The following is a 57,671-nucleotide window of genomic DNA, read 5'->3' as shown; positions in this document are numbered from 1 at the left end:
AGAGTCGACATCGGGTAACAGACTGTTCTATATCGATTTAAATTCACCAGAACAAAAGCTGAATACGTTGATTGATCATGTGGATAGCGACACTTATCTCATTGATAACCAAGATGAGACCTTCATTCTATACACAAATCTTGATGCGCCTAATGGCAAGGTGGTGAGCTTTGATACTCACGATGGGAAATGGCTCGAAATCATCCCTGAAAAGCCACAGCCATTGGATATCAGCACGGGTGGTGGCTACTTGTTTGCTCACTACATGGTGGATGTGGTGTCTAAGGTTGAGCAGTTGGATTACCAAGGTAACCTAGTTCGTGACATTCATTTGCCTGGGCTGGGAACGGCCAGTGGCTTAGGTGGAAAAAACGAGCAATCTCAGCTTTATTACACCTTTACCAACTACGTTACGCCGCCAACAATTTTCTCTTTTGATGTTGAATCTGGAAGCTCTAAAATCTACCAACGCTCTGAGTCTCCGTTTGAGTCGGATCAATTTGAGTCTAAACAAGTCTTCTATACCTCGAAGGATGGAACTCAGGTTCCGATGCTTATCTCTTATAAGAAGGGATTAGTGTTAGATGGCAATAACCCAACCATGTTGTACGCCTATGGTGGCTTTAACGTTAGCCTAACGCCTTCTTTCTCGGGTACTGTTGGCAGTTGGCTAGAACTGGGTGGCGTATATGCGGTGCCAAACCTGCGTGGCGGTGGCGAGTATGGTAAGGCGTGGCACAAAGCGGGTACACAACAACAGAAGCAAAACGTATTTGATGACTTCATTGCTGCTGCCGAGTTCTTAATTGAAGAAAACTATACCAGTAGCGATAAGTTGGCGATTCGCGGCGGTTCTAACGGAGGCTTGCTGGTAGGCGCTTGTATGACACAAAGGCCAGAGCTGTTCCAAGTGGCTCTGCCTGCGGTTGGGGTGTTGGACATGTTGCGTTACCACACATTCACGTCTGGCGAAGGTTGGGCGTACGACTATGGCACATCCGCGCAAAACAAAGAGATGTTCGAATATCTGCTTGGTTATTCTCCGGTTCATAATGTGGTGCGTGGCACGGATTATCCAGCAACTCTGGTGACGACTGCCGATCACGATGACCGCGTGGTACCTGCTCACTCTTATAAGTTCATCTCAGAGCTGCAAGATAAGCATGAAGGCGGTGCGCCCGTGATGATTCGTATCGATGTTAATGCGGGCCATGGTGCTGGAATGCCGTTGAGTAAAGCGATCGATCTCACTGCTGATATCTACGCATTTACCCTGTTCAATATGGGTGTTGAATTGTGATCTAAATTAGCTGTGAGATAATAAAAATGTCACATATTTCATGTGGCATTTTTTATTTGTGGGAAAAATAGACCTTGCACTGAATTTTGTAGTGCACCGATATTAAGGTGTTACGTATGCTTACGTTATTAAAGCGATAAATACTGTAATATCCAACCAAGTTTAACGTCACTACTTAGCCGTCATCCGAGACGGCTTTATTATAGGATTTCGAATGAAAAAATTAACTTTAGCTCTCATTCTTTCTTTTTTATCGTCAGTTAGTTACAGTCAGGATTCTGAGTTTTACCCTGAATACTATTCCCAAGAAATAATATCAAATGATCACTTAACTTTTGTCCTTAACTTTGATTTGGACTTTAAGTATGACAAACAACGTTACATTGAAGCCGCTAGCAAATGGCTAGGTATAATCAAAAAGGTTGATGGAAAAGATCAGCACACAATTAACATTGAAATCATTGTGTCAGATGATGTGGAAGAGTACGGCTTAGCGGCAGTCGAAAAGTATGAAGACAGTATCCCCTCATTAGGTATTATCTGGATTAGCTCAGATCTCCATGAACCTGATTTTGACCCAAGAAGCTATAAGCCAACTATTTTGCATGAATTTGCTCATATTCTCGGCGTTGGAACTTCAAGTGATGTGTTTATAGAAGATTCAAAAGAGATTGCCGGTAAAGGTTTTTGTATGGAAACCAGCAAAGCAGTTACTGCCTATAATGAAGCTTATAATAGAGATTATGAATGCTTGCCATTTTCCGACGGCGGTCATTTATACGATTACATCAATGGGACTGACGACAAACGCGGTAAGGATTCTAAAGGCCGAACTATTCCGCCAATGCCTAAAGAGTTAATGGCTAATGGTGATGACTTGGGACCGGTGACGTTGTCAATTATTGATGATCTAGGCTTTGAACTTTACGATTAATTTTACAACGCCTTTAACTGGGCGTTTTTAAAATCTTCAAAGCTAACTCAATCACTACTTATCGAAAAATTCGGATTTGTTCTCAGCCTTTATGTTCAGCTAGTTCTGATAATTTACAATAAGGATTGATTGATTTTTCACCATTTCAAGTAATGCGGGGCATGTAAGTTAAATCACCTTTGCCCCATTATCATTTTCGTTGACGAATAAATCGATAGAAAATTCAACCTCCAACCTTGAAATTTATTGCATTTTTATTCACTTTTTGAATGGGTAAATTTTCACTCTACAAATTAGGTTTCATGTGTTCACATGTGCCCAGCGATATAGAGTCTTTACTCATTCATATTATCGTACATTTAATTAACATTCCCACCTTGTTAACTTTAGAAGCCACGACTTTATTGAATTGATGAAATTACTAACCAGTTATCAATAAATTACTGATTAATCTGGGTGGCATGACAGTTATCCCAATTATATATTTTACTTAAATTATGCTTTATAAAATGCATTGTGAATATGTTACTAATTTCACTTATTGGTTTTGGTTATTATATTGGTTGAGTTGATTTATGTGGTGGTTAGGGATAATTGCTGGTGTTGTGAGTGCCGTATCTTATCGGGTCGATTCTTTCGGAGTTGGTGTCTCGGTGGTGGCCTTTGTGTTGGCATTTTTCGTTCATGTGAACTTAAAAACCGTTCGTTCTAAAAGTGCACTTTGGTTTTTGTTTGGTGTTGCTTATTACACGACTAGCTTATTTTGGATAAATGGTTATTTGGCTCAAGAGTATGGGGATGCGAGTTGGATTAGATGGGGACTTTGGCCTTTGTTGGTCGTACTTCTATCATCCAGTTTTCTCATTATTCCTTGGCTTTTAGCAACCCTGACAGCTTCTCGCACGCTTATAGCACTTCCTTTTGTTTTGGTGTCTCTTGATATATTAAGAGAACACATCGTCTTTTCTTTTGCTTGGTTACATCCAGGGCTCTTGTTACTAGATGTTGGCTTTTCCGGTTGGTTAAGTGTTATTGGTGCATTGGGTGGTAGCTTCCTTGTTTACCTACTGGCCAGTTCGTTTGCTTGGCTGATATGCAATAAATCAAGTCGTCTTAAGTCTTTGCCCCTATTAGTCATTATGTTGATGAGTTTTGGGGTGGTAAATCAGGCGCTCTTATTCCCCCAACTCCCTGAGCAAAGTCAATCGAACACTTCTGTTCGTATTTTACATGGCAACTTCACGGGTCCACATAAACTCTCTAAGAACGATGTTATTGAGCGTATTCAACGTTATGTCTCTCTGTCTCTAAAAGCCCCTAAGGCTGATATCGTTGTGTGGCCAGAATCCTCTATGTCCTTGCCTTATGAAGAGATACAGCCATTCGTGAAGGACAGTTTAGACAAGCTGAAACAGAAGGGTGTTGTGGTGGTTTGGGGCGGGCAAGCTAGAAACGGTCAATATTTACAGAATGTGATTTACCGAAGTGACCAACCCTCACCTATTTACTTTAAACAACGATTAGTTCCTTTTGGTGAATATCGACCCGCTTGGTTCATCGACTGGGTTGAGCAAGTGACACTTTCTCGAGGCGGCGATATTCAGGTGCTCTCTAACTCGATTCCGGAGCATGAGTTTGGCTCACTTCGAACGGTGTTGGCGGTGTGCTATGAAGCGCTCTATTCCGATGTTTTTACTTCCAAATTGCACGCTGGCAACGTCGCCCTTTTATTAAGTGATGTTGAATGGACTCATACCCCTTGGGTGAAACAATTCTTATTGAAACTTAGTCAGGTCAGGGCGGCCGAAGTCGGCAAGTCGGTCGTCTATGCAACCAATCAAGGAAAAACCAGTTTAATTGGTCCTGATGGGGCAGTTCTTCGCCAGGTGGAAAGCCAAGCAACGCAGGTTATGGATGTATTGGTGCCTTTGAATGATCGCCAAACGCTTTACACGCAGTACGGACACCTGTGGCTATTGTGGCTTTCTGGTGGCGTACTTCTACTCATTCACCTTGCCAATCGAAGGCATCCCATTAACACAAACTCTCTCACTCAGAAGCGCCTATTTAGAGCGCAATAATACGAATAATACAAGGATACGTCATGGTATATCGTTGGCTAACGATTGGGGTGCTTATTACCCTTACGCTCGGAGTAGGCGTCATTGCTCTCAATTACGATAATTCAATTCAAACTCAACGCATCGGTTATTCGACGCCCCCAGTAGACTCAGAGCAGAGCTCAAAATCTCACTCGGCTAGCGAGATGGGTGACCAAAAAGTGGCTTCACAGCAAACATTTGAATCTCAAAGTGAACGCATTGAAGCTGAAATGTTGTCAGAGCTAAAGACGCTCAATCAAGACATTGCGGATGAAAAAGTAAGATTAGACCAAGACACGGCCGAAGCGCAATCAATGGAGGAGTCTCCAGAGTTGGTTCTGGCAAGGGCCAGTGTCATTTTGTCTGAGCTAGAGAGTGAAGGGATTGTGTTGAATTATGACCCTACGCTTTTAACCCCAGACGCCGCCTCACCCAAGATACAAGCCATTAAACAACAAGTGGTCGACGTGGAAACTGACCTGATTGATATTGAAAAAAGATTCAATAACCTCGGCAACAATAAGGAATCGTTATGATGAATATCATGAAAACAGGCGCTTCATTACTTATGTTGGTTGGCGTCTCATTGCCGACGGTTGCCGCTTCGGTTGGTGAACTCAGTGGACGCGCGTTGGTTTCTCAAGGCAAGTCTGGGTATCAGGTTGATTTGCAACTGCCTAGTGGCGTCAACGACTTAGTTCCCGCGTTATCAGTTCAATATCAGCAAGGCTCCGCCAATGGTCCGTTAGGGCTTGGAATGACCTTAAACGGGTTGTCGAGCATTACTCGCTGTAGTCGTAACGAACAAGACGATGGCATCAATAGTGGGATGCGATTTGATGATACCGATGTGTATTGCTTAGACGGTCAACGTCTCTTTTTAGTGTCTGGTAGCGAAGGCCAAGGGGGGAGTGAATATCGAACGAAAGGGGGATGGCAGACCAAGATTGTCGCAAACGGTCAATTATCTTCTGGACCAGAAAGCTGGACGATTTATTCGTCTGATGGGTACGTGACACGTTATGGCTCAAGAGAGGATGCTCAATTAACCATTGATGGTCATGGCCTTGAGTGGTTCATCTCGAGACAATCCGACCGATTTGAAAATGGTATCGACTTTCGCTATCGCACTCACCAAGGTCAGCGCTACCTCGATAATATTCAATATGCCGACGTGAACCTTGCTTTTAACTATACGAACCGCCCTGACGTGCTTACTGCCTATCGTTTTGGCCACAAGCAGACACTGGGACAAAAGCTCGACCATATTCAAATTAACCGCGATGGCCATGGGCTTCGCCGCATTGAATTTGCATACGGTGAAGTCAATTCTCAAGGCATTGAATTCAGTCGAATGGAGAGTTTGCGAGTGTGCGGCTCTGGTGGCGATTGCATGCCTGCGCACACTTTTGAATGGGAAAGTAACCCATATGCAGAGGGAGAGCCTGAGCAAAAAACACTGTATTCTCTCGATGAATTTAAAGGGTTTGTTGCGGGTGATATCAACCGAGATGGTCTCAGTGACATGTGTTACCTTGACGATGGGCTTTATTGCGGAATTAACCAAGGGCAAGGGAACTACGCCTTCGCGACGAAGTGGAGTCACGACTTTCAAGGCAGCGCATGGGAGGGGGCTCAAAACTACGCGTCGTTGAGCTTACTTGATATTAATGAAGACAGCTTTCAAGACTTGTGTGCATTTAATGAAACCGGTTTTTTCTGCGCGTTAAATAACCAAGGACGCTCGTTTGATTCAGGGCGCTACTGGAGCCGAAACTACACCATTGATGATGCAGTAAGGCTGCTGGATGCGAATAACGATGGTTTGGCGGATGTTTGCCGAGTTGAATCCAACCGAGTGGTTTGCGCCAACAATACAGGGCGAGGACTTAGCGCTGATTATGTCTTAATGGACCAAGGTTACCCGTTAGAGAAAACGTATCAGTCAATATCCTTTGGTGCTGGAAGTGTTGATTTCGATCCTGTGAACCTACCACAAAGCCAATTTATTGATATTAACCAAGATGGTTTTGCTGATTTATGTGGCGTGAAGCTTGATGGCCATTTTTATTGCTCTTTGGGTCAAAAATCCGGCAGCAGTACACTCTCTTTTCAAGCAGCTCAACGATGGGCAAGTCAATTGCCGATTGGGTTAAAAAATACCGTCTCACAATCACCGAATAATAATACCCACGAGCAAGACGTCAAGGTGGTTGAGCAATTGCAACGTACCATGAACCTTGTTGATGTCACCGGTGATGGGTTGGCTGAGCTGTGTTACCGACAAGGAAACGATCTTGTTTGCCACCAGAATACAGGGCAAGGCTTTGATGCCGCTAAAACATGGTTAACGCTCGGACAAGACCATTTTAGAATCGATACCGGTAATGAGAATAACGTGTCACAGGTTGAAGCGTCCATCATGCTGTCTGACCGAAACAGCGATGGATTGTCTGACTTGTGTTACATCGCTGGGGAGCGCGTTTATTGTGCTTATGGCGACGGTAAACATTTTAATTCGCCGACCGTGTTAGCCACGTTAAACGCTGACCTGGATTTGCTTAAAGACAAGATGTCGTTTTCTGGGAATAAGATTCAAAAATTCTTTGGTATTAAAACCACGATTTACTCTATGGCTGTGAATAACGTTTACGGACCGTTTAAAAAAGGCGTCGACGCCAATGGCGATGGTTTAATCGGTGATTGTTATCGCTCTATCGATGGATTGACATGCCTCTCTTATGAGTTTGAACCGCTGGCTTTACTTAAATCGGTCACGTCAGGGTTAGGTGTGAAAAGTGAGTTTGAGTATGGATTAACAGGAAATGCCTCGGTGTTCCAAGGGGCGCAAGCGCCTTCAGGACTCATTGCGCTTGAGCCAAACTTTAAAGTGGTCAAGGCGCTTAAGCGCAGTAATGGTATTGGCGGCATTAACCGTACTGAGTACTTTTATAGAGGGTATCACGCTCACCCTGATAAGGGCCTGCTCGGGTTTGGGGAAATACAAAACAAAGATTTAGCGAGTCATACCCTTACATCGACCGTGACCGGGTACCGCAGTGATTGGACACCTTATGTTGAGCGCACGCAAACGCGAATCAATAACCAAAAGATTTCACAAAGCGAATTTGATTATAGAGAGGTGACGTCTCCTATTGCTGGGCAGTCTTGGCCACAAATGATTGAAAGCCGTCAATCGGCGTGGGATACATCAGGAAACCTTTTGACCCATACGGTTACGCAATATCAAGGTTACGATGCGCTTAATTTCCCCGATACCATCACACGAACGGTCGAGGATGGTAATGGTGAACGATTTGTTGAAAAAACGAGCACACGCTATCAGCATGATACGCAGCGTTGGTTAATCGGCAAACCTCGTGATGTATCTGTGACCAAATCCAATGGTCACGATTCTCAAACGAGAAATACGACCTTTTCTTATGATGCAAATACCGGGGCTTTGGTTAAGCAAACCGTCGAGCCTGGGCATGCACTCTCGTTAACGACGCAATTTGACTACAATGCCAGCGGATTTCGCACCTTAGAGCGTACGACAGGCAGTGGTGAAACACGTCAATCGACGACCCTGTACGATGCTTTAGGTCGAGTGACGAAGCATACCAACACCCTTGGTCACTTTGTCACGACCACTTATAACAACTCGTGTGGATTGCCCGACACCGTCACCGATGCTAATGGGTTGACGACCCGTTTTGCTTATGACGATTACTGTCGAGAAATTAAGAAAATCTTGCCCGATGGTAATTGGGTTGAACAAGTCTATGAATGGAGCGATGGCGCGGATGCCGGTTTAGACCAACACGGATTGACGTTGGGTGACCGCAGCATCTTCATGGTGACCACACAAACCTCTCAGGGCGGTTTATCGACCACGTATTTTGACAAGTTGGGGCGTGAAGTGCGCACCAAGCAATTGAACGGTGATGGCAAAACCGTGATGGTTGATAAGGCTTACGACGCAAAAGGCCTGCTCGTTGGGGAAACCGTGCCTTATTTTGAGGGGTACTTTGCAGGGGATGCGACGTACTGGTTACAAACCACTTATGACGCGCTAGGTCGACCTATAGCTCAAACTCAACCAACGGAAGATGTCGGTGACCTTGTTGCGACCACTCGCTATCAAGGTTTAACCGCAACAATAACGGGCCCCGGTACATTTGAGAAGGTTGAGCAAACCAATGGTTTGGGACAAACGGTCCAAATCGTAGAAAATGGTCAGTCAACCCTACGCTATACCTATGATGCAGTCGGTAACCTCACCCAAACCGATACCAATGGACTGATAACGGAGCTGAGTTATGACCAGCTCGGTTATAAAACTAAGATGATTGACCCTGCGATGGGCACTTGGACGTATGGTCACAACGCGTGGGGGGAGCTGGTTTGGCAACAGGATGCGAAAGGACAGCGCACCACATTCACTTATGATGCACTCGGTCGTAAAATTAATGAAACTCGCCCAGATGAAATCAATCAATGGCAATATGATCAATCGTTGAAAGGCGGACTGGATGCCTCCAGCAGTGACAGTAGCCAGCGTCGCTATACGTACGATGCGTTGGGGCGCACTCAATCGATGACCCTATCCATTGATGGCTCAGAGTACACGACCTACTACGAGTACAATGAAGAAGGTCGTCTCAGTAGGGTTACCTTCCCGTCGGGGATGAATTTAGATAAAGATTACGATGTGAATGGTCTGCTTAAGCGAATGAGTATCCCTTATTCTGATATTTGGGATAGCCAATACCTGCAAATTGAGGAAGCGTTAAAAGCCACCTCAGAGCGCATTGTTGAACTCGAGATGCAGGCTTATGAGCTTGAGAAAAGTGCGCAATTTTATATCGAAGAGTCTGAGCGTTTACGTCAAGCGGCAGCGCAGTTGTTTGCCAAAAGTAATAGTTACCAACATACCGCCAACAAACTCAGTGCCAGCGCGAGTTCGATATTTAGAAGTGCCAATATTAATGCTAACCGCGCCGCGAGTTATCGTCGTAGCGCACAATATTACTGGCGAGCTTTTGGTAATCGAGTGTTCAGTAACTACAAAACACAAAATGGCTACGCGTATTACAAATATGACCGATGTACTAAGAAAGATTGGAAAGGAAATTGTAAAAAGAAAGAGTATTTTACCGCTAAAGTACCATTATGGATGGTTCAAACTCACCGCTGTACGACGTGGAAAGGCAATAAGTTTTGCTTCAATGGTGCTCAAGCCAGTATTAACTTAACGCAAGTTTATAATCAATGGGCAAACCACTATCAAGCGATTGCGAATCGTCAGCGTGCTCAGGCAAACCAAAAGCAGAGTCAGGCTAACCACTATCAAGCCGCCTCTGATAATGCAGAGCGTCGCGCGAATGAATTGATTGTGCAAGCTCAGCAAAATGCCGCGTTAGCCAGACAAGAAACCGATTTACTGTCTAACTTAACCGATGAACTCGATGATTTGGTGGTTGCGGAGGCAGAGCTTCAAGAGATAATGGACCAACGTCTAGACGATGATACGGCGGAAATTGTCTGGGTAGCGACCAGTCGTGATAACTTTGGACGAATTGGTGGGGAAATCTTTGGTAATGGAATGTTGACAAGGCGTGATATTGACCGCTCTCGCGGAACGGTTCAACGCATAACGACGGGAATGGGAGATAACTACCTTCGAGACATTCATTATACTTACGATGAGCGTGGTAACGTTCTGCGCAAAGTCAGTGCTGTCCGAAATCAACAAGAGTACTACCAGTACGATGATTTTGATCGTTTAACACAATGGCACTACAGCGATAACCGCAGCGTTGCTCAGGTCGAACGCGATTACCGTTATGATGTGTATGGAAACTTGACGTATAAAACCGGACAAGGCCAGTTTAATGTTAATGCCAACGGGCAATTGGTTGGCGATTACACGTATGATGCCAACGGCAATATGGTTTCAGGTCGCGGAAGAACCATCGCTTGGAACTCGTTTAACAAGGCCAAGCACATTAATGACAATGGCGCGGTTGCTCAGTATGAGTATGGTAGTGAGCGAGAGCGTGTAAAACAGACGTCTGATGGGGTCACAACCTACTACATCAGCCCTGAGTACCAGTTAGAGGTGTCGACCAACGCGGACGGTAAGGTTGTAACAGCGATGCGCCACCGATTTATGGCAGACAGTCAGGCGGTCGCTGAGCACGTGAAAACGTTAATTGGTAGTGAAAAGCAAATTGACCGAACCGCTTACTTCCATAGAGATGCGTTAGGGACGGCAGATTTAATCACCGACCCGAATGGGCAAGTGCAAATAGAACGTGGTTATACGCCGTTTGGTGAGCTTTTAGCGTCGGCAGAGTTACAAGACACACCTATGTTTACCAACGCTGAGATGCGCGGTTTCACTGGGCATGAAAATGTCGGTAACAGCAGCGGTCTTATCAACATGAACGCTCGACTTTACGACCCAGCCATTGGTCGATTCTTGAGTGCGGATACGTTCGTACCAGAACCAAGCTTTAGCCAAAGTTACAACCGTTACGCGTACGTTTATAACAACCCGTTAAAATATACGGACCCGACGGGGCATTGGGTGTGGTGGGCCGCGGCCATGGCCTTTTTTGTGGTGAGTCAAACCTTTGAAAACCCGGCTATACAAATGGCAGGGATGGTGGTTGGCGCTATCGCGATGGGGTACGCCGCCTCCGGGTTGTATGCGGGATTACAACCCGTCGCGCAAGCGGCTGCTAGCGGAGCAACCGTGTCATTTTCTACGACTTATATCACGACAGGTGACTTTGGTGACTCGATGCAAGCTGGCGTGTTAGGAGGGCTGTCTGCAGGTGTCACCTATGGGGTAGCTCATGGTGCTGCGGGTGGCACAAGTCCGTTTGGCGCCGCTCTGCCCGTCGCTCATGGTGTGGTGCAAGGCGGCTTCCATGAGCTGCAAGGTGGCAGCTTCAAGCAAGGCTTTATCAGTGGTGTCATTGGTAAGCTTGGCGGTGGCATTGTTCATGACGGTGATAAAACGCTGACGATTCAGGAAGCCGGAGGTATGGTGATTGTGTCGGGCATTGCAGCGGCGGCCAGTGGAGCGAATAGCCGAGATGCAGTGATGCGCTCTGCTATGAGTGTGATTACTATTTATCTTTATAACGATATTGCACGTATGAAAGAAATGAATAGACGATCTGGGCCAACCACTTTTAAAGATGTTCGAAATGGAGTCTCGAATATAGCTTCGACGAGTGACAAAGTAGCAACTGTTTGTTTGATTAGTGGCAATATACCTTGCGCAACTGTTTTTGGTTCTACCTCTTTAGCGGCTTCAGGAACGGTCTTATTGATGGATATTGAGCTAAATGAAGCTAACCTGGCTGATGGAGCTGGTTTCTCAAATAATGCTATTTCAGGTGCGATTTTACCAAAATATGCAATAGAGGCTTTACCTGTCCAATATGAATTACCCACACTTATCATTTTTGATGCTTATGGCAAGGTTAGCGGGTTTCTATTTTCAGAGGCAGCAGAGAATTATGGAGAGTCAAAATGACAAAAGTTAAAATAAAAGCTAGGTATCAAAAAGTCACTTATCAAACGATGAGTATTTTATCTATTTCTTTTTTGATTTTGTACATTGAACGATTGGAAGTTTATCTGTTACTAATTTCGCTGTTATTGGCCTCTGGCTTATTACAAAAACATATAATTTACCTAGTAAAAAACAACATGCTCTACCGGTATCGTTTAGGTGGAATTTTGGTTACAACATTCCTTCTTGGCTGGTTTATTTCACCTTCTTTGGTCGCTATACCATCAAGTATCGCTATGTGGTGGTTATCTTGGGTGGGGATCAGAATTATGGAGTCTTAAAATGGGTCATCTTAAGAAATTATATTACGCGTCAATATTAGCGTTACTTGTAGGTTGCGGTGGAGGAAGCGGCGGCGGTAGCTCTTCCTCTGCAAACTCAGTGGATACTGTCACTCGTTACAGTAGTGATTATGCAGCGTCTGATTTACGGGTGTTCTTTGCATTATCGGTAACAAGCCCATCCGAGGCTGAAATCGAGGGATATGTTCAAGATAGTTCATTTAACTATGTTGCAATTAATGGCGGTGACCAGCTAGTTGCTGAAGTTGATAGCCTAAACTTCTCGTTAGCTGAAACATCGGTGGAAGGAGGTGTTTACTATTATGGTGGGGATGTTTCAGCAAGCGCCTCAGAGTACATTGTAAAGTTATTGAGAGGGGATGTTGTTCAAAGTTCACTGGCCGTGAATGAACTACCGTTACCCTTTACATTAACGACAAGCTTTGCAGGCGAAGTGATAGATGTATCATGGGCTCCTGAGGCAGACCATACATACTCTTACCTAGTGGAAACGCTAACTTGTAAAAATAGTATTGAGACCAATATCAGAACTGTGTCACCAGATATTAACGCTGGTGAGCATCTACTTAATTCAGGCTCTTACAATAAGAGCTTGAGTGAAGTGTTTGGTCAAACGCAAGCACAGTTAACTCAAGGTTTTGATAGCTGTATATTTGAGATGGATATTATAGCGAGCAAGGACTCGTTACCACCTCAAACCAATGGACAATTAACTCTTGATGTTGTTCAAAAAAGAAAGATCAAAATAGAGCTTTAGTCTTGTTATAGAGAACCTGTCTAGTAATTTAACGCCTTTCTCTTTGTTGAATGATTTAACAGGAGAGAGGCGTTATTGTTTGAATAAAAACTCACCCCAAGGTTTGATTTATTCCCGTGCTAGTCTGGCCTTGAAGCTAATACTCTAAATCATAATTGTCCAAAAACGAGTTAGCGCTCTGCTGCAGTGACCCGACTATCAGCTAACCCTGTTTAATGTCCGTCAATTTTAGAAAACCTTCATAATCACTGGCTCGAATCATTGAGTTGATTTTTCATATACGCCAGAAACGAAAAATGCCGCATCCATGCGACATTTTTCTTTTGGCGGCCAAACCAGTTTTGCTATATCCATTCTAGATTTCAATCCATTAGGAGATTATTCAGAATGTACTTATAAGACGCTGTTAATCTTGATTAGTTCCCTTTACGCGGCATTTTTTTTCGATTTATTTTCTAAGTCGAATGACGCTGCGATTAATTTCTTGGTGTAGTCATTTTTCGGTGCATTGAAAATCTCTTCTGCAGACCCTTCTTCCATCACTTCACCTTTCTGCATCACCAATACACGATCCGATAAGGCTTTGACTACCGAAAGGTCGTGGCTGATGAATAGGAAGCCGATATTGTGCTTGGCTTGAATGTCTTTTAGCAGGTCAATCACCGTCAGTTGTACAGAGCGATCGAGTGCTGAAGTCGGTTCATCCAATAGGATGAAAGACGGCTCAAGAATCAACGCGCGAGCAATCGCGATACGTTGTCTTTGTCCGCCAGAGAACTCATGCGGATAACGGTTGATTGAATTCGGCTCTAAGCGAACTTCAATCAATGCTTTGCGCGCTCTTTCTAAACGTTCTTGCTTGGATAGATGAGGTTGATGCACCGTTAAACCTTCAGTGATGATTTCCCCAACGGTCATGCGTGGTGATAAAGAACCATAAGGGTCTTGGAATACCATCTGAACATCTTTCTTGAGCTTGTGACGTTCTTTATCGGTTAACAAACTCACATCTTGGCCTTTGTAAACAATACGTCCGGTACTTGGCAGTAAGCCGATCAGTGCGCGTCCTAGTGTTGATTTACCTGATCCAGATTCACCAACAATGCCTAACGTTTCACCTTGTTTTAGGGTCAATGAGATGCCTTTTACAGCTTCGAAATATTGACTCTTACTCTTAATGAAGTGGGATTTCACCAAGAATTGAACACGGATATCATCGGCACACAGTAGCTCTGGCGCCGATGTATCTACAGGAACCTTCGCGCCTTTCGGAATTGAGTTGATCAGCATGCGTGTGTAATCGTGCTTAGGATTGTCGAATAGCTCTTGAGTGAGTCCTTCTTCGACCAATTCCCCTTTACACATCACGAGTACTCGGTCGGCAAAGTGTTTCACTACACCGAGATCATGGGTAATGAACAAAATCGCCATGCCCATCTTGCTTTGAATTTCTTTGATAAGAGAAAGCACTTCAGCCTGAACCGTTACATCTAAAGCCGTAGTCGGTTCGTCTGCAATCAGAATGTCTGGTTCATTGATCAGAGCCATTGCGATCATGATGCGTTGCAACTGGCCGCCTGAAAACTCATGTGGGTATTTGTCGTATGCCTGTTCTGGCATTGGCAGATGCACAAGGTTGAAAAGCTCAAGTACACGCTGCTTCGCTTGAGATTTCGATACATTACGATGACACATAATGGCTTCAGCCACTTGTGTGCCCACGCGTAGATATGGGTTTAGAGAGGTCATTGGTTCTTGAAAGATCATTCCGATCCTGTCACCACGAATTGACTGCATCTCTCGTTCAGTCTTTTTGAGTATCGACTGACCTTCAAATTCGATTTCCGATTGAGCATCAATAATGGCGTTGTCAGGAAGCAAACGCATTAAAGCGTTGGAAGAAACAGATTTACCTGAACCCGATTCGCCAACAATGGCCAAGGTTTCACTAGAATTAAGAGTAAAGTTAATCTTTTTTACCGCATCAATGATTCCATCATTGGTTATGAATTTAACGGAGAGATTATTAACTTTAAGAATGGCCCGGTCCGACATGATATATCCTTATCAATTTAAGACATTAGGTGAAGATTGAACTTCTGAAGTGGTTTTAAGTTGCCCAAAATGGTGATGAGCGCGTTGAATTTGTTCTAGCTCGAGCATCCAATGTGAGCTGCGCTGAGCACTGCAAAATGCGATCAGGTGATTGAGTAAATCTTCGCTCTGCTTTTCCAATAACCTAAAGGTACGTTGAATCAACTCTGTACCTTCAAGAGAGATAAATTGCATCAATGCATAAGATTGGTTCAAGGTGTCGAAGGCTTGTTGCTGTTGCCCTAAACGATTGAGAATCTCTGATTGAGCGACACTGGCGTCTCTAAGGCCTGAAATTAAGCAAGCAAACTGGCAGGGTTTGATGTCACTTTGGTATGCCGCGTTTTGGATGTGATGAGGAAGAGAGGTGAGAACATCATTATAGAGGCGCTGTGCTTCGGGCCAATGACCTTGTTCCATTAACTGTTCAGCTTTTAGGTAGTGCATCCAGCAGCGTTCAATTTCCATGTCCACATCCTTAATTTTAAATATCCTAAAATGTTAATGATATTTATTATCAATTGCAAATTAAAATCATTCACATGCTAAGTTGGTGAATTAAATCTCTCGTTATTGCTAAAAACGGGGAAAATTGTGTGTTATTTGTTCAGTTGAACAGCTGTGCAGCGTAAGTCACTAAATTTATAGGTAATTACATCTACACTGATTTTATCTACACCCAAGTAATGAAGGACTAAGGAGGCGGCGATGGCGATGCAAAGACTCAATACAGAACAGCTGTATAAGGTAGCGGAACTCGATAAGCTACCATGTAAGTCGACCAAAGAACTGGCTCCAATTGACGAAATCGTCGGGCAAGAACGCGCACAAAAGGCCGTTGAGTTCGCGATGTCAATCAAGGAAAAGGGTTACAACATTTATGCGATAGGTCGAAACGGTCTTGGTAAACGCACCATGATCTTGCGCTACCTAAACCGACACCCTCAAGAAGTACAGGAGCTTTTTGATTGGTGCTATATCGCGAATTTTGAAGACATTCGTACACCTAAGGTGCTGAAATTACCTCGTGGTGTTGGCAGCAGTTTGAAGCAAGATATTGAAAAGCTGATGCGGAAGCTTCTTAAAGCAATGCCACTCGCATTCGATAACGAGATGTACTTTAACCGCGCTGACCGATTAAAAAATCAGTTGGCCGCTAAGCAACAAGCGGCGTTAGAAGCGATCAGTCAAGAAGCAAAAGATAAGGGCATCAACCTGACGATCACGACTCAGGGTGACTACCAATTTGTCGCGATGAATGGCGATGATCTTCATACCGAAGAGAGCTTCGACTTACTCACGTCAGAAGAGCAAGATCAATTCGATAAAACCATTGATGGATTGGAAGTCGGGCTGCGGACCATTTCTCGTGAACTGACCGAGCTTGAAGAGACGTACACAGAGAAAGTTCAAAAGTTGAATGATGATACGGCGCGAGATGTTATTACCCACTTCATCAAGCAGTTGAAGCAAGATTACAGCCAATATCCTGATATTAAAAAGTACCTGACAGCACTGCGTAAAGACATTGTCGACAACGCAGATATTTTCTTAGAAGAGAGTACAGAGCAAGCAGAAGTTGCAACCGCCTCTTTGGACAAGAAAATGCCACGTCGCTACAAGGTGAACGTGATTGTGAGCCAGAAGGAGGAGACTCTGCCGATCGTGGTGGAAGAGAATCCGAATTATCACTCTCTGTTTGGCTATGTCGAAACGGCAACGTTCAAAGGCACCGTATTTACAGACTTCTCTTTGATCCGCGCAGGTAGCTTACATAGAGCCAATGGCGGCGTCTTGCTGATGGATGCGGTCAAAGTACTTGAACAACCTTATGTATGGGAAGGCTTGAAGCGCGCGCTGCGTTCGCGTCAATTGAGCTTCACGTCATTAGAAAAAGAGGTCACGTTAACGGGGGCGGTATCACTTGATCCTGAGCCTATTCCATTGGACGTTAAGATCATCCTGTTTGGTGATTATCGAACTTATCAACTACTGCAACATTACGATGCGGAGTTTGGTGAATTGTTCCGTGTGACGGCCGATTTTGAAGATGAGATGAAGCGTACTGCGGATTCTGAAATGCATTACGCACGCTTCATTTCAAGCATCGTGCACGACAACAACATGCTGCATTGTGATCGCAAAGCGATTGCTCGGATCATTGAGCACAGTTCTCGTCAGGCGGGTGACCAAAGTAAGTTGTCGCTGCACTCGGCACACATTGCCAACCTGCTTCGTGAATCAAACTACGTGGCGAAAGGAGCGAAGTCGAACCTGATTCGTGCTACGCATGTCGACCAGGCGCTATCGAACCAACAGATGCGTGTCGGGCGACTGCAAGACAGCGTAATGGAAACCTTCACCAACGGTACAACACTGATTCATGTGGATGGTCAGGCGGTTGGGCAGGTCAATGCGTTGTCTGTACTCAGCACAACCGATCATATGTTTGGCGCACCGAACCGAATCACGGCAACCACGGCTTATGGTGACGGTGAAGTGATTGATATCGAAAGAAACGTAGATCTAGGCGGGAGTATTCACTCGAAAGGGGTGATGATCTTATCGGCTTACCTTTCTTCGGTATTTGGTAAGACAGCGAAAGTACCGCTTACGACCAATATCACCTTCGAACAATCGTATGGTGGCGTCGATGGTGATAGCGCGAGTATGGCCGAGTTTTGTGCGGTGGTGTCTGCATTCTCTAAGCAGCCGAACCGTCAAGACATCGCGATTACCGGCTCGATGAACCAGTTCGGTGAGTCTCAGCCTATTGGTGGTGTGAATGAGAAAATTGAAGGCTTCTTTGATGTGTGCGAAATCAAAGGACGTTCAAATGAGCAAGGGGTGATCATCCCACGTTCAAATGTTCACAACCTGATGTTGCGTAATGACATCGTAAAAGCGGTTGAAAAGGGCGAGTTTAATATTTGGGCTATCGACCATGTGACCGAAGCGATTGAGCTGTTTACAGGCAAAGCCGCCGGTGAGGCGAGTGATGAGGGGAGTTACCCCATCGATACTATCTTTGGTATCGCTCAAGCTAAACTGAACGCACTGCGTAAATAGTCTAATATCTATAGACCCAACTAGCTTATTAGCTAGATAAGCGGTTGAAAAGATAGATAAATAGCCAAAACTAAAAAGCCATCGACATAAAAATCGATGGCTTTTTTTGATTGCGACTTTGCTCGCTATTGAGTCGTCTGTATCTGGTCTGCTTACGGTATTCGGTGAATGTAATGTGCTAAATGACTTTACCTATTTCGCAAACAGAGCTTGGTGCCATCGAACTTCAGCTTCGCCAATAAGTGCTTGGCATTAGAGCGGCCAATATCATCAAATTCTACCCCGTATCGAGCGTAGTGCGTTGATTTTTGGAGATTACAGATGATGCCTTTCAATGGCGGTATAAGTGGGCCATTGTAGTTCTCAGGTGTAACTTCAATAGAGACTCGATCGGCAATTTGAATCGCACGAGAAGTCGGTGAGGTAACAAAACGACAACCACTTTTCGATAAGTCTCTAATCTCACAGTTTGCTCGTTGATCGTTGAAGATGATTCTGGAAGCTAAGTTCACCTCGTAGCGTGTCTCTTTACGCAGTTGGGTTACTTGCATCGAGCTTGGTGTTGAAAGCACAAGTATAGGGAAGGGATCTCCAATCCTATGGTGAATTTGGCTTTTAAAGTGGATAAGAGCGCCTTCTCCTCGCAGAGAGTACGCACGAGCTGTCATCCAAAAACCTTCTTGAAAGAAAAAGCTCAGATCATCGTTGGATACGTCGGGAACCTCAACCACAATGCAGTTATCACTGTGTGTACCGATAAATTTGGTGGTGGCGAGAAACTTAGTACCAACTGGAGTCGATACATTTAATGTCAGTTCACTGCCGTGCTCTATCATAGCCAGTGCATCGGTGCTATTTAATGTAGAAACGGTGCGGTTACGAGGATCTTGAAGTGCCTGATTATGCTCCAAAGGCTTCTTCAGTGGTGCGTTCATTATATGTTCTCCATGCGCCAACATGCGTCTGTTTGTTATATTGGTAACTTGCTATTAAGGGGCAAATACGTGCTAGATTTAGCAGGTGCAATTACATAAATTAAGTGCAATTACATAGACTAGGTAGATGTACTCACATAGATTTATAGAGTGCCTTTATCTTTATTGATTCGTTATTAAGCCGATGGCACAGAGTTATTTACTTTGTTTGTAAGTACTTAGTTCTATTTGTATAAGCTTGAGTTAGTCTATTACAAGGAATGAATACTTCAAATTTTTATTGTTTGTCGTATCAATTATTTTCAGGAGTTGAGAATGCAGGCAACAAAATGGGATCAAGATGCGAACCAGATCACAGTTGAGCTAGCACCCAACCAGTTCGCGGTTGTTAAGTATCAAAAGGATGGAGATGTACTACATATCACATCGACACGTATTCCTGATGAGCTTCAAGGTAAGGGCTTCGGTAAGGTGATGATGGAGTCGGTACTGACTGAAATTGAACAAGCAGGTTTTAAAATTGTACCGATTTGTAGCTATGTGATTCACTATATGAATAGGCAGCCACAGTGGGCACACCTTTTATCCGATAAAGCATAGTAACGAGTATATGTCTCAATCAATATCGTCAAAAAATATCGCTCAACCGATAGCGAATTCAAGTCAAAATCAGCCAGAGCTTTATCAACAAAAGTTTTATCAAAATGAGCTTTATCAAAAAATAGCGGCCTCACTGGGTTGTCATCAAGGGTTTGATGTCCAGGTAATTCAAAGCCTATGGGGCGGGTATGGTGAATTAGTTCGTTTGGTTTTTTCTGAAGACAGGCGTTCTTCATTCAACAGTGTGATTGTTAAACATGTCGCATTGCCAGATAAAGCAGAACACCCAAAGGGTTGGAATACCAAACTTTCTCATCAACGAAAGGTGCACTCTTACCAAGTTGAGACCGCGTGGTATCAGTCGTTTACCCAACAGTGGGATGAGCGTTGCCCTGTACCTGTAGGGCTGCAATGTGAGTTACAAGAGCACGAGTGGCTGATTGTGATGCAAGACTTGGCCGAAATCGGTTTTCCGTTAACTTCTCAGTTTGATGTGCTTGCTGCTTTTGATGATTCAGCAATCCAAGATACTCAGTCTGATCTGGCGTCTGGTTACACACTAGAAGAGCAAAACCAACGCGATGCTTGCCTTAAATGGCTCGCTAACTTTCACGCAAAGCACATCAATGTAGATCAAGAACATTCAGCTTCATTGTGGCAAGTCGGCACATATTGGCATTTAGACACGCGGCCTGACGAGTTAAACGCATTGGCTGATTTATCGCTTAAGAGCCAAGCGCAGCACATTGATAATCTATTAAGGACGTGCCCATATCAAACCTTGGTACATGGTGACGCCAAGCTCGCCAACTTCTGCTTTGATTTAGACAGTGAGCGCGCTGCTGCCGTTGATTTCCAATACGTTGGGCGTGGTTGTGCGATGAAAGATGTGGCCTTGTTCATGAGTAGTGCTGTGAGGCCGCAAGACTGTGCAGAGCTTGAATCAGAGATCTTGGAGGCTTACTTTCGATACTTGAAAGCGGCACTCATGCACTATCAACCACACCTTTCGTTCGATGATGTTGAAGCCGCATGGCGACCAATGTTTTACGTGGCATGGGCTGATTTTCAACGTTTTGTTAAAGGTTGGAGCCCTGATCATTGGAAGATCAACCCGTATACCGAGCAACTAACCTTACGAGTGCTTAACCAATTAGACGAACAGGAGTCCGTCAATGTTCGATAAAACCGCGAGCTGGAAAACGCCGCAAAACTTCTTATTACTGATTTCAATTGTTGTCCCTATCGCGTTTTCGAGCTGGATGGCGCTGCTTAATAACTTCGTTATTGAGAAAGCGAATTTTGATGGTGCGGATATTGGTTTATTGCAAAGTGTTCGTGAGATCCCTGGCTTTTTGGCCTTTACCGTGGTGTTTGTGTTGGCGTTCATTCGCGAGCAACGCTTCATGTTGATATCGCTAGCGATGCTCACTGTCGGTACGGCGATTACCGGTTTGTTTCCTTCACTCACTGGCCTACTGCTGACCACCATTTTGATGTCGACGGGTTTTCACTATTTTGAAACGCTCAAGCAGTCTTTGTCACTCCAATGGCTGAGTAAAGAAGAGGCCCCTGAGATGCTGGGTAAAATGATCTCTGTTGGCGCGTTGGCCTCGTTAATTACTTATGGCTCAATCTGGGTGATGTTAGAACAGCTGAAGCTCGATTTTGCTTGGGTGTACGGCATTACTGGCGGTATTGGATTTATTCTGGTTTTGGTGATGACCTTTGGTTTTCCTGAGTTTCAAACCAAGACTCAACAAAATAAGAAATTGGTGCTGAGAAAGCGTTACTGGCTCTACTACGCGCTCACCTTTATGAGTGGCGCGAGAAGACAGATCTTCACGGTATTTGCTGGCTTTCTGATGGTAGAGAAGTTTGGTTACTCGGCTGCTGACGTAACGCTACTGTTCTTAATTAATTACCTGTTTAACTTCTTATTCGCAAAACGTATTGGTCGATTTATCGGTGTGGTTGGAGAGCGCAAGGCCCTGATCTTCGAGTATGTTGGTTTGATTGGTGTGTTTGTCGGTTATGGTTTAGTACAAAGCGCGGAATGGGCGGCGGCGCTGTATGTTGTTGACCATCTGTTCTTTGCACTCGCATTAGCGATCAAAACCTACTTCCAGAAAATCGCCGATCCTGCCGACATGGCATCAACCGCAGGTGTCTCTTTCACCATCAACCATATTGCAGCGGTTGTTATTCCAGTCGTATTTGGGGTGATTTGGTTATCGTCCCCTGCAACGGTTTTCTACATAGGTGCTGCGATGGCGGCGGTATCTTTGGCGTTGTCTTTAAACATCCCCAAGAAGCCCGAAGAGGGCAATGAAGTGCGAATGTTTAGCTGGCGCTAACTCTCGATAAAGACTAATAAAAAGCTCCAATAGTGATATTGGAGCTTTTTTGTATGTACTAGATGGAAATATCTAGTCAGCTTCCGGTAGGGTTAGCTTTCAGTAGGATTAGCTTCTTGCGGTTTTTAATTCACCACGTAACTTGAAGACTCCTTTTGGTGCCTTAGTCAATAAGATGCCACAAAGCAGAGGAATCATCATCACCAGTGACTGTTCAGACAGCACTTCTCCATTGATGTAGCAAGAGATCAGTAGTGCAACCACAGGGAAAATCAGGAAGCAGATAGACGCTTGGAACGGCGTCGAAACTTGTCCGAGTTTAAAGTAGGCAACAATGCCGCCAACACTCGCCACAAAGCCTAGGTAAACTACCGCTGAGATTGAATCCCAAGTGAAGGATTCAACATTCACGTTTTCACCTATCGCCGAAACGGCGAATAAGAATAGAGAAGCGATCAGACTTGGGACTGCGTTGTACGTCAGTACTTCGATGCCTTTACAGTGCTTTTGAACTAACACATACATAACAGCGTGTATTGCCACAGCAAGACCTAAGCAAACGGTACCAACTAGGTAGTCATCGCCACCCATCTGCATTTCATTACCGAGGATCAAACATAGGCTTACAACAGCGGTAGCCAAACCAAATATTTGGTGCTTAGCCAATCGTAGGCCTAGGAATAGGCCTGACATCAACATCACAGCGACCGGCATGTTAGCGAAGATGATCGACGCTAGACCAGAAGAGATGTATTGCTCGCCATAGATCATCAAAGTAAATGGAATCGCAAAGTACATCAGCGCAACAATCAGCAACCATTGACGCTTGCCTTTAGGAAACAGCAGTGGCTGGTTGAAGACTTTCGCTAATACCGCAAGCAGAGGTGCTGCGAGTAAAAAGCGCAATGCAGTAGCAAAAATTGGTGGGATAGAATGCAATGCCACTTCCATTGCGAACCAAGTGGTTCCCCAAATTAGGCAAACAGAGACAAAAAGCAAGATAGTTAGCGACTTCGAATTCATGGTGACTACTCATTAATAATTATTTTAAATCATCGGCTTGTGGCGCCTTAATGACGTGGCACAGTATAAGGAGGTCGTCGGAGAAAAGTTTTGTCTTTTTATCTCTAATTGCAATATTTTGTGGAAAATTAATCTCTAGTATGTCTGTTTTTTAGAAAATAAATTCAATTTAGGTAGCTTGAGTAAAGGCATTGTTCTTTGTAAGGTTTAATGTCGTTTAAGAAACGATCAACTTGGCGAGTATGGCTATTTGGTTTATTGCTGTCAGCGTAGCAACAAAAGGCGCCTTTTAAATCACTGTATAAGATGTAAGGCGCCGTTATTATTCTCAGTACAGTCGGTAGATTCAACTACGTAACAGGCTTAACTTGTTTTGACTGTCTTACCGAAAGGATAAGTTGCGGTAGCAGTGACATCACTATCATGCCTGTCATTAGCGAGTACTGAACTGCTGTAAATGATTCACTCATCAACATCATACCCGTCACAATTCCCGCAATTGGGTTAGCGATGCCACCGAAGGTGAAATCCACCACAGACATACGTTGTAGTAGCCACACATACATGCCGTAACCCAGGGCCGTGTTCAGGACAATCACCCAAACAAGTCCTATTGCGTTACGAGTATCGAAATGAGTCACAGCGTTAACATAAGGCTGTGGGTCGATGAGCGCATGAACGCCAGACGCGACAGATAAAATCGTACCGCCTAGAATCAGTTGCCACGTTAATACCTTCCACCAGTGCATGCGATTACCCAGTGACTTGGTAATGCTGCTGCCGATAACGATACACATGATTGCAGCGAACATGGCGCCTAAACCTATTGGGTTTAATGCGATTTGACTTGGATTAAACAGTATCCACGCCAATGTGATTAATCCAACACCAGACAAGGCTTGAATCAATTGCGGACGCTGTTTCTTTACTACCCAATGGAAGATCATCGCAAACACTGGCACAGAGATCATACCTACACCGGAGATTGCCGAAGGCAACGTCAACGCCATCACGAAAATTAAGCTAAAGAAGGTCGCGATATTGATAAGACCCAATGTGAAAATGATCTGCCATTCGCCTTTTTGAGGCAGTGTCGGTTTTACTACTAGCAATAACAAACCAGCAGGCAACGCACGCAAAGCACCCAATAATAAGGGGGGCCATTCCTGTAGCGTAAATTGCGTCACTGCATAGGTTGTTCCCCAAAAGAACGCGGGAATCATTGCTAATAATATGTTCATATGAAATATCTTTACGTTAAGGTAATTAGTTGTATGAACTGTATACCTAGATCATATGGTTGTAAAGTATCTTTATGTTAAACTAGTTTGAATTAATCAGACTAATAACGGAGCGAGATTGCAAATGGATGCTATCGACCGCGTAGTAGAGCAATGGGCAAAGGAAAAGCCTGAGTTAGAAACTGAGCCAATGGCAATGATGGGCCGGATTATGCGTATTGCCAAGTATATGGAGACGCAAGTTGCCGAGCTGCATAAAAATTACGACATGAAACTTGGTGAGTTTGATGTGTTGGCAACGTTGCGACGTTCTGGGAAGCCTTATCAACTGACGCCATCAGAACTGATCGGATCGATGATGCTGACATCAGGCGCAATGACCAATCGCCTTGGTAAACTAGAAGCTAAAGGGCTGATCCGTCGTGAGCACAGCAAAGAAGACAGACGCAGCGTGAGTGTTCAGCTAACCAAAGATGGTATTATTCTGATCGACCAAATGATGACTGAACATGTCGAAATGCAGAAAAAATTGGTTAAGTCATTGTCTGCGAGCCAGAAGAAGAACACTAACCAACTTCTAAAAGCATGGTTGAGTGCTTACGAATAATTTTTAGGTGACTGAGTAGGGTACGACTATGGACAGTATTCAAAATAATACGGAAAAAACAGATATGCTTGAGAAAGTAGAGCGCGTTGTATTAATTAATGGATTGGAATATGAGGTTAGCGGAAATGTTCTTAATCTTAAGCTAGGCAGAGCGGGTGGAAAGGTAAAAATCAAATACGACTACGCGACGAATTCATACGTCTACAACTGTAATGAGTATGCTATTGGTTTTTCTAGTCTTATCCTCTTCGTTCTGTCGTTCAATACTCTGTATCAAGTTGATCACCAAGCATGGTCTGGTTATGTCGCGGGTTTGATGTTTGCTGGAGCAATATTCAATTTGATCCAATTAGTGCTATCTCACGTCCAAATGTTAGACATTAAAGCACAGCTAAGAGAAGTCGGTATCTACCTCAAGTCTGGCGCGTAAGAACCTTTAGCATATTTTCGATCGTGAACAACTAAACAACTTAGCCAATTGCTGAGTAACGAGTGGTTAAGCTCTGCCATCGGTGGTTATATGTCCAAATAAACAGCGTTAACACCAATTCTTAGTGCTGTTTTTTACTTTCCTCTTACACACTTTTCTTATATCGAACCTAGTATCAAATTTCTCTTGGTTATACAGGCAAGCTTCTTATTATGAAGAACTTTTTCGATAGCGAGCTCATGCTCTCTAGCTCCTTGAACTTTGTTCTGCTGTCACTTGGACTAACGCTCCTCTTACATGTTCCAATTTGGTGTGGATTCAACCTGAGTCGGCGAAAATGGAAGCGTATGGATTATTTATGGCCGTTTTTAGCGGGTATCGGAATGCTTGGTGCCGTGTCTGAGATTCGAGCGAAGGTGGCGGGTGATTGGGTTGAAACCGAACAAACCAGAGCGGTGGCGATTTTAGAATCGGTTCAGCAGTTCTCTTTGGATAAGTTGAGAAGTGATACCTGTACAGGTCAGCCATCTTTAGATAATCACGCTCAGCATCACGACGCGTGTTTGTGGTACTTGAATACGGCGATTACGTTTAAAGATGTCGATTTCACCTTGTTACCCAATGCATCGGATTTTACGGTTCCTGCGCCTAGCGTGTCGTTAGTTGAAAGTGATGCGGTGTGGGTGGATGGTATGCTGAGTCAGTATGAAAAGCAGAAAAACCAATATATAAAAACCAGAGAAGCTCAGGTGAAGCAGCCGCTAGAAAGTATCTTTTGGTATGTGAGTCCTTACTTAGTGTGTTTCGCGATTGCACTACGTCTTACTAAGGTGACAGCAGAGCTCAAGTTGGATAAATGCTCATAGTTCACTGAATGTTTGTAGTTCACGGTTCATCGCTATATCAATGGATAACTCAATAGCTAGGCAAGCGTATAACTTTAGGTAAGCGTATAACTAATAGGATGTGTCTGAATTAGAGATAAAAAAATAGCGTCAGTATTGAATTACTGACGCTATTTTTATGTTGGATCCAACAGTAGCGGAAAGTTGTTTATAAAGGTGGCTACTTAAATTGATATCTAACCGAAAGTTGTAATTGAGGGCCGTAAAGACCGTTGTTTTTGGAAGCAACTGCAAACACGGCTTTATCTGTGGCATGGAACCTGGCTCCAAACGTAAAGATTGAGTGCTCTCCGTTAGAACCTGCAAGTACGTGGGTTTCTACTCTTTGAGTGATCCATGCTCGAATACCCGCATTGAATTCGACATAAGTTTTCGTTTCTCCAGCTGCGTATGAGTTTTTGTTGAAATGGAGTAGCAGCTGCGTATTTAAGTCGATCCCTTGAGTTATTGGACCATAAACTTGAGGGCCGATGTACGCATCAAAGTTGCTTTCATCTTCGGCTGTGTTGGTACTAAGGCCGCTCAAAATCGCCAAGCTATCGTTGATGTCGCGTCCACCATCCACGCTTAACCCCATAGGCTTTGCTTGCATCCCAAGTTCTACAAAGTCCGTTGTGAAATTTGCCGCAGATATAGCTTGATGAGAGAAGAGGCATAGCAGTAGAGGTATTACATTTTTAATTTTCATATGACTTACAAAAGATAGTAATAGTGGAGTAAAGCGCTTGGTCATGCTTTATTTATTGTCACGCCAAAGCGATGAAGTTCTTCGAAAGTTAAGTCAAAGAAAATGTGTGTTCTTGTTGTCCATCTTGATTGTGCTGTATAGGGGGGCGATAACCCATTCCTTTGCTTGATGATTGTATATTAAACATAACTGCAATAACCAACAACGATTTTAATTTTTTTTTCTATCGCCCTATGTTCTGATTCTCACTTGAATTAATTGAAAACAGACAAGCGGTCTAAATTTCGTTTTAGGAACAAATGTATGAAGAAAATCGTTGGTTTAATCTTATTAGCTTCACTTACTGCATGCGGTGGTGGAGGCGGCGGTGGCGGTGCGACTAAAGGTGGTAGCAGCAGTGGTGGTAGTACTGGCGGCAGTACAGCGGTTTCTACTCAAGCGCCCGAGCGTTCTGTTCTTAAACTTAGCGTGGGTGATGTACAGAAATTGAGCTCTGTTGTTTTCTCATCTGCAAGCATTACTGGATTTGAAGCTCCAAGTCAGTCCAAATAAACCACTAGAAGGAACATAAAATATGACAAAGACACTATTACCACTAGTGCTAGGCGTTTCTTCACTTGCGACAATGGTTCATGCAAACGAAGATATTAATCTACAGGGCTACTATAAATCTAAGGCGGCGATAAAGTTCGCTGTAGATAAAATTCAGCAAAATAAAGTTGAATTTATGAATTTAGATAAGGCGCTTACACTTTCCCCTAGCACTTCTCCGCAAACTCTAGTTTCTATTGATGACCTCGCTAATTCTAAGCCAGCACACAGTGATGTATTTGTGTCGAAGGCTAAAGAGTTCAAATTAACCAATAAAGTGTGCGTGATTTCAAAAGATGGCGCGACGATTGCGTTCGAAGCTGATGATGGTGCGACGACTTGTGCCTTTGATTTAGATAAAGTACACAAAGCAATGGCGAAAACAACGGAAGATCTTGTTTTCTTTAAACGCTACGGAACCGGTGAAGAGACTCAATATACAATTGATAAGATTAGTCTTATTGGTTTAGATATCTCTAATACATTCTTGTACACATCTAAGGGTAAATTGCTCGGTGATATCGTTAAGGTTAAGACGAGCCCTGCCGGCAAGTACACTGTTGAACATTACGTGGATGCAGGCCCAGAAGACGGGACTAAAATTGGCTTTAAGGCATATCAATGGGCTGACGATATGGCCGATGGTCAGAAAGCGATAGTTAACTCTGTGTCATACCATTACGGATCGAAAGTTACGCTGGACAACAAAAAGACAGCGTTCCATTGGGCGATAAAGGATCATGTAGCGCCTTCTAATGCTAACGGTGATTTCTACTTTGCTGCAGCGGTTAGCCGTTTAGCGCGTTCATCTGTCGACAACAATATTGAGCAAAAGGATACGTACTCTAGCAAGGCCCCGTCTGATTTGATCGCTTATAACTTCAATAACGCTAATAAATTAGTTGGTCTGAGCCTTGATGCTTGTACGATTAAGCAAATTGCTGACGGTAAGGCAACGGTAACTTGGTACACTGGATTTAATCGAGGAAAGGATTGTTCAGCAACAGCTGCTGACCTTGCTGGTAAAAAGAAAGTGACCACTTCTACTCTTACGAATGATGGCAGTAAGAAAGTGTCGGTTGCTAGCTTGAAAAAAAGTGCGTCTGATATTCTTCAGGCAGTGGAGCTAGACTCTACATCAGCTTCTGGTTTAACGGATGCTGAGTTTACTGCAATGAAAGCGAAATATGATGCAGCGACAAAGCAATACAAAGACTTCAATAGCATTCAATTCTGGAAGTAGTTAACTCTAATTCCTAACTTTCTGAACACAAAAATGGGCAGTTTATCTGCCCATTTTTTATAACTGCAACGAATGACAAACCTCCCTTTAGCTTGGGGTTCAACTCGATATAGACAGTGCGAACGACAACAAGATTGGTAGGGTAACCACACTTAGGAAGTTGCCAAACAACACCATGGACGCGACCTTAGGGGGCTCGACATTGAACCTCTCTGCAAACAGGTAGTTCATCACAGCGGGTGGCAGCATGGTGAACAGTACCATCATTTGTAAGTGCAGCGTCGGCAGTGGGATAAAGAAGTAGATGATGGTAAAAGCGATCGCCCCTGTAAACAGGGATTGAGCCGTACACAACAAGCCGACCTTTAATCCGCTCAGTCTCAAGTTGACCATTTGCGAACCTAACGACAATAGCATGATAGGAACAGCAGCTTGCCCAAGCAGTGATGTGGCTTCGTAGATTGGATTCCACACGGTAATTCCAGACAGGTTGAGCGTCATCGCTAGTGCAGCCGCTAAGAAAATTGGCATCTTGAGGATCTGTTTGATCGGATTACCGTCGCTCAATAGCGCTAAGCCAACACTAATATGGACACATGCCGATACCACAAATAGTAATACCGCAGGGGCTAGTGCGCTCTCGCCAAAGGTATAGGTGAATAGGGGAATGGCTAGGTTGCCACTATTACGGAACATGTGTGGCGGAGCCCAAGCCTTGAAATTGAGCTTAAAGATCTTACAGATCGGAATCATCAATAAAGCAGGCACTAACACCGCGACCAAAGAAGCGGTTATGAGTGGCAATTGCTCTGTGTCGAGAGGCATGGTGGTCAGCGATGCAAACACTAGCGCAGGAATACACACATCCATATTGATGCGATTGATCGGTTTGAAATCGGGCTTGAGCCAACGACCGACCGCAAAGCCAGCACTGGCTAAAGCAAAAACGGGAAACAGAATGCTGATGACCTGTTCGAACATAGAATTCCTTTCTAGGTTTAGTACCTCCATTTAGCGGAGAAACGAATGTTTTAGAGATCGCTATAGATACGTATGAAATCGAGATGTATAAACATTAACCTATCAACATAATGACTTGGCGTCACCGAAGATCGTTGTCTGTCAGCGGTTAATTTACATTTCTTTGAATGAAGCACAAAAAAAGACCAGTGGCATCCGCAACGGGTCTTTAAAGGTTAGATAAATCTGGACGGGTTCTCTAATTAACTACGATGACCACTAAACTCGATTATCACCACAGCTGTAGGCAACGATCTGGCTGATTTCGCTCAGGCTACGACCTGATTGTTGCTGCCATTCGTTGAAGGCTTTACCCGCTGCCAGTTGTGCTCGCTTGGTGTTACGGCCGCTATCTAGCACATCGGTACTGCGTAGGTGCGCTTCAACATCCGACGACAAGATGAAGGTGTCTTTGCCCATTTGGCGCAGAGTGTAGGCACCAGTATTACCACCTAGCCGCTTGCCGTGTTTTTTCAGGTAATCCCACAGCTCGGTGATACGTTCTGATGGCCAGTCGGCAACCATTTTCGAGAATGAATCGGCTTCACGCTTGGCATTGTGGATCATGGTGGCGTTGGCAGGGATGGTCATCACTTTAGTGAGGTGGCGAATAATGCGCGGGTCTTGTGCTTTCTGTTCCCACATTTCATTCGGCAGCATCAGCATTTTCTCGATGTTGAATTCAAAGAACACCTCTTCAAATTGCGGCCATTTCTTTCTCACCACATTCCACGAAATGCCACACTGGAATACTTTTTCAGTAAAGGCGGCTAGCCAACGGTCGTCGGTGATTTGCGATAACTCGGCTTGGGAAAGGGGCGCACGAACAATCTTTTCGAGTTCGGCTGCTCCGCCTTTACGGTGAGCTGCACGTTGATAAATAGTGTCGAATTTTTCTTGGGTCATGAGGTTCCAAATTACATCTGTGTATCTTGAGTGTGTAGCCAATGCTTAATGATATGGGGTTGAATCTAGCAATTAAAACCAGTTTGTTGATCAAAACAAACTAGCAGAGCTTTAATTCCATCTGATACAAGGGCCATGTTTTACCATTGAACTCTTTTACGCTCGGCTCTTTGTCTACCACCTCAAAGCCCGCTTTGTCGTAGCAGCGTTTTGCGCCGTGGTTTTGCTTAAATACGGCCAAGGAGATGGTTGTGACATCAGGGATCTGTTTCGCCGCTTCTAATGCACTTTCAAGCATGGATTGCCCAAGCCCTTTGCCTCGTTGGTTTGGGTGAATCGCCACTCGGCAAAAGCGAAGCTCACTGTCTGACATTCGCTGAAATTCCATAAAGCCAAGCAAGTCACTGGCGTTTGAGTTGGCGTTCGAATCAGTGTTCGGTTCAGAGTATGACTTAGATGCAGAAAAGGTATAAAGCTCGACATGTGATTCTTGAGATCGTTCGATGATCGAAGCGGCTTCCAATGGCCAGCCAAAGGTTCGTCCGCCCCATAGAATGTAGTCTTCTTGGGATGTAAACCAAGTGATGATCTCTTCGGCGTCGGATGCTTTAAAGCGGTTTATTTCCATATCCTTCTCTCTTCTTTATCGCGTGTCTCTTTTTTTAAGCCGTTAAACTTCTTCGGCCAACTGATCAAGAAAGCCACGCATGTACTCGGTGCGCTTGTTGGCTTCTAATTTGGCGGATTCTGTATTCATGGTTTCAGCCAGCTTAAACAGTTTCACGTAGAAGTGGTCGACGCTGTAATGCTTGTCATCCAAGTCACGCTGCTTCGCAAACGGGTCTTCGTGGTTATACAGCTCGGCGTTAAAGCTTTGACCTACGTACAGGCAGCGAGCGATACCAATCGCACCGAGAGAATCTAGGCGATCTGCATCTTGAACAATCTGTGCTTCCAAGGTTTCTGGTGTGATGTTGGCGCTGTAACTGTGAGTGACAATAGCGTGATGGATTTCGTCGAGGTAGGACGCAGGATACTCGATAGATTTGAGATAAGAGACCGCCTTGTCAGCTGCCATCTGTGAGCTTTGGGCTCTGTCTGGGTGGTTCTTAGGGAAGGTGAAGCAATCATGAAGGTAAGCGGCAGGAAGAACGACCTCAAGCTTAGCCTGTTCTTGAGTACACAAAACCTCAGCAGTTTTGACTACTCGCTTGATATGGCTGATGTCGTGCGCGGCATCCTGTGTCATCTCTTGCTGAGCAAAATCAAGCAGTTGGCTTTCAAATCTTTTAATCACGCGTCCCTTTCTCCATCTGTAGACGTTATCAATCTTGCTTATCGATTAGTATCGTTTCATATCGACTGTAACAGTTTCTTGCGCGATATTTTATCTTTATAAAAGGAATATAAACAAAAAAACCGACTCAGTGAGTCGGTTTAATAGAGAGGCTTGTCTACGTATTTTAGGACGAGATAGATAAAAGTATTATCAACGGTAATTAGAGCTTAAGCGACGGCTTGCTGAAGCTGCGCTAACACATGATGTAGGGAAGGGCTGATCGTGTGACCAAGCGCTTTCACTTCGTCACATGGTTCTACCAAATCTGGGATCTGGAAGCTGATCATGTTGGCTGCCATAGATGCGCGAATACCGTTGTTTGAATCTTCAAACGCTAGGCAATTTTCAGGATCAACACCTAAGCGCTCTGCCGCTAGCAAGTAGATCTCTGGGTGAGGCTTACCATTGGTGACTTCACAGCCTGTGCTTAACGAAGCGAAGTAAGAATCTAGGCCAGCCAGTTCAAGCTTCTTTTTCGCGATATCAAGCTGAGTGGAGGTCGCTACCGCGATTGGAATGTCGTTTGCTTTGAGCCATTCAAGTAGTTCGATAACACCATCTTTAACTGGGATTGCTTGGTGCTTAACAACCGCATTGTAGCGAGTGCGCCATTCGGTGTTCAGCGCCGGGTAATCTAACCCTTCGCCGTAGCCCTTTCTAAAAATCTGTTCGATGGTTTTTGCGTTACAACCAATGATGCCTAAGTAAACATCTTGCAAGAACGGAACATCTTGCGCGTGACATGCTTCTTCAAAAATCTGCATACAAAGTCTCTCGGTGTCGAGTAACAGTCCATCCATATCAAAAATAGCAGCTTGAAAATTCATATCCGTGGTTCTTTATGTGTTGTCATCGTGAGGGCGAGTATTTTGACATAGTGTCTCGGGATAGGCGAGTCAGTGTTCAGTAAGAATATGCTTAGTTAGATAGGAAGTATGCTTCTGAATGACTTTGTATGTGATTGATTATGAATGAAATAATATCGTTAAGTTATGAATCTGGCACTTTATAGGTCATACCGTTCTAACAGTCACAATAATGGTTATCGTCCATAACAAATTTAGATTTAGAGTCTGTCTTCCTATTACATTTCATAAACTTACGGTTCAGTTAGCGTGACCATAATCTTAGAAAAAACAATTTGTGAGAGTCCGCAATCATAGTGTGACCAAGCGATAAGTAAATAGCGGAACTTAGGGACAAAATATCATTAGTCCACATTTTTATCAGGGTTGCTTATGTTGTATTTTGAGTTTCTATTTTTATTAGTCGTACTTTATATCGGGTCTCGGTATGGCGGTATTGGCTTAGGTGTTGTTTCTGGTATTGGCTTGGTTATCGAGGTGTTTGTCTTCAAGATGCCACCAACGTCTCCACCTGTCACCGTAATGCTGATCATCCTCGCTGTTGTTACCTGTGCTTCTATTCTTGAAGCGGCTGGTGGCTTGAAATACATGCTGCAAGTGGCCGAAAGGGTACTGAGAAAGAACCCGAAACGCGTCACTTTGATAGCACCGTTCGTGACTTACTCGATGACTTTCCTATTGGGTACTGGTCATGCGGTTTACTCCATCATGCCTATCATCGGCGATGTTGCACTGAAGAATGGTATTCGTCCTGAGCGCCCAATGGCGGCTGCATCTGTTGCGTCGCAACTGGCGATTACTGCATCTCCAATCTCGGCAGCAGTGGTTTATTACCTCGCGCAACTTTCTGATATCCAACACTCTATTACTCTGCTTTCTATTTTGATGGTGACGGTTCCTGCAACGCTGTTCGGCACACTTTTACTTTCTCTGTATAGCTTGAAACGTGGTAAAGAACTGAACGACGACCCTGAATACCAAGCGCGTCTAAAAGATCCTGAGTGGAAAAAGCGCATCGAAAGCACCACTGCGACGTCTTTGGATGAAGTACTTCCAACTTCGGCTCGTAATGCAGTATTGATTTTCTTATTGTCGATTGTGGTGATTGTTATCGTGGCGATGGTGCCTGAGATCAGAACCATCGTAGACGGCGATAAGCCAATTAAGATGTCGGTGATCATCCAAATGATGATGCTCTGTTTCGGCGGTATTATCTTGCTGGCAACCAAAACCGACCCACGTGACGTGCCAAATGGCGTGGTATTTAAATCGGGTATGGTGGCAGCGATTGCTATCTTCGGTATCGCTTGGATGTCGGATACCTATTTCCAATACGCAATGCCTCAGTTCAAGTCGGGCATCGTGGAAATGGTAACTAACTACCCATGGACGTTTGCACTAGCGCTATTCATTGTATCGGTTGTGGTGAACTCGCAAGCCGCTACTGCACGTATGATGCTGCCTGTTGGTCTTGGCTTAGGACTAGACCCAGCCCTGCTTATCGGCTTAATGCCAGCGGTTTACGGCTACTTCTTCATCCCGAACTACCCATCAGATATCGCTACGGTTAACTTCGATGTCTCTGGTACCACCAAGATTGGTAAGTGGTATTTCAACCACTCATTCATGTCGGTTGGTTTAATCGGAGTAGTCGGTGCATGTTGCTTAGGTTACGCACTCGCACAGATTTTTATCGCTTAATTAAGCGATAGCGAGATAACAAACAAAAACAGCGCCTGAATTGGCGCTGTTTTTGTTTAATCTGTCTTGGGGATTAGCTTTGATAGGAGCTCTTAAGCAGTATTAACGAGGCTCAAAAGCCAAAGACTGAATCGCTTCTTCGATCGTCAGGAAATGGATCTTCATCAGGCACACTTCTGCCTTCTGGAACTCGTGATTTCGAATCAGGTTGGTCACGCTTTCAACTGAATAGTGCTCAGGTTGTTTCGTGAGAGACAGTTGATTTGAGCTTGATTCAAGCGAGTAGCTATCGCCCACTGAATCAATGAGGTAATCCTCTTCGCCCAAGATCATGTCTGAGCATTCTGCTTGAAATTCGTGTTCGGATGCGACGTAAATAAGCTCATCGTCCCCGTCGAGTTTTACCAAAGATGGCCAACTGATCATTACTGCCTCTCAATCATGGATGTTGAAGTGTATGTCTGGACTATAAACACTTTTCGCTGATGGATCATCTCTTAGCCCTAACGACTCTAACGTTACTTACTTAGAGATCGACCCAACGGCGCGAAGTAACCTTGCAGCGCTTTATTAATTTCTTTGCGATGCTTGAGGTCTGGATAGAGAGGGAACATATCTGGTTTGGTCGTGCCATCGACTAAGTAAGCATTCTCGATATCTGAGCAGGATTCAATCGTAGCTTCAAAGGCTCGCGCCATCATTTCTGTTGGTAGTGAGAAGTAACGGGCCGACATCGCTTTGTCGGCAATAACACTTCGCGCCACGTAATCGTGTTTATCTAGGTTGTTGTCATTGAGTAGTGTGGCATCAAACACAGACATCAAACTTTCGTTTAATGGGTGAGGCCTTACCTTTCTATCATGTAGCCAACAGTCACTGGCGAACAAGATTTGCTTGCGAGGACCGGAGGTGTCACCAATCTCAAACGCCTTTTCGGCAATGTAGTGGTCAAATGCATGCCAGAACTCATGCGCTAACGCACCAGCCCCTGCGTTTTTAGCGAGGGCTAACTCTCTTTGATTTGGTGCGTAGTGTGCTTGTACACCTTTTCTGCCACCACTGCCGAACGCTAAGCCTAATGTGCCACGTAAGCCAATCGCTTCTGGTGGCAAAGCCAAGATGTAAGCCAAGTCTGCTAACGAGTCGAATATCAGATTTGCAGCGAGCTCTTTCTCTTCTTTCGTTACCCAAGCGCCTACACGAATGCTGCCCATACCGAAGGTCTGTTTGATGTCCATAAATGACACCTGATCGCCATGTCGGTAGTCTGGGCCTTTGCGCGTTTTGTATTTAAAGTGGGTTAACTTCAAAAGGATCCTTGGAAATAGATGTAGTTTAGCGCTGCTGTGTGGTGCACAGGGTGAAGTTGAGAAAGTTAGCACCTTTGTCCGTAAATTACCGAACAAAATGAGTGAGATTGTGTTCGAAAGCCTCCCATGAGGTTGGGTTACCTTCGTGGGTCAGTGGAAATAGTGACCTATTTGGTTTTGCATAGCTTAAACGATGTAGCCTCTGCGTGACATGATAGCTGTCTAGCCCTGAAATCGTGACTAAATCTAACGCTTCTAAATCTAGGTAGCCGTCTGGCATCACAGCACGTTTTGGTGCGTGAATCGAAACAACTTCACCAATCCACATTTGAGTTTGGTTACTTTCAATTGTTATCTGCTCTTTGAAGGCCAAGCCTATTTTTAGAGGGCTTTCCAAAACAAACGGAGCAGGGAACACATCATCGTAATAAGGCGTGAGACCGACCGCGTTAAATTCTGAGACTGATTTAGGATAACGAGCGGAAGTTTGATGGGCTTTTTGAACAAAGCCCGCCCCGATACTATTGATAGTGAAGTGTTGAGTTTCTAGGATATTTTCTAGTGTATGACGGCGACTTTCCGCAGGCCGGATGATGAAGCCAAGTAAAGGGGGATTCGACCCCAAATGAACCACGGAGCTCACTACTGCAAGATTTTCTAGCCCTTGCTTGTCACAGGTGCCAATAAGGTTGGCGCTTTTAAACCCTGATAAGGAGTTAATTAAACGAGCGCGCTCACGCTGGCCCATTGCTTTGATATCTTGTCTTGAAAGGGTCATTGCCTTCATATCTTCTCTTCTTCTCACTTTTATTTTCGACGACTTGTTTACTAACCAAACTAAAACATATCTACGCAGCATCGCTTTGTTCCGATCATCCAGTTTGAATAAGTGGTAGTGAAAGGAGGATTCTTTTAGAAAATTGTAGTTTTCTTGAAATTAAATGTGACACTGTAGCTTAATTTGTTGTTGCAGCGGTTTGCTATTGAGCGATACCATGTACGGCTATTTCTTTGGTAAAGATGTAATTATGTCAGATGAAAAGCTCGCGCTAGAGTGGATGCGCCAACAAGCGCATAGAATTGATCCATATGTTATAAATCCATCATTTGATGAATGCGTTGAGTTGCTTGAGCCTGCCTTTAAGAAGGGCAAGAGTGTCGCGCAGCTAAAATATCTATTATCAGAAGCGGATCGCCGAGCGGGAGCTGCCGAACGTAAACATGCTGCTTTAAAGTTTGCTAAAGAAAAAAGCCCAAAGGCAGGTCAAAACCTTCGTCTGCAAAGCAAACTTCAACAAGTTCAATTGGCATTAAAGTTAGCAACTGGCGATAACAACATGACCATATCGCAGTTCTGCTCTGAGTATGATGTCAGTAAGCGAGACGGCAACGAAGCGTGGAATGAAAAGTTGGTTGAGCAGAATAATAAGAAGTGATTTCGTGATGACGTATATGGTTTAACTGAAGATCCGACAAGATTCACTTGCTTATGTATTCATTTAAAATCCTACCAATAAATGTTGCTCAACGGTATTTCAAAAGCCTGAAGATCTTCTTTTCAGGCTTTGCTAACGGCTAGCTACTCATCAGCTCCGTCTTAGTCGTTAACCACTTCTAAAAATACCGATGAGTGAATATCAGGTATTAAGGTCGAATGTTGTTGAAACTGACCTTTTGCGTTCCATCGCTCTGATTCTCTAATTTAAGTACATCTCCTTGATAGTAATAAGGTTCCATTGGCATCTTGCTGTTGGTTGGCCTTGCGTAGTGAAGTACAGCGGGTTTACCTTCCTCTTGTCGAGCATATAAATAGCCAATCAGCGCATGTTCAAATTGGTGGTAGCCATTGCCCCAATGGAAAGCTTTAGTACGCTTAGGCTCAAGCCCAACGCCACCGTATTTATGATCTACCCATACATCATGAAAGGTGGGCAGGGTGTATTGCAGTACGTCTTTCATTGAACCATCGATAAGCGATACCGTCATCGCAGCTTGATCAAGCTCAGCCCATTCCCATGATGACGCCCATTGGCTGTACGGTCTGCTTTGCCAGCCCGTGATATCTTGCCCTTGCCACATCTTCTGAAGTCGCTCGCCAAAGTAGTTAGATACATTGGCAAAATCTTTTTGATATTGCGCCTGAGCCAAAGTGTGTTTCATACCGTCTAAACCAAACTTAGACCAATCGGAATTTTTTAATGCATGACCAGTTAGATAGGTCATCCAATACGCTTTAATGGTGTGCCCAAAATCATTGTGATTGGCATTCGGCATCATTGCCGCTTTGTCGTGAATTGCGCCGTAGAAGCGTTGTTCATCTTCAGAGTGGTAGTGATCAATCATGGCTTGCGTGAGCCAGTTTAAGTCATCAAGCCATTTGGCTTTGACGGGCTCTTTGAGCAGAGGAGTGACTAACAACAGGTAGCCGTTTATTTGATCAAGTTGCGCGACCAGTTCACGTCGTTTTTCACTGCCATCTTCACCGTCGGCGAGTACCCAAGCAAGACCGCTGTTGTCGCTAAGTCTATATTTATCAAAGATAAAAGCTTGTTGGGCGATGAGTGCTTCTTCTACCTTTTTGTCTTGGGTCAGGTAGTAGTACATCGCGAGTCCAACCAGCGCATACGCTTGATCTTGAGAGGTACGTTGCTGCCAATCTTGACCCGCTTTTCCCTCTTTTGTGTAGCCAATAAAGCCACCATTTTTCTTATCTTCTAGTTGATCAATGAGGTAGTAGGCACCTTGCTTGGCAAGCGCTAAAGCTTGTTTGTCTCCAGTAAGGTGATAGAGCACGCCGTAGGCATAGGTTTGGCGTGATTTCATACGCGTAAACTCCTTGCCAAAGTGCGGAGTGATCCAGCCTCTGTTCAATTCAGGACACACATCAGATACATCGAGCAAGGTGCCATCATCACAACGAAATGTCGGGAAGTTGCCTATCGGTTCTCCCTGTGCGCTCGGCATAAGCCAGTAAGGTGCGAGCCCTTCAGAAGCATGATTGATCCAGTCTTCTCCAGAGGGAAGGGTGACATTGGCAGATACGGCCAAGCTAGTGACACTGAGTAATGCGATGGGTGCTCGTAACATAACGTTTATCTTAACTATTTGAATTTAGTTGAATATAAACAATCACATCTGCACATTTTGATTAGGCGATCACAATCGCCCAAATTATTTGTGGTGTAGATGTAGGACTATCTGGGTCTTACTCATTTTAATATTGCAAATAAATAATAAATTATCGTTTTTCGATAAATTATTGTTGATCATCGTTTGTTTTGATCTTAATATTCTTCCATCAACTCAACAGGAATATAAGTATGTCTAAGATTCAAAAACAAAGTCGCCGTGTGCGAATGCTACTGCAGTCCTTTCTTGCACTCACTCCGATCATGGTGTGTTACTTCTGGCTAACAGTTCAAACACCCTATGACTTTCTTAGTGAGATGGGCATTATTCAGTTTTCCATCGAGATGGATTACTTTATAACCTCTCCACTCACAGTCTCTCCACTTACTACGACAACAAGAATCATCGCAATGTTCACCAGTTTGGCGATGTCGAGCATTCTTATGTATGCATTAACGGTTCTGATACGCCTATTCCGTAACTATGAGCGAGGTGAAATCTTCTCTTTAGAAAACGCAATGTCCTATCAGAAACTCGGATATAGCTTGTTTTATTGGGTATTAGGTTCAGTTATCTATGGTTCATTGATGTCAGTGATTCTGTCGTTCAATAATCCACCAGGTGACCGTATCTTTGAGATTAGTTTCGTTGGTATGGACTTTTTAACACTGATATTGGGTATAATTATTTTGATCATCTCGTGGGTGATGAAAGAAGGTTATATTCTGGCTGACGAACATAGCCAAACCATTTAAAGGACTTGTCATGACTATCCGCATTAATTTAGACATTATGATGGCCAAACGGAAAATGCGATTAAAGACATTGGCAAAAGAAGTTGGGATAACAGAAGCCAACTTGTCCGTATTAAAAAATGATAAAGCCAAAGCCGTAAGGCTATCGACGCTCGACAAGCTGTGTGAAGTTTTAGAGTGCCAACCTGGTGATATTTTAGAATTTGAACCGAATGATCATAAAGACGGCGTTGCGGCAGAGTAGCCAGTAAGGAAATCGCTTTCAAATCATCTAATAATGAACGAGTCTCGATATCGCATCGAGACTCTTTTTTAATCTATTTATACCGGCTCTCCCGCCTCGTCCTCTTCAACCACATCGGTTTCTAAGTTCGCTTCTGCCAACCATTTTTGTACTGATGGGCTGTTGAGCACACGTTGCTGATACTGTGATGCCTTCTCTGAAAGTTTGATGCCATAGGTTTCTACGCGCAATGCAAGGGGTGCAAACATCGCATCGGCAATCGACCATTCACCAAACAACCAACCTTCTGGATGTTGCTCCATTTGCGTCGACCATATGGCATCAATACGAGCGATGTCTTTCAATGCCTCTTCACTCAAAGCAAGCTTTCGTTGAGCGCGGCAGTTCATCGGCATTTCATTTCTTACGGCAAAAAATCCAGAGTGCATCTCTGCAGAAATTGCTCGGGCATGGGCGCGTTCTTTCACTGATTTAGGCCATGCTGCGCCGTCCAAGTAGGCTTCGTTGACGTATTCGAGAATCGCCAGTGAATCCCACACCGCAACGTCACCGTCAACCAGGGTTGGAACTTTGGCTGTTGGTGTCACTGAAGCTAGTGTGTCGTAGAAATCAGAGGTGAAAAGCTTGAGCTTAATGACTTCCGCATTCAGGTTGTAGTTGTCGAATATTAGCCATGCGCGTAATGACCAAGTTGAGTAGTTCTGGTTTCCAATATAAAGCTGCATCGTTGCTTCCTTGCGTTTAGTGTGGATGCTTTGAGTATTGAGCCTTAGGGGCATGCATTTGAGCTTAGGGGATTGTATTGCGGCGCACTAACGGATAATTTTGATGCAATACATTAATAAAAACGATGGGTGGTGATTTCAATATGGATATTGATGCTTTGCGAGGCTTTCTCGCGTTTGTAGAAACCAGTAGCTTTACTCGTGCAGCGAAACAGATCAATCGCACCCAATCGGCATTCAGTGCGCAGATGCGCAAACTGGAAGAAGAACTCAACGTGACTCTTTTCCAGAAAGAAGGCCGTAATCTCGTGCTGACAGAGGCTGGCTTAGCGCTGCGTTCTCATGCGGAGCAGTTGGTCGCCCTCCACAATACCGCCCTCAAGCAAGTAAAGCGTTACGAAGACAAACAACCTTTAAGACTCGGTTGCCCTGAAGACTACAATGACACTATTCTGCCAAAAGTGATTCGCCTGTTGCAGAAAGCAGAACCCACCTGTTCTATTCAAGTATTCAGCCTGCCAAGCATTACGCTCAGAGAGTGGTTGGATGATGGCAGGCTTGATGCTGCAATTGTCACCCGAGCGCCTGACAGTGAAGAGGGCTATTGGCTGACCAGTGATGTGGGTGTATGGATAAGCAGCCCAGACTATGTGTTCGATAGCTCCAAGCCTGTTCCATTAGCCTTGTTTCAGACCGATTGTAAGTATCACGCAGCGGCAGTGAATGGCCTAACTAAACAGGGTACGCCTTATCAGTTGTTGGCGTGCAGTAATACCGCTTCGGCGCAACGTGCCATTGTTAAAGCAGGTTTAGCGATTGGCGCGATGGGTAAGCTGAGTGTGACTTCTGATCTGAACATTCTGGAAGATATGCCACCACTGCCTTCGGTGGATATTGTGCTGATTTTAGCGAGCAAACATCACCCAGTGTTAGACAAAGAAGTGCTTAACCAACTTGTGGAGTTGGACTCCAATTAGATTTTTGCTCGGTGAGGGTAATGTTGAGTGCGGAGCTAAAATAGATAGGCCGAGAACATGGTGTTTCACGAAGAACGTTGCGTTTCTCCGAAAACATAGTGTTTCTCGGCCTAGTTATTGTTAGACGTTGTTGGTAATTAAGAAAGCTTGAACTTACTCAGTTCACCGTGTAAATCACCGGCTTTCACTGTCAGCTCATTACTGATTGCTACTGATGATGTCATGGTGTCCATCACTTCCACTGCTGTGTCATTGATGATCACGACATTGCGATTAATCTCTTCTGACACAGAGCTTTGCTCTTCAGCCGCGGAAGCGATCTGATTGTTCATGTCATTAATCACTTCAATCGCTTGGTTGATTTCAGACAAGGCTTGATGTGCAGCTTCGGTTTCACTTTTTGTGTTGTTCGCTTGATTCTGGCTTTGCTCCATCAGTACCACAATAGATTGAGTCTCTTGTTCTAAGCGAGCCAACATAGAGCGAATCTCTTCTGTTGAACCTTGAGTTCGATTCGCTAGGTTACGAACCTCATCAGCAACCACTGCAAAGCCTCGACCAGCCTCTCCTGCACGAGCTGCCTCAATCGCTGCATTCAGTGCAAGTAAGTTAGTTTGCTCTGCAATGCCACCAATCTCGCTCAAGATACCCTGAATAGCGGTGCTCGAATCGACTAAGTTCTGTGTTTGTTGCTGCGCATCGTTAACCTGCACAGCTAAGCTGTCTACAGCACTGGCGGCATTGTCCATGCGCGTCATACCATTGAGACTGTTGCTCTGCACTTGGCTTGCTGCCGCAGCTGCTTGAACCGCTGAGTTCGCCACTTCTTGCGCTGTTGCACTCATTTCATTGATAGCAGTGGCAAGTGAGTTCACTTCGTTAACTTGAGAATTCAGCTGGTCACGTGAAACTTCAGCACGAGCTTGGCCTTCTGTCGCGTTTTTATCCACTTGGTCAGCTGTTACCATCACGGTAAGTAGCATCTCTTGTATGCGAGATAGGAAGGTATTGAACCAGTGTGCAAGCTGAGCGGTTTCATCCTTACCTTTCACTTCAATGCGATAAGTTAAGTCACCTTCACCCTGTGCTGCATCTTTAAAGCGTTCCACTAAGTTGTTCAAAACCTTGCCCAAAGAGTTAGCAATGAATGCCATTGAGGCAATGCCTAGAAGAGCGGCGATGATTCCCGCCCACACACCTTTTTCAAGTGCTTTTGAATTCTGAGCATCACTCCACTCGGTGTAGTCATTGACGCTTTTGGCTAGGTGACTACTAGGAACAGACACCATGACTACCCATGGCGCATCACTGGTATCGATTGCAGTAATCGCGTACTCATCGCCGCCGAAAGTCACAAGACCGGCGCCTTCTCTGTTAGCGATAGACTGAATCTTTGACCATTCAGATTCCAATTCAGAAGAGACTTTTTTACCCACCATATTTCCAGCTCGGCTGTTGGCCAGTGTAATGCCTTTCCATGAAGTGATTAGGATTTTTCCTTGGCCATCAAACAGGTTACGCGCAAGTAATTCACTTTGGCTTTGGAGTTCATGTAGGGATAAATCAAAGCCTAGCGAGCCGATGATTTTCCCGTCATGTTTGATTGGTTGGCTGATGGTGGTAATGAGCTCTTGTTTGCCGCGCACTGAATAAAAATACGGTTCCATCACAAACGTTTTACCCGTTTGATATGGCATTAAGTGCCAATCATCTTTGCGCTCACCGTTGCTGTTGAGATCGGTATTGCTAAAGCTTTCCATTGCGACAGCATCAAAGCTGTTCTGGTCATTGGGAGAGAAGAAAGGCGCAAGGTAGCCCTGACTGTTAAAACCTAACTCAGTGTTTGAGCTTAATTCGATGTTTGAGCCAGATTCGATATTCGAGTCTGATTCTGTGTTAATGCTCAGTTCCGTGTTCGAGTCTTGTTGGTTATCTGAAATCAGCGACGTCTCTGAGCCATTTTCGCTGTTCACGTTGAGCTCGTTATTCAAGACAGACTGTTGTGACCATGTCTTATCCTCCCAAACCATGTAACCCGCAAATACAGCTTTGTTTTGTGCTTCCAGTGCCGCAGTAAACTGTTTCACGATAAGCTCTGCACTTGCGTCGGTTTCTGAACTTAATTCGATGATTGAGCGCACTTGCTTAAGGTTCGCTAATACAGGGTTAAGCTGGTTAGCGATGTTCAAACCTTGTTGAAGTGCCGTGTTTTGTAAATCCGTAGCAGTGGCCTCTGTCAGCTGCGTTTTTACTTTTTCAGTGACTTGTTTATTCACATCGGTAAATGCGTTGGTCGTCATTCCCATGGCGATTAACAGAGTGAAAGCCATCGCTCCGCCCGCACTCACCGCAATTCGCGTTCGTATACTGTTAAACATATTATCTCTCTAACCAAATAGTGGTAGTTTTTCAGAGATTTTAAACAAGATACGTGAATGGAAAATTCTAAATAATGAACACAATAAGAATAGGGTGATTAAAAATATAAATAGGATGGTATAACGCTCCGGATTATGTCTTTTAGAGAGGAACAATAAGATAGGTGTATGGCTGTCTTTATTCTATTATCTAATTGTATTTGTTGATGTTTTATACTTGATGCCGTTTTTAATTTCCTGGTAAATCAGGAGGTTGTAGTTTGAGGGTGTTGTGGATATATATTGCTCATTATATGACATCAGTCACATTTTAATTTCATCCGAAGTGTTGAATACCCACTTAAAAAGTATGTATTTATACTTTGCAGACTAAATTCAAGTAACTGGACCATTGATCATCTTGATTATTAAAGAATCCCCAAGCTCTTTAGCTTTCGATAAATGGTATTGCGGCTGATGCCCAGTATTCTCGAAGTCTTGCTGATGTTGCCTTGATTCGCTTGATAGGTTTGTAGCAAAGTTTCCTCAACGGTACTTCTTAAATCGTTATTCGTTGTGCCTTTGGTGGTATTTTGAGTCGTCAGTTGATGCTGATTATCATGCGCTAATAACGTGAGATGTTGAGCAAGATGGCCAGGTACATGTTCTAGCGTGAGTTGTGGTTCATCACTTGCCAATAGAGCAGCAACCTTAAGTAAGTTGTCCAATTCGCGGATATTACCCGGCCATGAATAGGCGCACAGCAAACTCATGAGGTGTGGGCAAATTGATTGTTCACCCTCGGCGTATTTACGATGAATATGCTCGATTAAGGCGTGTTTGTCTTGTCGGTGTTGCAGGCTTGGCAGAGTAAAGGCCAAGCCATTCAGGCGGTAAAAGAGATCTTGTCGAAATTCCCCCGTAGCGACCAATTGTTCTAGGTTTTTATGAGTTGCGGCGATGATCTGACAATCGACTTGATAGCTCTGATTTGAGCCAACAGGCACTACCGACTTATCTTGTAGAACATGCAGCAATCGACACTGAGCCTCCAATGGCATGTCGGCAATTTCATCTAGAAACAGAATTCCCTTGTCTGCTTGGCGGATCTTACCTTGGAATCCTTTGTGGCTTGCGCCCGTAAAAGCGCCCGGCGCGTAGCCAAACAGCTCAGATTCGATAAGATCTTTCGGCAGCGCACCGCAATTCACCGCCACTAACGGTGACGATTTACGTTGGCTTTGCTTGTGTAACGCTTTAACAAACTCACCCTTACCGACCCCTGTTTCTCCTAAGATTAATAGGCTGATCCCTTTGTCGATTACCTTGTTGGCTTGCTGCCAAGCATGTTCAATTTGTTGTTCGCCATGGTGCAAATCGCACGATGCTGAAATGGAACGCGTGCGTTTTGCAGTTGGTTGTTTGAGATGCTGTTTCTCAAACACAAAGGGCGTGTCTAATGAGGTTCGGTTGAAGAGGGTATCTATGCATTCGCCGACGATCTAGGTTTGATCCAGCAGCTGAGAGGCGACCTGATTGTGCGCCACTACCTCACCCGCCTCATTGGCTATTACTATCCCTTGCCAACCACTGTGTAATAACGATTTCTCGCACGCGAGGTCAATACGAGTGGTGCCTTGTGGGATATGACTTAATAGCTGGTTCTCAACAAGCTGAACCATATTTTGAACCAGTAATTGCACTGAGCTGTCGTGTTGCTGTTGTTCACTGGTGATGTCCAATACCCCAACCATTTGACCTTGATGATCGAACACCGGGCTTGCTGAGCAACTGATAAATCGATGCTGGTGGATGAAGTGCTGTTCGCCAATGATGGATACTGGTTTCGCTTCAACGATGGCGGTGCCAATCGCGTTGGTGCCTTTCAGTTGTTCCTGCCAACACGCTCCTGAGCTGAGTGCAATTGATGTCAGTTTCTCCTTAAACCGCTCCTGTCCCCAACTCGCCAGAATGACGCCTTCAATGTCCGTCAGAATCAAACGACTGTCAGTGCGTGCAAACATCTGATTAAACAGAGGTAGGGCATTACGTTCGACGATATGAATCAAGTCAGACGATTGATGACGTCGCTGTTTAAGGATCGATTGCGGCAGGCGAATGTCTTCGGGAAGTCGTCTCTGTTTTAGACCCGCTTCTGTACTGCGGTGCCAAGAAGATGAAAGCCAATCTGAGGTGTTTGCTTGTTGAAGGTGCATGACTGTTCCATGTCGTAACAGTGAGGGTGTACCAATTTGGAACAGTTGAACACTGGAGTGGTTTCCATACGTCCGTTCAATACCAACTCACTTTGGGTTGTAAACGTTTGGTAATCATAGTTTTACAATTTATTAACAACAAGTTTTGAAGTTCTGGCGTGTGATTTGCGTTGTTACTGTTGTGAAGAAAATACGAAGTATCAGTGTTTTAAACAGAAAGCATAAACATGGGCGTCTTGTCATGAGTTCTTTTCTCAAGAGGAGCCGCCATAAAAATAAGACAGCTCTCGCTCAATAACGAATAACAAATCAAAGAAGGATCTAACTATGATTTACGCACAGCCGGGTAGTGATAACGCAGTGGTTAACTTTAAAGCGCAATACGATAACTTTATCGGTGGCGAGTGGGTGAAGCCTGTCAGCGGCGAGTATTTTGATAACACTTCCCCAGTGAATGGTCAGGTGTATTGCCAAGTGGCACGCTCAACCGAGGCGGACATTAGCTTGGCACTCGATGCCGCGCATGCAGCTCGTGCAAGTTGGGCTTCGACCAGTGTGACTGAACGTTCGAACATCCTACTTAAAATTGCCGACCGCATTGAAGCGAACCTAGAAGAAATCGCAGTCGCCGAGACGTGGGAAAACGGCAAGCCTGTGCGTGAAACTTTGGCAGCAGACATTCCTTTGGTTGTCGATCACTTCCGTTATTTCGCGGGTTGTATTCGTGCGCAAGAAGGCAGCGCAGCAGAGCTCGATTCAAACACCGCAAGTTATCACTTCCCAGAACCTATTGGTGTGGTGGGGCAGATCATTCCTTGGAACTTCCCGATTTTAATGGCGGCTTGGAAACTGGCGCCTGCACTTGCTGCGGGCTGTTGTGTGGTGATGAAACCTGCCGAGCAAACACCGACATCGATTTTGGTGATGATGGAGAAGATCGCTGATCTTCTGCCTGCAGGCGTGGTCAACATCGTGAATGGTTTTGGTAGCGAAGCGGGTCAAGCGTTAGCAACCAGCGATCGTTTGGCGAAGCTAGCCTTTACCGGTTCGACAGAGGTCGGTCACCACATCCTGAAATGTGCCGCAGAAAGCTTGATTCCATCAACGGTAGAACTTGGCGGTAAGTCTCCAAACATCTACTTCCCAGATATCTTTAACCATGAAGACGAATACCTTGATAAGTGTGTCGAAGGTATGCTGCTTGCGTTCTTCAACCAAGGTGAAGTGTGTACTTGTCCATCACGTGTGTTGATTCATGAATCGGTATACGACAAGTTTATCGCCAAGGTGGTCGAGCGTGCTCAAACTATCAAGCAAGGTAACCCGTTAGATACTGATACACAGGTGGGTGCACAAGCTTCAAAAGAGCAGTTTGATAAGATTCTGAGTTACCTAGAAATCGGTCGTCAAGAGGGTGCGAAAGTGCTAACAGGCGGTGAAATTGCGCAGCAACCGGATGATCTCGGTAATGGTTACTACATCCAACCAACCATGCTCGAAGGCAACAACAAGATGCGTGTATTCCAAGAAGAGATCTTTGGTCCTGTTATTGCGGTAACGACATTTAAAGATGAAGCGGAAGCACTAGAAATTGCCAATGACACCGAGTATGGCTTGGGTGCAGGCGTATGGACGCGTGATGCAAACCTAGCGTATCGCATGGGGCGCAACATCGAAGCGGGGCGTATTTGGGTGAACTGCTATCATGCTTACCCAGCTCATGCCGCGTTTGGTGGTTACAAAAAATCGGGCATTGGCCGTGAGACACACAAGATGATGCTCGACCACTACCAAAACACTAAGAACCTATTGATCAGCTACGATACTAATCCGTTGGGCTTCTTCTAATACAGGTTCGTTCTAAAGTATGAGAATGAATCATGGGTACAAGAATTACTAACAACGCAGTAGGCTTAATTAAGAAAAACAAAGGCTAGAAACCAAAACGCCCAATTCAATTGAGTTGGGCGTTTTTATATCTGAAGCACTTTAGCTTTTCGAAAAGAAGATCTCGGGCTTGTGGGTTGGGCCTGAATTACCTTCTAGCTGAGTAAGCTCCAAACCTTGCTTTCCTATCAGAGAACCGACCAATTGGCGGTTAAACGGGTAGCTGTCGGGGTTGTTAATATACTCTTCAATATCAACCCATTTAGCCTCTGCAATTTCATCGGTGTCTTGAATCGCAATCTCTTGGGTTTGAGCGATAAGGTGGCAAATAAAGTAGAGGTTCGATTTGCCAAACTGATACGGGTGTCTCGTCGCCATGCCAACCACAGAAATGAATGTGGCTTTGATACCAGTCTCTTCCAAGGTTTCACGAACCACCGATTCTTCAATGCCTTCACCCAACTCAATATGGCCGCCCGGTAATTTGTAGCCTGTCATACCGTGCTCTTTAATCATCAGCACTTGATTATGTTCGTTGGTGATCAATGCGCCTGCGCCCAAGGTGTGGGTCGGAATGAAAGGCACAAACTCTACAATCTTGGATTTGTGGATCAGCGTAATCTCGTCTTCTAGACAGTTGTGAAACACAAAGCCAAGTTCAGTCGCCACTGGAATAAGGTGCGAGAGCGAAATAGGCAAGCTAATCCAAATTATGCCTTTGTTATTCTGCTTTGAAAATTCGGTGATCTCGCTGAGTTCGGCATTGAAAGAGTCAGCATCGTGAGGGGCTGTTGCTGGGTCGATGATGATGCCGTTAAATTTGTCGAGCGTAAATTCCACGGGTGATCCTTTGTTATTTTTGATTTATTGAGCGTCGAGCATAATCTGAGCTTATAACATCTTAAGGGCTTATAAAACCTGCTCTGCTTGTAGCATTTTTAAGAGCACGGCAGTGGTGGGTAAAAAGTGAGGGAGAGTTTAAGGCGGGCGGCTTGAAACAAAAATTTCGCTAGAAACAAAAACTGCGCTTGGAAGCCAAAGCGCAGTTTTAAAATAGGGTTTATTTGAATTCGACTCTAACGAACATAGTTCGCATCAACACTTACGTACCAGTGCTGAAGCTTGCCGTCAGATTTTTTGATCCACAAATCGTTGGTGTAGCTCTCAATCTTGCCGTTAACCGTTAAACTGAACGTGTTCTCGTCGAATTCGCCAAGCTTCACGAACTGGTCTGTGGTAACCAGGAACGGGTCCATGTCGTCCACGCCAACCACATCTGAAATCACATAGTAGTGGTAAGTCAGCGGCTTGCTCGCATCATTCGGGTTGCTGCGGTACGCCACAAGCTTGAATGGTTCCGTTAATGGAAGGTCGAGCGTTTGCTTGTCCATGGTCGCTGGAATCGGGATAAACAGCCAAGCGGTAAACAGACCGCTTAATAAAACCATCAGGAAGAAAAGAGTCTTAATTGCTTTCATAGCAACCTTCAAAATAGGTGATGTAGAAGACGCTATGGTAACAGGTTTGATTTGCCGATTGTAAGAGTATGAATAAGTGAAGGCGACACTGTCTGTTAGGAAACTTGAACGAATTGACACACTGTTCATAAGTCACTATCTACACTAGTGCGAGTGACCTTGAGATAGGTTGATCATCACAACACCTGCTGCCACAAATAACATACCAACCCACACCATAGTATCGAGGTGCTGGCGGTAAACAAACGTAGAAATCAAGCTCACGGTTACGATAGCCAAGCCCGCCCATAAAGAGTGAACCACACCTACAGGCATCCCTTTCATTGCTTGGCTCAAAAATAGAAATGCCGCCAAATGTCCTGAAATCACCAATAGAGCAGGGATGGGTTTAGATAAGCTGAAACCGTCGGTTGCTTTAAGTGCTACGTGAGAAAGTGCTTCCGCCATCACGCCCATCATTAAGAAAAACCAGCTCATAGTCGTCCCTTTTAGTTGTATTGTTTTTTGTTGGTATAGCGGGGGTATTTGAAAGTGTTAATCGTTGTTGCTGCTCTTTAGCAACAGCGTATTTGCCCAAACAGCAGGCATAAAAAAGCCCACACCTCACGCTTTTGCAAGGTGTGGGCTAAATCGGTGTGACTACTTGTTTAGGTAAGCAGCGTGGAACTCAATATGCTCATCAATAAAGCTAGAGATGAAGTAGTAGCTGTGGTCGTAACCTGGCTGCATACGTAGCTCTAAATCGGCATTGGTTACCTTAGCTGCTTCGACCAATTGCTCAGGCTTTAGCTGTTCAATCAGGAAGTTGTCCGCTTCGCCTTGGTCTACCAACATTGGCAGCTTAGTGCCTTTGGTTTTTAGAAGCTCAAAGGCATCGTAGTGTTTCCATTCTTCAATATCTAAGCCTAGATATTGGTTGAATGCTTTTTGTCCCCAAGGGCATTGCATTGGGTTGGTGATTGGGCTGAATGCCGAGATAGAACGGTAGTTATCTTCGTTCTTAATACCAATCGTTAGGGCACCGTGTCCGCCCATGCTGTGACCTGAAATGGATTTCACAGACGTTACTGGGAAGAAAGACTCAATCAAAGCTGGGAGCTCTGTTACCACGTAATCGTACATGTGGTAATGGCTGTCCCATGGTGCTTGAGTGGCATTCACATAGAAGCCTGCACCTTGGCCGAGATCGTAGCTTTCATTGTCGGCAACGCCTTCGCCGCGCGGGCTTGTATCAGGTGCAACAATAGCAATGCCTTGCTCAGCCGCAGCTTTGAACGCGCCGGCTTTTTGCATGAAGTTTTCATCGGTACAGGTTAAGCCTGATAACCAATACAAAACAGGAACTGGGTTTTCTTTACTTGCGTTAGGCGGCAAGAAAATCGCAAAACGCATGTTGCAGTCAAGCGTTGCAGAAAAGTGGGTGTATTGTTTGTGCCAACCACCAGCAACCTTTGCTTGGCTAATGTTTTCGAGTGTCATCTATTGTGCTCCGTTAGGTTGATGGTTTTGGGGAATAACATGTCTATATCATTTAAAGTTTCACCACCCACCGGGCAGGAGGTGGTGAAGACAGTTTGTTGCTTTTCATTTATAGCTTTGGCCTCGACGCTCGAAAGAATCGAGGCCAAGAGGTGTTACTTATCCATGTGTAGAACAGTACGGATAGATTCACCTTTGTGCATTAGGTCGAATGCTTCGTTTACGTCTTGCAGACCCATTGTGTGGGTAATGAACTCTTGAAGACCAAACTCACCCGCCATGTAACGGTTAACGATTTCTGGAAGCTCAGAGCGGCCTTTAACACCACCGAAAGCAGAACCACGCCATACACGACCAGTTACTAGTTGGAATGGACGAGTTGAGATCTCTTGGCCTGCACCTGCAACACCAATGATTACTGATTCGCCCCAACCTTTGTGACAGCACTCAAGTGCTTGACGCATTACGTTTACGTTACCGATACACTCGAAAGAGTACTCAACACCGCCATCTGTCATCTCAACGATAACGTCTTGGATTGGCTTGTCGAATTTAGTTGGGTTGATGCAGTCGGTCGCGCCAAGCTGTTTTGCTAGCTCGAATTTGCTCTCGTTGATATCAACACCGATGATGCGGTCAGCACCAGCCATACGAGCACCAATGATTGCAGAAAGACCGATACCGCCTAGGCCGAATACAGCAACGTTGTCGCCTTTTTCAACTTTAGCTGTGTTCAATACAGCGCCCATACCCGTAGTTACACCACAACCTAGAAGACAAACTTCTTCAAGTGGTGCTTCTTTGCTTACTTTCGCTAGAGAAATTTCTGGAAGTACTGTGTACTCAGAGAAAGTCGAGCAACCCATGTAATGGAAAATTGTTTCGCCATTGATAGAGAAGCGGCTTGTACCGTCTGGCATTAGGCCTTTACCTTGCGTTTCACGAACCGCTTGGCATAGGTTAGTTTTACCAGATTTACAGAACTTACATTCGCCACATTCAGCTGTGTAAAGTGGGATAACGTGGTCGCCAACTTCGACACTTGTAACGCCTTCGCCGATCATCTCAACGATACCGCCACCTTCGTGACCAAGGATTGAAGGGAAGATACCTTCTGGATCGTCACCTGATAATGTGAATGCGTCAGTGTGACAAACACCAGTAGCAACGATGCGAACTAGAACCTCACCAGCTTTAGGAAGTTGTACATCAACTTCTTCCATTTTTAGTGGCTCGCCAGCTGCCCATGCAACCATTGCTTTTGATTTGATATGCGTTTGACCAGGTTTAATTTCGATTGTCATTGGATGTTTCCTATATATGTCAGTACAGCGGATAACCGTGCAATTAAATTCAACCCGTTAAGCGTAGTTGAGCTTAATTGTTTCCGCTCTCTCGTTTTGTTGGGGCTAGTATAGGTGTGAGTGCATGTTTTGATAATCCCCTTAAATAGAAAATTATTATTACGTATTTGTAATAATGGGTATATTCAGAAGGATTCGGAGAGGGGTAGTTACTCAGAAAATGTAAGAACATTCTGAGTAGCTTTCTATGAAAGACACTAATAGGAAACAAATGGGGCGTGAGTTAATAGTCTATGTGATTTGGTGTGGTGGTCATCAACTTGTTTTCGAGGTTTGTATGTCACTAGGATCTCTAACTCATTTCTGCCCCATTGTTCGGTAGACCTTTTACTCATTCATCTGCTGTTAATCTTAGTTTGCACTACTAAAACTTATCCGAGCTAATTGGTAAATCAGAATCTCTGTTATTAGGCGACATTTGGCAGCCCAAAATTCCCTTCATGTGACTTAGGTTGTTGATTGTTAATTGAACCAATATAAACGGTGTTGCATTATAAAATGATAAAAGACGACAATTTTTCGTCTAATCAGCGTTAGCTGTTTTCTGAAGTCTGACTGTTTATGGTGCTTGTAAACGAATATATTGAAATATATGGGGCGTTCATGGAAGGTGTTGTAGTAGAAAAAAGTAAGATCGGTGAAGTTACATATCTGCTCTATTGTAAAAAAGAGTCGGTAAATAATCCTTTAGTCATCATCTGTCACGGTTGGAGCAATGATAAATATGAAGGCTCTAATCTAGCTTTAAATTTAGCTCTTCAGGGTTATTCTGTTATCTGTTTTGATGCAGATAAACACGGCGAAAGAGATGATGGTAATGCTCAAAACTTTAGTAGCCATTCGAGATTTATCAAAAGAATGACGGGTGTTATCAAGCAGAACTCAGATGACATAAATACACTCATTGAGCATTATCAGGAAGATATAAGGATTGATCCATCGAGGATTGCGGTTGTGGGTATCTCTATGGGGGCAATGTCCACATTTTATTCTTTGACCAAAAATAAACGGATTAAAGTTGCGGTACCAATTATCGGCTCTCCTGACTTTGTCGGCTTGGAGAAGTTCGCCTTAGAAGCCGATTCAGTTAATAAGATTCTTAGTGACGATGAGAAGTTAGCTATTAGGTATATGGCAGAGATTGATCCATGTTTGTACCTTATAGAAAATGAAAGTCGCCCTATGTTGATCATAAATGGTGAGAAAGATGATTGGGTTCCTGCTAATTTCGCGAAGGACTTTTATGAAAAAGTGAAGAGTAAATACGATAAAAACAATACTGAAATTGAGTTCAATTTAGCTGATGAATCGCATTACTTTTCCAACGACATGCGAGATCATACGATAAAATGGTTGAATAAAAATTTGTAGGCTAAAAGGTAAATCTGTAGCAATAGACAGCCATACAAACGCTTAAGGTTTCAAAGTATTTTTCTAATCTGAACGAAACGGTTTAGAGCAACACACCTAAAGCGTTTTGTCCAAAATCTTCACGGACTGAACTTTACCCGTGGCACTTTCTAACTCAAAAGTGGCCCAAAATAAGCTTAATTAATAACACTATGGCTTTCATTATCACAATTTTGGCCGACTTATTTCTAATACGAGCCTTATGAATTACGGTGTAAGCTCAAACCAGCCCATAACCCAGAAATAAGAGGCGATTGCTAACCTCTTATTCGGTAAAACGGGTGATTTTAATTAAAGTAACTTTGTTACACTCGATTGATTAGTACTATCGTTAACTTGATATCCCAAAGCTCGAATTTGCTCTCGGATTGTGTCTGCTTCATCATATCGCCCCTGTTGTTTCAAACATTGACGTTGTTCAGCGAGCTGTTGAACTTGTTTGGGGATTGTTAACTGTTCAACCTTATCAAGGTTAAGGCCAAATACTTGATCAAAATAAAGTAGTGTCGCTTTTTTATTGGCAGGCTCTATGGAACTATCAGTGACCTCCCATAATAAGGCGAGTGCTTGCGGCATATTTAAATCACGGTTGATACGTGCAAGAAATTCAGCTTTGAACTGGTTGTCAACGTTACCACCGTCAGGCATATCAGTGATTTTCTTTCTTAATCTACGCAGTGCCTTTTGTGCGCCATTCAACCCTTCCCAAGTAAAACTGAGCTGGCTACGATAGTGACTGGTTAAGGTTAAATAACGATAAGCTAAAGGATCATAACCTTTGTCGATTAGGCTTTCTAAACGCAGTGTAGAACCCGACTTAGATATTTTCTCATTGTTAATATTTAAGAAGTAACCATGCAACCAAAAGTTTGCTTGTACATGTCCGTTTTTAGCTTGGCATTGTGCAATTTCATTGGTGTGGTGTATAGGAATGTGATCTTCACCACCGATATGTATATCGAAGGTTTCTCCCAAGTACTTCTCTGCCATCGCTGAACATTCAATATGCCACCCTGGGAAGCCATTTCCCCATGGACTTGTCCACTCCATTTGCCGTTTCTGTTCGCCAGTGAATTTCCATAGTGCAAAATCTGTAGGATGCTTTTTCTCCGCCATATCAACGCGAATGCCAGCTTCCAAACCTTCCTTATCTAATCGCGCAAGCTTTCCGTAGTCGGGTAACTTTTCTGTATCAAAATAAATACCATCACTGGTTTGATAGGTATAGCCTTTAGCTTCGAGTGACTGAATAAACGAAATCTGCTCTTGAATATGATCAGTTGCTCGGCAAGTGATAGAAGGTTTGAGAATGTTAAGCCTTTCAAGATCAGTAAAAAATGCGTCTTCAAAAAAAGTAGCAATATCCCAAGCTGATTTTTCTTGTTTGCGTGCACCTTTCTCCATCTTGTCTTCTCCAGTGTCACCATCTGATACTAGATGTCCGACATCGGTTATGTTCATGACATGATTGACTTGATACCCATTGATCTGTAGTACGCGTTTTAGGACGTCAACGAACAAATAGGTACGTAGATTACCGACATGTGCATAGTCATAAACGGTTGGGCCACATGCATAAAGGCCAACCTTACGGGGTTGAATCGTATAAAACGGACTCAGTGTTCTATTAAGGGTATTAAAGAGCTGGAGTGTCGGTTGGGTCATAAATCATATCCTTATAAATACAAAAAGGCCGTGGATGAAAACATCAACGGCCTAGGTAATAGTGCGATAGGTTTGCTACGTAATAGCTACACGAAAACGGCCGTAAATAAGGTATTTACAGCAACAACATAGAGTTTGAGTGGAAGTAGTTATTAGCGTCATTTTTTTAAATTAAAATAGATGATTAACAAAAGCAATACATTTATTCGATGATTATGTTGAGCATCATCGTTGGTAGTAATGGACGTCACCTGCACTATCAAAACAGGGGCATTAAACTTAGCTACTTCCCATACTATTAGTTATCCATGAATTGCTAATTTAGCTGAAGCTATAGCTCATTTCTGTCGGGTGGACGACACTTGTTACCAAGTGCCGTCTCCCTAAGAACCCAGCGTGCAACTTTCACTGCACTAGGCTCAAGCCTCCACGAAGGCATCGTTTGATACCCAGCAACTTATAAAGCAGTCGAAGCAGGTTCGTTCCAAGAGTTACGAGCTAGCCTTTTAGATTTTCTCTTTACCAAGTATTCTTGGTAAAGAGGGTCAAAGGGTGTCGCTGCACTTCGGATTTTCACATGCCTTTCTATTGGCACTTTGGCTATTTGGAAGAGATTGAACTGGCAATCCATATCCATGATCTTCTGCCAACCGTGAAACTGCCATTGGCCTTTTCGGTTGATGAAGTATTTTAGGGCAATCCAAGTTTTAGACTTTGTTGGATGACGCCTTTTAGCCCAGTGCCATAACGTATGGAATAACTTGTGACCTACATATCCGAATACCTGTTTAGCTACGCAGTGCCGATAATAGTTCGACCATCCCCTGAGTTTAGGATTTATCAGTTTGATAAGATCATTCACTGGAAGGGTTACGTGCTTTTTGATGAGTTCACGCAGATTGCTTAAGAACATCAACGTATTGGATTTACTCGGCTTGATGAGCAGTTTCCCTTTGTACTTCCTATGGTTGAACCCAAGAAAATCAAAGCCATCGTTGATATGAGTAATGTGCGTTTTCTCTTCGGATAATGTTAAGCCTCTTTCCGCTAAGAAATCAGCAATCAACGGTTTGATATCGTTCTCGAGCACTTCCTTTGAAGCGCAAGTGACGACGAAATCGTCGGCATATCCAATAAAGTTAGCTCTTGCTCCTTTCTTAAGCGCGGTAGACTTAATGCGCTGTTCGAGACCCGATAACGTCATCAACATCAAGGTGGGGGATATAATTCCGCCTTGAGGAGTGCCTTCGTCGGTGTCGTAAAACAGCCCTTTGTCTACAAAGCCTGACTTTAGCCATTGCTCCAACATCCGTTTATCGATGGCGATGTTATCCATAAGCCATTGATGCCCGATTTTGTCGAAGCAAGCTTTAATATCTCCTTCAAGAACCCATTTAGCCGATTTCTTTAAAGCCAAACACTTGAAGCACTGGTCGACAGCGTCAGCCGTGCTACGATTTGCTCTAAAGCCATAACTATTCGGGTCGGCAGTTGTTTCTGATATGGGCTCTAGCGATAATAGGTGTAGCGCTTGTTGTGCTCTGTCTATCATGCATGGGATGCCCAGAGGTCGAAGCTTGCCATTCTTTTTGGGGATATAGATACGCCTGAGTGGTTTCGCTTGATAAGCTTTCCGACTCAGTTGATTTACTGCTTTCATACGACGCGTGTCTGTGTTCCAGACAACGCCGTCTATTCCAGGCGTTTTACTGCCTTTATTTTGAGAAACTCGCTTAACAGCAAGAAGTTTTGCTGAGCGAGAGTGAGTCAGTATCCACTGCAATGCTTTTGCTTTGCCGTGTTTACCGTCTCTAGTTGCCTTTGCGATACGCATTTGAAGCTTTAAGACGTTCGCCTCTACGGCCTTCCAGTTAATGGATTGCCACAGTGCACTGTCAGAAGATGCACTAATCTCATTCGAAATCGTCATTTGCTTTTCTTCCTTAATAAAGTTCTTCAAACTCTCTCGCAACGGGAGACCAGTCGGAAGTGGGCTCACTTTCGTGATCAGACATGAGTCTGTATCTGCATCGTTACAATGCAGCCTTCGCTTTTTCCAACCTCCTATACC

General features: G+C 44.2%; 46 protein-coding genes and 3 pseudogenes (1 of these 49 running past the window's edge). 23 read left to right on the top strand and 26 right to left on the bottom strand.

Annotated features, from left to right (window positions below):
* The 7 genes from ACED25_RS18075 to ACED25_RS18045 all read left to right on the top strand — a co-directional run.
* A protein-coding gene (locus ACED25_RS18075) for a prolyl oligopeptidase family protein (protein ID WP_371695824.1) crosses the window boundary here: on the top strand, positions 1–1,300 show its 3' portion. It extends 749 nt beyond the left edge of the window; the window shows 1,300 of its 2,049 coding nt (coding positions 750–2,049); its start codon lies off the left edge, out of view; its stop codon occupies positions 1,298–1,300.
* 214 nt (positions 1,301–1,514) lie between these two features.
* Entirely contained in the window at positions 1,515–2,234 is a 720-nt protein-coding gene (locus ACED25_RS18070) for a hypothetical protein (RefSeq protein WP_371695823.1), read from the top strand.
* A gap of 575 nt (positions 2,235–2,809) precedes the next feature.
* Positions 2,810–4,315 (top strand): apolipoprotein N-acyltransferase, encoded by a 1,506-nt coding sequence (gene lnt / locus ACED25_RS18065; protein ID WP_371695822.1) that lies wholly within the window; start codon positions 2,810–2,812, stop codon positions 4,313–4,315.
* A gap of 23 nt (positions 4,316–4,338) precedes the next feature.
* Positions 4,339–4,872, top strand: a complete 534-nt coding sequence (locus ACED25_RS18060; RefSeq protein WP_371695821.1) for a hypothetical protein — start codon at positions 4,339–4,341, stop codon at positions 4,870–4,872.
* Positions 4,869–11,891 carry an RHS repeat-associated core domain-containing protein gene (locus ACED25_RS18055; protein ID WP_371695820.1) on the top strand — a complete coding sequence of 2,341 codons (7,023 nt, stop codon included), beginning with the start codon at positions 4,869–4,871 and terminating at the stop codon, positions 11,889–11,891. Before ACED25_RS18060 ends, ACED25_RS18055 begins: the two co-directional genes overlap by 4 nt.
* Complete coding sequence (locus tag ACED25_RS18050; protein ID WP_371695819.1) at positions 11,888–12,211, top strand: hypothetical protein; 324 nt, start codon at positions 11,888–11,890, stop codon at positions 12,209–12,211. Before ACED25_RS18055 ends, ACED25_RS18050 begins: the two co-directional genes overlap by 4 nt.
* A 1-nt stretch (position 12,212) precedes the next feature.
* On the top strand, positions 12,213–12,989 hold the full coding sequence (locus ACED25_RS18045) for a hypothetical protein (RefSeq protein ID WP_371695818.1): 777 nt from the start codon (positions 12,213–12,215) through the stop codon (positions 12,987–12,989).
* Positions 12,990–13,415: 426 nt separating this feature from the next.
* Here the strand turns inward: ACED25_RS18045 and ACED25_RS18040 are convergent, their stop codons facing one another.
* Positions 13,416–15,044: an ABC transporter ATP-binding protein gene (locus tag ACED25_RS18040; protein ID WP_371695817.1), complete on the bottom strand. Its 1,629-nt coding sequence runs from the start codon at positions 15,042–15,044 to the stop codon at positions 13,416–13,418.
* Between the two features lie 12 nt (positions 15,045–15,056).
* Entirely contained in the window at positions 15,057–15,551 is a 495-nt protein-coding gene (locus ACED25_RS18035) for a hypothetical protein (RefSeq protein WP_009846166.1), read from the bottom strand.
* Between the two features lie 240 nt (positions 15,552–15,791).
* Between ACED25_RS18035 and ACED25_RS18030 the strand changes: the two genes are divergently transcribed.
* The gene (locus ACED25_RS18030; RefSeq protein ID WP_371695816.1) at positions 15,792–18,152 is read left to right on the top strand and encodes a Lon protease family protein; all 2,361 of its coding nucleotides are present in this window, start codon (positions 15,792–15,794) and stop codon (positions 18,150–18,152) included.
* A 188-nt stretch (positions 18,153–18,340) separates the two neighbouring features.
* On the opposite strand, the gene ACED25_RS18025 is transcribed toward ACED25_RS18030, so the two are convergent.
* The gene (locus tag ACED25_RS18025) at positions 18,341–19,087 is read right to left on the bottom strand and encodes a flagellar brake protein (RefSeq protein WP_009846168.1); all 747 of its coding nucleotides are present in this window, start codon (positions 19,085–19,087) and stop codon (positions 18,341–18,343) included.
* 315 nt (positions 19,088–19,402) lie between these two features.
* Between ACED25_RS18025 and ACED25_RS18020 the strand changes: the two genes are divergently transcribed.
* The 3 genes from ACED25_RS18020 to ACED25_RS18010 are packed head-to-tail and all read left to right on the top strand — an operon-like array spanning position 19,403 to position 22,044.
* Positions 19,403–19,687 carry a GNAT family N-acetyltransferase gene (locus ACED25_RS18020; RefSeq protein ID WP_029223001.1) on the top strand — a complete coding sequence of 95 codons (285 nt, stop codon included), beginning with the start codon at positions 19,403–19,405 and terminating at the stop codon, positions 19,685–19,687.
* Between the two features lie 10 nt (positions 19,688–19,697).
* On the top strand, positions 19,698–20,873 hold the full coding sequence (locus tag ACED25_RS18015) for a phosphotransferase (protein ID WP_371695815.1): 1,176 nt from the start codon (positions 19,698–19,700) through the stop codon (positions 20,871–20,873).
* A complete protein-coding gene (locus tag ACED25_RS18010; RefSeq protein WP_009846171.1) occupies positions 20,863–22,044 on the top strand; it encodes an MFS transporter in 1,182 nt (393 codons plus the stop codon). The genes ACED25_RS18015 and ACED25_RS18010 overlap by 11 nt, the downstream gene beginning before the upstream one ends.
* Positions 22,045–22,152: 108 nt before the next feature.
* On the opposite strand, the gene ACED25_RS18005 is transcribed toward ACED25_RS18010, so the two are convergent.
* Both ACED25_RS18005 and ACED25_RS18000 read right to left on the bottom strand, forming a co-directional pair.
* Positions 22,153–23,067: a DMT family transporter gene (locus tag ACED25_RS18005; protein WP_371695814.1), complete on the bottom strand. Its 915-nt coding sequence runs from the start codon at positions 23,065–23,067 to the stop codon at positions 22,153–22,155.
* Positions 23,068–23,417: 350 nt separating this feature from the next.
* On the bottom strand, positions 23,418–24,308 hold the full coding sequence (locus tag ACED25_RS18000; protein ID WP_371695813.1) for a DMT family transporter: 891 nt from the start codon (positions 24,306–24,308) through the stop codon (positions 23,418–23,420).
* A gap of 124 nt (positions 24,309–24,432) precedes the next feature.
* Between ACED25_RS18000 and ACED25_RS17995 the strand changes: the two genes are divergently transcribed.
* The 3 genes from ACED25_RS17995 to ACED25_RS17985 all read left to right on the top strand — a co-directional run bounded on the left by ACED25_RS17995 (position 24,433) and on the right by ACED25_RS17985 (position 26,211).
* Positions 24,433–24,915 carry a MarR family winged helix-turn-helix transcriptional regulator gene (locus tag ACED25_RS17995; protein ID WP_371695812.1) on the top strand — a complete coding sequence of 161 codons (483 nt, stop codon included), beginning with the start codon at positions 24,433–24,435 and terminating at the stop codon, positions 24,913–24,915.
* 28 nt (positions 24,916–24,943) lie between these two features.
* Complete coding sequence (locus ACED25_RS17990; RefSeq protein WP_371695811.1) at positions 24,944–25,345, top strand: hypothetical protein; 402 nt, start codon at positions 24,944–24,946, stop codon at positions 25,343–25,345.
* Between the two features lie 347 nt (positions 25,346–25,692).
* On the top strand, positions 25,693–26,211 hold the full coding sequence (locus tag ACED25_RS17985; RefSeq protein WP_086051367.1) for a hypothetical protein: 519 nt from the start codon (positions 25,693–25,695) through the stop codon (positions 26,209–26,211).
* Between the two features lie 199 nt (positions 26,212–26,410).
* Here the strand turns inward: ACED25_RS17985 and ACED25_RS17980 are convergent, their stop codons facing one another.
* Positions 26,411–26,938: a hypothetical protein gene (locus tag ACED25_RS17980; RefSeq protein WP_371695810.1), complete on the bottom strand. Its 528-nt coding sequence runs from the start codon at positions 26,936–26,938 to the stop codon at positions 26,411–26,413.
* Positions 26,939–27,241: 303 nt separating this feature from the next.
* On the opposite strand from ACED25_RS17980, the gene ACED25_RS17975 reads away from it, so the two are divergent.
* Together ACED25_RS17975 and ACED25_RS17970 are read left to right on the top strand one after the other, a co-directional pair.
* Entirely contained in the window at positions 27,242–27,490 is a 249-nt protein-coding gene (locus ACED25_RS17975) for a hypothetical protein (RefSeq protein WP_017103481.1), read from the top strand.
* A 22-nt stretch (positions 27,491–27,512) separates the two neighbouring features.
* Positions 27,513–28,772, top strand: a complete 1,260-nt coding sequence (locus ACED25_RS17970) for a hypothetical protein (RefSeq protein ID WP_017103482.1) — start codon at positions 27,513–27,515, stop codon at positions 28,770–28,772.
* A gap of 99 nt (positions 28,773–28,871) precedes the next feature.
* Here the strand turns inward: ACED25_RS17970 and ACED25_RS17965 are convergent, their stop codons facing one another.
* The 5 genes from ACED25_RS17965 to ACED25_RS17945 all read right to left on the bottom strand — a co-directional run bounded on the left by ACED25_RS17965 (position 28,872) and on the right by ACED25_RS17945 (position 32,864).
* Positions 28,872–29,753, bottom strand: coding sequence for an AEC family transporter (locus tag ACED25_RS17965; RefSeq protein WP_009846185.1), 882 nt, complete (start codon positions 29,751–29,753; stop codon positions 28,872–28,874).
* Positions 29,754–30,011: 258 nt separating this feature from the next.
* Positions 30,012–30,698: a DNA-3-methyladenine glycosylase I gene (locus ACED25_RS17960; protein ID WP_135383090.1), complete on the bottom strand. Its 687-nt coding sequence runs from the start codon at positions 30,696–30,698 to the stop codon at positions 30,012–30,014.
* A gap of 100 nt (positions 30,699–30,798) precedes the next feature.
* The gene (locus tag ACED25_RS17955; protein ID WP_135383091.1) at positions 30,799–31,326 is read right to left on the bottom strand and encodes a GNAT family N-acetyltransferase; all 528 of its coding nucleotides are present in this window, start codon (positions 31,324–31,326) and stop codon (positions 30,799–30,801) included.
* 42 nt (positions 31,327–31,368) lie between these two features.
* Positions 31,369–31,995, bottom strand: coding sequence for an HD domain-containing protein (locus ACED25_RS17950; protein ID WP_371695809.1), 627 nt, complete (start codon positions 31,993–31,995; stop codon positions 31,369–31,371).
* A 209-nt stretch (positions 31,996–32,204) separates the two neighbouring features.
* Positions 32,205–32,864 (bottom strand): HAD family phosphatase, encoded by a 660-nt coding sequence (locus ACED25_RS17945; protein ID WP_017103485.1) that lies wholly within the window; start codon positions 32,862–32,864, stop codon positions 32,205–32,207.
* 411 nt (positions 32,865–33,275) lie between these two features.
* Between ACED25_RS17945 and ACED25_RS17940 the strand changes: the two genes are divergently transcribed.
* A complete protein-coding gene (locus ACED25_RS17940) occupies positions 33,276–34,604 on the top strand; it encodes an anaerobic C4-dicarboxylate transporter (protein ID WP_004732879.1) in 1,329 nt (442 codons plus the stop codon).
* 102 nt (positions 34,605–34,706) lie between these two features.
* Here the strand turns inward: ACED25_RS17940 and ACED25_RS17935 are convergent, their stop codons facing one another.
* From ACED25_RS17935 to ACED25_RS17925, 3 genes are all read right to left on the bottom strand, one after another.
* Positions 34,707–35,030, bottom strand: coding sequence for a DUF4144 domain-containing protein (locus ACED25_RS17935; RefSeq protein WP_009846192.1), 324 nt, complete (start codon positions 35,028–35,030; stop codon positions 34,707–34,709).
* Between the two features lie 92 nt (positions 35,031–35,122).
* Positions 35,123–35,914: a CLCA_X family protein gene (locus ACED25_RS17930; protein ID WP_102249912.1), complete on the bottom strand. Its 792-nt coding sequence runs from the start codon at positions 35,912–35,914 to the stop codon at positions 35,123–35,125.
* Between the two features lie 85 nt (positions 35,915–35,999).
* Entirely contained in the window at positions 36,000–36,701 is a 702-nt protein-coding gene (locus ACED25_RS17925; protein ID WP_371695808.1) for a flavin reductase family protein, read from the bottom strand.
* Between the two features lie 241 nt (positions 36,702–36,942).
* Between ACED25_RS17925 and ACED25_RS17920 the strand changes: the two genes are divergently transcribed.
* Positions 36,943–37,350, top strand: a complete 408-nt coding sequence (locus ACED25_RS17920) for a hypothetical protein (RefSeq protein ID WP_026012354.1) — start codon at positions 36,943–36,945, stop codon at positions 37,348–37,350.
* A 208-nt stretch (positions 37,351–37,558) separates the two neighbouring features.
* Here ACED25_RS17920 and ACED25_RS17915 read toward each other — a convergent pair whose 3' ends face one another.
* The gene (locus tag ACED25_RS17915) at positions 37,559–39,001 is read right to left on the bottom strand and encodes an N-acylglucosamine 2-epimerase (protein WP_371695807.1); all 1,443 of its coding nucleotides are present in this window, start codon (positions 38,999–39,001) and stop codon (positions 37,559–37,561) included.
* Between the two features lie 233 nt (positions 39,002–39,234).
* Between ACED25_RS17915 and ACED25_RS17910 the strand changes: the two genes are divergently transcribed.
* Both ACED25_RS17910 and ACED25_RS17905 read left to right on the top strand, forming a co-directional pair.
* Positions 39,235–39,798: a DUF2975 domain-containing protein gene (locus ACED25_RS17910; RefSeq protein WP_009846208.1), complete on the top strand. Its 564-nt coding sequence runs from the start codon at positions 39,235–39,237 to the stop codon at positions 39,796–39,798.
* A 10-nt stretch (positions 39,799–39,808) separates the two neighbouring features.
* Positions 39,809–40,042 carry a helix-turn-helix transcriptional regulator gene (locus ACED25_RS17905; RefSeq protein ID WP_009846209.1) on the top strand — a complete coding sequence of 78 codons (234 nt, stop codon included), beginning with the start codon at positions 39,809–39,811 and terminating at the stop codon, positions 40,040–40,042.
* A gap of 77 nt (positions 40,043–40,119) precedes the next feature.
* On the opposite strand, the gene ACED25_RS17900 is transcribed toward ACED25_RS17905, so the two are convergent.
* Positions 40,120–40,767, bottom strand: coding sequence for a glutathione S-transferase family protein (locus ACED25_RS17900; RefSeq protein ID WP_371695805.1), 648 nt, complete (start codon positions 40,765–40,767; stop codon positions 40,120–40,122).
* 125 nt (positions 40,768–40,892) lie between these two features.
* Here ACED25_RS17900 and ACED25_RS17895 point away from each other — a divergent pair, with 125 nt between their 5' ends.
* Positions 40,893–41,744, top strand: coding sequence for a LysR family transcriptional regulator (locus ACED25_RS17895; RefSeq protein WP_371695804.1), 852 nt, complete (start codon positions 40,893–40,895; stop codon positions 41,742–41,744).
* Between the two features lie 137 nt (positions 41,745–41,881).
* Here the strand turns inward: ACED25_RS17895 and ACED25_RS17890 are convergent.
* The 3 pseudogenes from ACED25_RS17890 to ACED25_RS17880 all read right to left on the bottom strand — a co-directional run.
* Positions 41,882–43,588: pseudogene (locus ACED25_RS17890) on the bottom strand (methyl-accepting chemotaxis protein); the annotation flags it as partial.
* Positions 43,589–43,732: 144 nt separating this feature from the next.
* Positions 43,733–44,122 (bottom strand): annotated as a pseudogene (locus ACED25_RS17885) (methyl-accepting chemotaxis protein); the annotation flags it as partial.
* A gap of 407 nt (positions 44,123–44,529) precedes the next feature.
* Positions 44,530–46,317, bottom strand: a pseudogene (locus ACED25_RS17880) (sigma-54-dependent Fis family transcriptional regulator).
* Positions 46,318–46,644: 327 nt separating this feature from the next.
* On the opposite strand from ACED25_RS17880, the gene ACED25_RS17875 reads away from it, so the two are divergent.
* Positions 46,645–48,165 (top strand): aldehyde dehydrogenase family protein, encoded by a 1,521-nt coding sequence (locus ACED25_RS17875; protein ID WP_371695803.1) that lies wholly within the window; start codon positions 46,645–46,647, stop codon positions 48,163–48,165.
* 141 nt (positions 48,166–48,306) lie between these two features.
* On the opposite strand, the gene ACED25_RS17870 is transcribed toward ACED25_RS17875, so the two are convergent.
* The 5 genes from ACED25_RS17870 to ACED25_RS17850 form a co-directional block, all read right to left on the bottom strand.
* Positions 48,307–49,044 (bottom strand): NUDIX domain-containing protein, encoded by a 738-nt coding sequence (locus ACED25_RS17870; RefSeq protein ID WP_371695802.1) that lies wholly within the window; start codon positions 49,042–49,044, stop codon positions 48,307–48,309.
* 236 nt (positions 49,045–49,280) lie between these two features.
* Positions 49,281–49,682, bottom strand: a complete 402-nt coding sequence (locus ACED25_RS17865; RefSeq protein ID WP_371695801.1) for a hypothetical protein — start codon at positions 49,680–49,682, stop codon at positions 49,281–49,283.
* A 144-nt stretch (positions 49,683–49,826) separates the two neighbouring features.
* Entirely contained in the window at positions 49,827–50,159 is a 333-nt protein-coding gene (locus tag ACED25_RS17860; protein ID WP_012601126.1) for a multidrug efflux SMR transporter, read from the bottom strand.
* A gap of 162 nt (positions 50,160–50,321) precedes the next feature.
* Complete coding sequence (gene fghA / locus ACED25_RS17855; RefSeq protein ID WP_371695800.1) at positions 50,322–51,161, bottom strand: S-formylglutathione hydrolase; 840 nt, start codon at positions 51,159–51,161, stop codon at positions 50,322–50,324.
* Between the two features lie 155 nt (positions 51,162–51,316).
* Positions 51,317–52,465: an S-(hydroxymethyl)glutathione dehydrogenase/class III alcohol dehydrogenase gene (locus ACED25_RS17850; RefSeq protein ID WP_193846139.1), complete on the bottom strand. Its 1,149-nt coding sequence runs from the start codon at positions 52,463–52,465 to the stop codon at positions 51,317–51,319.
* Positions 52,466–53,128: 663 nt separating this feature from the next.
* Between ACED25_RS17850 and ACED25_RS17845 the strand changes: the two genes are divergently transcribed.
* Complete coding sequence (locus tag ACED25_RS17845) at positions 53,129–53,896, top strand: S9 family peptidase (protein WP_102269895.1); 768 nt, start codon at positions 53,129–53,131, stop codon at positions 53,894–53,896.
* 330 nt (positions 53,897–54,226) lie between these two features.
* Here ACED25_RS17845 and cysS read toward each other — a convergent pair whose 3' ends face one another.
* Complete coding sequence (cysS, locus tag ACED25_RS17840) at positions 54,227–55,600, bottom strand: cysteine--tRNA ligase (protein ID WP_102449645.1); 1,374 nt, start codon at positions 55,598–55,600, stop codon at positions 54,227–54,229.
* Positions 55,601–56,057: 457 nt separating this feature from the next.
* Positions 56,058–57,530 carry a group II intron reverse transcriptase/maturase gene (ltrA, locus tag ACED25_RS17835; RefSeq protein ID WP_029626754.1) on the bottom strand — a complete coding sequence of 491 codons (1,473 nt, stop codon included), beginning with the start codon at positions 57,528–57,530 and terminating at the stop codon, positions 56,058–56,060.
* Positions 57,531–57,671 lie beyond the last annotated feature (141 nt).

The sequence above is a fragment of the Vibrio sp. 1F263 genome, assembly GCF_041439035.1.
Lineage (GTDB): Bacteria > Pseudomonadota > Gammaproteobacteria > Enterobacterales > Vibrionaceae > Vibrio > Vibrio tasmaniensis_A.
Note: the sequence above shows the minus strand (reverse complement) of the source record. Positions and strands in the feature narration are given on the sequence as shown.

Excerpts from the sequence above, each read along its gene's own strand:
- ACED25_RS18070 (WP_371695823.1), top strand. The coding sequence starts at position 1,515 with ATGAAAAAATTAACTTTAGCTCTCATTCTTTCTTTTTTATCGTCAGTT.
- lnt (WP_371695822.1), top strand. The coding sequence starts at position 2,810 with ATGTGGTGGTTAGGGATAATTGCTGGTGTTGTGAGTGCCGTATCTTAT.
- ACED25_RS18060 (WP_371695821.1), top strand. The coding sequence starts at position 4,339 with ATGGTATATCGTTGGCTAACGATTGGGGTGCTTATTACCCTTACGCTC.
- ACED25_RS18055 (WP_371695820.1), top strand. The coding sequence starts at position 4,869 with ATGATGAATATCATGAAAACAGGCGCTTCATTACTTATGTTGGTTGGC.
- ACED25_RS18050 (WP_371695819.1), top strand. The coding sequence starts at position 11,888 with ATGACAAAAGTTAAAATAAAAGCTAGGTATCAAAAAGTCACTTATCAA.
- ACED25_RS18045 (WP_371695818.1), top strand. The coding sequence starts at position 12,213 with ATGGGTCATCTTAAGAAATTATATTACGCGTCAATATTAGCGTTACTT.
- ACED25_RS18040 (WP_371695817.1), bottom strand. The coding sequence starts at position 15,044 with ATGTCGGACCGGGCCATTCTTAAAGTTAATAATCTCTCCGTTAAATTC.
- ACED25_RS18035 (WP_009846166.1), bottom strand. The coding sequence starts at position 15,551 with ATGGAAATTGAACGCTGCTGGATGCACTACCTAAAAGCTGAACAGTTA.
- ACED25_RS18030 (WP_371695816.1), top strand. The coding sequence starts at position 15,792 with ATGGCGATGCAAAGACTCAATACAGAACAGCTGTATAAGGTAGCGGAA.
- ACED25_RS18025 (WP_009846168.1), bottom strand. The coding sequence starts at position 19,087 with ATGAACGCACCACTGAAGAAGCCTTTGGAGCATAATCAGGCACTTCAA.
- ACED25_RS18020 (WP_029223001.1), top strand. The coding sequence starts at position 19,403 with ATGCAGGCAACAAAATGGGATCAAGATGCGAACCAGATCACAGTTGAG.
- ACED25_RS18015 (WP_371695815.1), top strand. The coding sequence starts at position 19,698 with ATGTCTCAATCAATATCGTCAAAAAATATCGCTCAACCGATAGCGAAT.
- ACED25_RS18010 (WP_009846171.1), top strand. The coding sequence starts at position 20,863 with ATGTTCGATAAAACCGCGAGCTGGAAAACGCCGCAAAACTTCTTATTA.
- ACED25_RS18005 (WP_371695814.1), bottom strand. The coding sequence starts at position 23,067 with ATGAATTCGAAGTCGCTAACTATCTTGCTTTTTGTCTCTGTTTGCCTA.
- ACED25_RS18000 (WP_371695813.1), bottom strand. The coding sequence starts at position 24,308 with ATGAACATATTATTAGCAATGATTCCCGCGTTCTTTTGGGGAACAACC.
- ACED25_RS17995 (WP_371695812.1), top strand. The coding sequence starts at position 24,433 with ATGGATGCTATCGACCGCGTAGTAGAGCAATGGGCAAAGGAAAAGCCT.
- ACED25_RS17990 (WP_371695811.1), top strand. The coding sequence starts at position 24,944 with ATGGACAGTATTCAAAATAATACGGAAAAAACAGATATGCTTGAGAAA.
- ACED25_RS17985 (WP_086051367.1), top strand. The coding sequence starts at position 25,693 with ATGGATTATTTATGGCCGTTTTTAGCGGGTATCGGAATGCTTGGTGCC.
- ACED25_RS17980 (WP_371695810.1), bottom strand. The coding sequence starts at position 26,938 with ATGAAAATTAAAAATGTAATACCTCTACTGCTATGCCTCTTCTCTCAT.
- ACED25_RS17975 (WP_017103481.1), top strand. The coding sequence starts at position 27,242 with ATGAAGAAAATCGTTGGTTTAATCTTATTAGCTTCACTTACTGCATGC.
- ACED25_RS17970 (WP_017103482.1), top strand. The coding sequence starts at position 27,513 with ATGACAAAGACACTATTACCACTAGTGCTAGGCGTTTCTTCACTTGCG.
- ACED25_RS17965 (WP_009846185.1), bottom strand. The coding sequence starts at position 29,753 with ATGTTCGAACAGGTCATCAGCATTCTGTTTCCCGTTTTTGCTTTAGCC.
- ACED25_RS17960 (WP_135383090.1), bottom strand. The coding sequence starts at position 30,698 with ATGACCCAAGAAAAATTCGACACTATTTATCAACGTGCAGCTCACCGT.
- ACED25_RS17955 (WP_135383091.1), bottom strand. The coding sequence starts at position 31,326 with ATGGAAATAAACCGCTTTAAAGCATCCGACGCCGAAGAGATCATCACT.
- ACED25_RS17945 (WP_017103485.1), bottom strand. The coding sequence starts at position 32,864 with ATGAATTTTCAAGCTGCTATTTTTGATATGGATGGACTGTTACTCGAC.
- ACED25_RS17940 (WP_004732879.1), top strand. The coding sequence starts at position 33,276 with ATGTTGTATTTTGAGTTTCTATTTTTATTAGTCGTACTTTATATCGGG.
- ACED25_RS17935 (WP_009846192.1), bottom strand. The coding sequence starts at position 35,030 with ATGATCAGTTGGCCATCTTTGGTAAAACTCGACGGGGACGATGAGCTT.
- ACED25_RS17925 (WP_371695808.1), bottom strand. The coding sequence starts at position 36,701 with ATGAAGGCAATGACCCTTTCAAGACAAGATATCAAAGCAATGGGCCAG.
- ACED25_RS17920 (WP_026012354.1), top strand. The coding sequence starts at position 36,943 with ATGTCAGATGAAAAGCTCGCGCTAGAGTGGATGCGCCAACAAGCGCAT.
- ACED25_RS17915 (WP_371695807.1), bottom strand. The coding sequence starts at position 39,001 with ATGTTACGAGCACCCATCGCATTACTCAGTGTCACTAGCTTGGCCGTA.
- ACED25_RS17910 (WP_009846208.1), top strand. The coding sequence starts at position 39,235 with ATGTCTAAGATTCAAAAACAAAGTCGCCGTGTGCGAATGCTACTGCAG.
- ACED25_RS17905 (WP_009846209.1), top strand. The coding sequence starts at position 39,809 with ATGACTATCCGCATTAATTTAGACATTATGATGGCCAAACGGAAAATG.
- ACED25_RS17900 (WP_371695805.1), bottom strand. The coding sequence starts at position 40,767 with ATGCAGCTTTATATTGGAAACCAGAACTACTCAACTTGGTCATTACGC.
- ACED25_RS17895 (WP_371695804.1), top strand. The coding sequence starts at position 40,893 with ATGGGTGGTGATTTCAATATGGATATTGATGCTTTGCGAGGCTTTCTC.
- ACED25_RS17875 (WP_371695803.1), top strand. The coding sequence starts at position 46,645 with ATGATTTACGCACAGCCGGGTAGTGATAACGCAGTGGTTAACTTTAAA.
- ACED25_RS17865 (WP_371695801.1), bottom strand. The coding sequence starts at position 49,682 with ATGAAAGCAATTAAGACTCTTTTCTTCCTGATGGTTTTATTAAGCGGT.
- ACED25_RS17860 (WP_012601126.1), bottom strand. The coding sequence starts at position 50,159 with ATGAGCTGGTTTTTCTTAATGATGGGCGTGATGGCGGAAGCACTTTCT.
- fghA (WP_371695800.1), bottom strand. The coding sequence starts at position 51,161 with ATGACACTCGAAAACATTAGCCAAGCAAAGGTTGCTGGTGGTTGGCAC.
- ACED25_RS17850 (WP_193846139.1), bottom strand. The coding sequence starts at position 52,465 with ATGACAATCGAAATTAAACCTGGTCAAACGCATATCAAATCAAAAGCA.
- ACED25_RS17845 (WP_102269895.1), top strand. The coding sequence starts at position 53,129 with ATGGAAGGTGTTGTAGTAGAAAAAAGTAAGATCGGTGAAGTTACATAT.
- cysS (WP_102449645.1), bottom strand. The coding sequence starts at position 55,600 with ATGACCCAACCGACACTCCAGCTCTTTAATACCCTTAATAGAACACTG.
- ltrA (WP_029626754.1), bottom strand. The coding sequence starts at position 57,530 with ATGACGATTTCGAATGAGATTAGTGCATCTTCTGACAGTGCACTGTGG.